Raw genomic sequence first — 54,680 nt, 5'->3', positions numbered from 1 at the left:
GTCACGATGCCGACGTGGTCGATCTTGTCGATGTCGTTCGACCCGCTCCAGTCGTAGAAGACGATGGCACCGGGCTTGGGCTTGTGGCCCCACGCTCCCTGCTTCTTGAACCACTTCGCGTGCGAGACCGTCCACGCGAACTGCCCGATCCAGTCCTGGTAGCCGAGCTTGTGCGCCGCCCACGACAGGTACATGTCGCACCACGGGGCGGAGCTGTAGTCGGCGTCGAACTCCACGTTCTTGCCGTACCAGTCGCCGAACTTGGTGTAGTCATCGGCCTTCTCGGAGTAGCCGATCTGGCTTTCGAGCAGCTCGATGAACTTATGGATCTCTGGCGTCATGGAAGTATCGGGGAACCTTCCGGGCAAGACCGGGTTTGTCAACATGAATCCGGGTAAAGGGGGTACCCAGGGGCCATTGTGACAAAACCGGAGGCTTGTCGTCTTCCGTGATGAGCGAGGCTACCTTGCGGTCAAGGCAGGTCAAGCACGAGCCAAGAGAGGTTCAAGCCTTCCTAGGCTAGGAAACCGCTGGTCAAAGATGTTGCCAGAAATGTCCAAGCTTCGGAGGTTTAATCCAAAAAGATCTATGGCATGCCCAGGTGAGGGCCCCTACGCCCTCCACGCCGCTGTCGGCGCTGATCGTCCCCTCGTGCGTCAGTAGCCGGCGCCGGTCAGGAGGCCGCCGTCCACCGTGAACTCGCTTCCCGTGCAGTAGCTGGCCCGGTCCGAGGCCAGGAACGCCACCACGTGCGACACCTCCACCGGCTTGGCGAAGCGCTTGATGACCATGGACTTCAGGAACGCGTCGGCGTCGACCTCGTTCATCAGGTCCGGATCCATCGCCATGGAGGTGTTGATCGCGCCCGGATGCACCGAGTTGACCCGGATCTTGAAGCGGGCGAGCTCGCGGGCGGCGGACTTGGTGAGGCCGCGTACGCCGAACTTGGAGGCCGAGTACGCCGACAGCCCCTCCGCCCCGACGTAGCCCTCGATCGAGGAGATGTTCACGATGGCGCCGCGCCCGGCCGCCTTCATGGGGCTGATCACCGACTTGATCCCCAGCCAGGTGCCCTTGAGGTTCACGGATATCACGCGATCGAAGTCGTCGGGCGACATGTCGGCGATGCGGCGAAATTTCAGGATCCCGGCGTTGTTGACCAGCACGTCCAGCTGGCCGTGCAACTCCGTGGCCGTCGCCACCGCCCGCGCCCAGTCCTCGGCGAGAGTCACATCGTGATGGACGTACGTGGCCCCCGTCTCATCGGCCAGCGCCTTGCCCTCCTCGTCCAGCACGTCACCGAAGACGACCCGCGCCCCTTCCTCCAGGAAGAGCCGCACGTGCGCCGCCCCCATGCCGCGAGCCCCGCCGGTGATCAACGCCACTTTTCCGTCAAGCAGCCCCATAAAGTCCTCCTGCCGCGACGGCCACCGCGGCCGCCTCCATGGAGCGGTAGACGGGGATCCCCGCCGCCGCCGCGATCCGCCTCACTTCGTCCTCGACGCCTGCGGGCGCGCACTCGCCGTTCCTGGTGACGAGGGCGATCCGGGTGCCGGGCAGCGCCTCCTGCGCCCCCGCCACGGCCCGCGCGTACGCGTACAAGGGCTCGGCCGCGTCCCCGTACGTGAAGAACGCCTGGACGTTGACGTGCAGGACCACGTCGCGGTACGCTCGGTGCCGCAGCAGAGCTGCGATCACGTCGGGCACGAGAGCGGCCCGCCCCAACGGCCCCACCGGCACCTCGAGCGGATTGCCCGAGGCCACCACGCCGAGCCCGCGCAGCGCGTCCGGCGCCTCGCCGGGCAGCGGATCCAGCCGGACCCCGGCCAGGTCGAACGCGTCCGCCGCCAGCACGCTCGCGCCCCCGCTCGGCCCCACCACCAGCACCCCGTCGGCGCCGGAGGCGCGAGAGCCGTGCGCCTGGAAGTACGCCAGCACCCCGATGAGGTCGTCCTGACTGGACACCAGCACCGCCCCGGCCTGCTCGGCCACGGCCTCCCAGACCCGCCGGTCGCTCACCATGCCGCCGGTGTGCGAGGCGGCCGCCTCCTGCCCCTGCCCGGTGCGCCCGCCGACCAGCAGCACCACCGGCATCTCCGCGGAGCGCAGCGCCTCGGACAGCTCGCGCCCGTCACGCGGATCCTCCAGGTACAGCCCGACCGCGCGCGTCTGCGGGTCCCGGGCCAGCCAGCGCAGCAGCTCGGCGGGGGTCACGTCGGCCGAGTTCCCGACGGTGGCGACCCGGCTGAACGCCAGCCCGCGCCGCTCCCCGACCTTGATCACCTCGCCCGCGAGCCCGCCGCTCTGCGAGATCAGCGCCACGGAGCCGGCGGGCCCCAGACCGCCTCCCACGAACGTCTGCCGCCCCCGCGGGCAGTACACGCCCATGCAGTTGGGCCCGAGCAGCCGCGTCCCCGCCGCCCGCGCCGCCTCCACCAGCTCGGCCTCCAGCTCCGGCCGCCCCGCCTCGCCGAACCCGCCGCTCATCACCTGCACGAACGGCACCCCGTACGCCTGCCGCACCACCTCGGCGCACCGCTCGGCGGGCACGGCCACGAGGGCGTAGTCCACGTCCGCCTCGGCGAGGGACGGCACGGCCGGCACCCCCGCGACCTCGGACGCCGACGGGTGCACGGCCACCAGCGGGATGCCCGCGGCCCGGTAGAAGCCGAGGAACATGTTCCCGAAGTTCGGCCGGGTCGTGGAGGCGCCGACGACGGCCACCGCCCGGGGCTCGAAGAGCGGCAGGAAGTCCGTCGCGGCGCCGGATGTCCCGGACCCGGCAGGTTCCGGGGAGGGGAGATACCGGGCATCGACCGCGATCACCCCCGAAGGGCCGGCGATGACCGGGTTCAGCTCGAACTCGCCCAGTTCCAGCCGCTCCCACAGCCCGCCGGGGCCGCCGACCGTCATCAGCAGCTTGACCACGGCGTCCACGTCCACGGGCGGGCCGCCGCGGCGTCCGTACAGGAGGGAAGAGCCGCGCAGCGACGCCAGCATGCGCCGCGCGTCCTCCTCCGAGATCGGGCAGAGCCGCAGCGCCGTGTCGCGCAGGGCCTCCGTCCAGACGCCGCCCAGCCCGGCCAGCAGCACCGGGCCGAAGCCCGGGTCCCGGACCAGGCCCACGATCAGCTCCACCCCCGCCTCGGCCTGCTCCTCGACGAGGAAGCCCGCGACGTCGAGCCGGGCCCGCATGCCGGCCGCGGCCGCCTCGAGCTCGTCCCTGGAGAGCCCGAGCGCGACGGCCCCGACGTCCGACTTGTGCACCAGCCCCGGCCCGAACGCCTTCAGCACCAGCGGCTCGGCGAGCTCCGCGGCCCGGGAGAAGTCGAGGTCGCGCCCCACCACCCCGCGCGGCACCGGCACCCCGGCCTCGCTGAGCAGCGCCTTGACCTCGTGCTCGTAGACGCTCACCCTCACCTGGGCAGCCTCGTGCGCGCTCACCTGAGCTGCCCCATGCGCGCTCACCTGGACACCCTCGTGCCCGCTCACCCGAGCAGCTCGCGGATCTTCCCGCGCAGCAGCTTGCCGGGCCCGCCGGAGGCGTCCTGCGAGTGCGGCAGCTGGTCGGCCACCACGATGTGGTCGGGCCGCTGATGTTCGGGGAGCGCGTCGGCCAGGGCCAGCGCCAGCTTGGACGCCTCCAGCGGGTGCCCGGCGCGCGGCACGACCGCCAGCAGGATCCGCTGTTCGGAGGCCCCTTCCGGCACGCCGACCGCGCCCGCCTCGGCCACCCCGTCCAGCGCCGAGGCCGCCTCCTCGATCATGGCCGGCTGGGTCCAGACGCCGCCCTTGAGTATCGCGTCCTCCCGCCTGCCCAGCACGCGCAGCACGCCGTCGGCGGAGAGCGTGCCGAGGTCGCCGCCGACGTACCACTCGCCGCGCAGCACCTCCGCCGTCCGCTCCGGCAGCCCGTCGTAGCCGGTCATCCGGTGCGGCCCGGCCAGGTTGATCTCGCCGACCTCGTCGATCACGCGGTCGCCGTTCGGGTCGGTGATCCGGACCGCGTTCCCGGTGCGGGCGCGGCCCGAGGAGCCGAGCGGGGTCGAGCCGTCGTCCACGCGGCCCATGCACGTGTACGGGGCCTCGGTCTGTCCGTAGTACGAGTACACGCCCGCCTGCGGGAGCCTGGCCTTGATCCGGTCCAGCATGGTCCTGGTCAGCGGCTCGCCGCCGAGCATGATCACTTGGATGGACGACAGGTCCACGTCCTCGTGGTCGGGCGAGGCCAGCAGCGCGGAGTAGAACGAAGGTATCTGCGACAGGTGCGTGACCCGCTCGCGGGGGACGACGCGCAGGAAGTTCGCCGGACCCCAGTCCTGCTCCAGCACCAGGCGCATCCCGGCGTACAGGGCGGGCCCGACGATGGCCGGGAAGCCGATCCCCCAGATGATCGCGCCCGTCCCGAACACCGAGTCGGGCCCGCGCGGCACGTCCAGCCAGATCTGCGCCGTGGCCATGGACGACGCGTGCGTGTGCACGACCGCCTTGGGCAGCCCCGTCGTGCCGGAGGTGTAGTAGAGCGCCAGCGGGTCGTCGTACCGGCCGCTGATCGGCGGCTCCTCCTCGGAGCCGCCTTCGAGGTCGCGCACGTCGATCCACGTGGTCACGGCCGGGAGGGAGTCCTTGATCTGCTCGACCACGCCCTCGACCGTCGCGTCGTACATGAACGCCGTGCACCCCGAGGCCGCCACCACGTCACGCAGCGTCTCCACCGGCCAGTACGGGTTCAGCGCCGCCGTCACCGCCCCGATCTTGGCCTGTGCCAGGTAGACCTCGGCCACCCGTAACGTCTCGTTGAGCAGCGCCGCCACCCTCCGGCCCGGCGTGATCCCCTTGGCGAGGAGGGCGTGGGCGCGGCGGTTGACGTTCCTGTTGAGCTCGTCGTAGGTGAAGCTCTGCTCGCCGCAGTACGTGAGCGCGACCCGGTCGGGCGTGCGCAGCGCTCCGGCGGTCAGTATCGCGTGGCCGTAGTTCCCGTATGGTGATCGCGCCATGGGGGCTGCCTCCAGTCAGAGGGGCTGATAGAGCACGAAGACGTTTCCTGAGGGATCGCGCAGCACGGCCCGCGTCTCATGCGGCCCCTTCTCGGGCTCCCGCACCACCTCGCCGCCGCGCGCCGCCATCTCCCGCACGGCCTGGTCCAGATCGTCCACCTTGTACGACGGCGCGACCGAGGCGGTGACGTGCTCGGCGGGCCCGGCCAGCGCCACGGTGACCCCGCCGCCGTCCAGCGCCGCGAACCTGTCGCCGTCCCTGAACTTCACCGGCAGGCCGTAGAAGGCGATCGCCTCGTCCAGGTCGGCGACGGGGATCAGCACGTTGCCGAGCTTCACTCGGGCCTCCAATGGGGGAGCTCGTCGATGAACGTCACGCGTACCGGCATGCCGATGCGTACGTCGTCCGGGGTGCACCCCACCACGTGCCCGAACGCCCGCACGCCCTCCGGCAGGTCCACCCAGGCCATCACGTACGGCTCCCGGCCCCGGTAGCCAGGGGCGAACGAGCGGTGCACGACGGTGAACGTGTGCACGACACCCTGCCCCACGACCGGCTCGAACACGAGCTCGCCCGCGCCGCACCAGGGGCAGTCGGCCTCGGGGAGGTGGACGCGGCGGTCGCACGACGTACAGCGCTGGACGACCAGCTCGCCGCGCGCGCAGGCGGCCCGGTACGCAGAGGTGTCACCGCTCATCGCTTGCCAAGCTAGCGCACGCTTGGTTGCCTCACAAGGCCCGCGGGCGGCCTATGGTGACGGCTCGTCCAGAGGAGTCGAGACAAGCCGCGGCAACCCGTCACCGGAGGCGGTGGGCTCGTCCGACGGGCGGGCGAACGACTGCTCGGTCCCCGACGGCGTGGGGGCCGGGGTGCTGTGTTCCTGGGTGGGCGCCGGCGTGGCGGACCGGGTGGGAGCGGGGCAGGCGGGGCCGTCCACCGCGACCTCGCTCACCTGCGGCCCGTTCGCCGCGGCGGGCTCCGTCATGACGACGATCCCGACGTACGCCCGCTCGCCGCAGGAAACGCTCCCGGGATCGTGCGCCACGCCGCTGGTGTACGACGTGCTGCCCCGTAAGGTGCGGCTCTCCTGCCGCACCGTCCTCGCGACCCCGCCCTCCCCGTCCCGCCGCGTGTACGAGATCCGCAGCCGCACGGGCCCCGTGCCGTCCGCTGAGATCTTGATCGCCCCCGCCGTGCCGCTCCACCCGACGATGCCGGCGTAGCGGACGGCGGCGGGACGCGGCACGGAGCTCCCGTCCTGGTGGGTCGTGGGTGGAGGAGGAGGCGCGGACCCGGTCGGCAGGCGAGTGGGGGAGGGGGCGGTGCGGCGGGGCGCGGCCGACGTCCGGGTCCGGGTGGGCGTGGCCGCGTCGACGGGCGTCGGCTCCGGCTCGCCCGGCGTCGTCCTGGGCGGCGGCATCAGGATCGTGCCAGGACCGGGAGGCAGCCGCCCGCCCGACACCATGAGCGAGACCGCCACCGCGACCACCGTCGCCCCCGCCACCCATAAGTGCGGCGGCAGCCGGGGCATCCGCAGCACCCGGTCCCTCAGCGGGATGCCCGCGGCCCCGTCGGTCCTGGCCAGCGGGAACCGGAGCGCCATCAGCGTGGCCAGCTCGCCCAGGTGCCGCCGCCCCCGCTTCTCCCAGTCGGGCCCGTAGCCGGCGACCGCGTCCTCCTCGACCTCGGCCGCGAACTGCCTGGCTGAGGCGTACCTGGCCGCCGGATCCTTGGCCATCCCGCGTTTGAGCAGGTCGCGCAGCGTGTCGGGGGTCAACTCGAGCGGGATTGGCTCCGCCACGTGCTTGTCCCGCACGGCGGGAACGTCCAGCGCCCCCTCGTCGCCGCCGGACGGGCCCTCCTTGACCGCCCGGTAGGGAGGCCGCCCCCTGACCGCCTCGAAGAGCAGGCACGCCGCCGCGTACAGGTCGGCGGGCGGCCCCGCCCGGCCCTGCGTCCACAGCTCGGGCGACATGTACTCCGGGCTGCCCGCGGGCACGTCCGGCTCCTCCGCGTGCACGACGACGCCGAAGTCGGCCAGCTTGCTGCTGCCGTCCGCCTGGACCAGGATGTTCTCCGGCTTGACGTCGCGGTGCGGCACGCCCCGCTCGTGCGCGGCGGCCAGGGCCAGCAGCGTGCTCTTCAGCACGGCGAGGGCCGCCTCCGGGCTGATCCCGCGGTGCTCGGTCAGCAGCGTACGCAGTGACACGCCGTCCACCAGCTCCATGACGACGGCGGCCCTGGTGGGGGTCTCGACGTACTCGTAGATCCGGACCACGTTCGGATCGTCGATCTCGACCAGTTCATGGGTGTCCGACCGGAAGCGCTCCATGAACTCGGCGTCCCTGCGCAAGGTGGCGTTCAGATACTTGATCGCCACGTACGCGCCCGTCTGCTGGTAGGTGGCGAGGAACACGCGGCCGGTGCGGCCCGCGCCGAGCTGGCGTACTTCGCGGTAACCAGGGACCAAGTCGAACCCCCATAAGCAGCCGTCCTCAATTCGACGGTCTCACCTGGGGTTGGGGTTGTCACGACCGAAGATTTTCCGTGGTGCTATGCTGAGTCGTCCCCAAGCAAGCGCTCGGCTAAATCGACGGAGGTCGCCCGTGGAGCGCGTGGCCGTGCTGGTGATGGAGATGCAGCGGGGCGTCGTCGGCGATCGCACGAAATTTCCGGACCTGGTGGCTGCCTGTGACCGGCACGACGTCGTGGCCAACACCGCCCGCCTCCTCCACGCGGCCAGATCGGCCGGGATCCCGGTGATCCACTGCACGGCCGCCTTCCGCCCTGACCGCTCCGGCTCCCACACCGGCAACTGCCCGTTCATCGTCTCCCTGCTCAAGGACCCGGAGCACATGCTGGAGGGCACGGCCGCCGCGGAGGTCATGCCCGAGCTGTGGGACGGCGGCGACCTGGAGAGCCGTCGCTACCACGGCTTCTCCCCGTTCACCGGGACCTCGCTCGACGTGACGCTGCGCTCCCTGGGCGTGACCGCCGTGGTCGCGACGGGCGTGTCGCTCAACCTGGGCATCCCGGGCCTGGCGCTGGAGGCGGTCAACCTCGGCTACCGGGTGAGCGTGGCCAGGGACGCGGTGGCGGGCATCCCCGAGGAGTACGCGCGGGCCGTGCTGAAACACACGATCAGCCTCCTCGCCACCCGCGTCACCACCGCCGACCTCGTGGAGAGCTGGAAGTGATGGACGGGCTGCGCCTGGACGGGCGCGTGGCGGTGGTGACCGGGGGAGCGGGCGCGATCGGCGCGGCCATCGCCACGGACCTGTCCGCGCTGGGGGCGCAGGTCGTGGTGGCCGACGTGCGGGACGCGGAGCCGGTGGCCGCGGGCCTGCCCGGCGGGCGGGCGGTGGTGGTGGACCTGGCCTCGCCCGCCTCCGTCGAGGAGTTCGCCGGAGCGGTGGGCCGGGTGGACATCCTGGTGCACAACGCCGGGGTGTCCATCGTGGAGCCGTTCACCGAGAGCGACCCCGCGGGCTGGGACCTCATGTGGCAGGTCAACCTGCGCGGGCCGATGCTGCTCACCAAGCTGCTCCTGCCCGGCATGACGGCCAGGGGCTGGGGGCGGCTGGTGTTCGTCTCTTCCGACGGCGCGCGGGCGGGCTCGGGCGGCGAGGGGGCGTACGCGGCGACCAAGGCGGGCCTGTTCGGCCTGGCCAAGACGCTCGCCAGGGAGGCGGCCCGGGCGGGCGTCACCTCGAACGTCGTCTGCCCCGGCCCCACGGACACGCCGATGCTCCAGCGGGTGTCCGCGGCCGAGCCGGGGCTGGTGGAGAAGATCGCGCGCGGCATCCCGCTGCGCCGCCTCGGAACCCCGGCCGACGTGGCGGGCCTGGTCGGCTACCTGTGCACGGATCGCGCCGCCTACATCACCGGGCAGACGCTCTCGGTGAGCGGCGGCGTGACCATGCACTGAGCCGTCATGCGGTCAGAGCGAGTCGTAGACGGCCTGCACCAGGCGGAGGCCGCGCAGATTGCCGGAGACGGCGTCGGCCATCTTGTTCATGACGTAGCCGATGGCCAGGCCGCTCCCCGGGTCGCCCATGCCGAGCGAGCCGCCCAGCCCCGAGTGGCCGAACGCGCTCTGGGACGGCATCAGGAACGTCATGGACGGCAGCATGTAACCGAGTCCGAACGAGGTCTCCAGGAGCAGCACCCGGTCGGGGCCGTGCACGCGGGGGCGAGCGGCGTCGCGCAGCGTCTCGGGGCGCAGCAGGTCGCCCGCGATCAGCGATCGGTAGAACCCGGCCAGCCCCCTCGCCGTGGTCACGACCCCGGCCGCGGGCCAGCCCGCCCGCAGGATGTCGGGGTGGTTCGCACCGCCCTTGAGGAGGTGCATGCCGGGGTTGGCCAGCGAGCGGTTCATGAGGCTCTGCGGATCGAGCGCCGCCTTCGCCATCTCGGCCAGCACATCCGGCACCCCGCCGGTGGCCTCGGTGACCGCCGCGCGGGGGCGTTCGCCTGCTCTGAGCCGCGCCGTACGCGCGATCACCGTGTCCGGCGCCCCCACCCAGAGCTCCAGCCCCAGCGGCTCGGCGATCTCCGCGGCGACCAGCTCGCCGACCGACTTGCCGGTGACCCGCCTGATCACCTCTCCGACCAGGAACCCGTACGACAGCGCGTGATAGCCGTGCGCCGATCCCGGCTCCCACAGCGGCGCCTGACCGGCGAGGCGCGCCGCGATGGCCGCCAGGTCCCCGAACTCCTCCACCGGCACCGGCTCCTCCACCACCGGCAGCCCGGCCTGGTGAGTGAGCAGGTGCTCGACGGTGACCGCCCCCTTGCCCCTGGCCGCGAACTCCGGCCACACGTCGGCGACCGCCCCGGAGACGTCCACCAGCCCCCGCTCGGCGAGCTGCAGCAGCACGGTGGCGGTGATCGCCTTGGTGCAGGAGTACGCGAAGGCGGGCGTGTCGGCCTCCCACGGCCGCCCCGTGTGCCGGTCGGCCACGCCGCCCCACAGATCCACGACCAGCTCGCCGTCCAGGTAGACCGCGAAGGCGGCACCCAGCTCCGCGCCGTCGGCGAGCTGCCGTTCGAACACCTCGCGCACGCGGGAGAACCGCGGATCGCAGTGCATCAGACCTCCGCATGAGAAAGGAAGCGCTTACTTGGTTCACGAGCCTAACAACTGGGGACGTTTCGGCCCAGACGATCAGCGCGGCACCCTCAATCTGCTCACCCCGGCCGTGGTGCTCGACGCCCTGCGCAGCGCCACCACGGGCGAGGTGCTCAGCCTGGCCATGCCGATCAGGGGCGCCACCTCCTCGCCCGCGCCCACGACCGTCCCGCACCTGCCCGGCCGCCCGCTGCCGCAGCACTTCATGTCCGTGGACGGCGGCGACTACGCGGCCGGCGCGCGCCCGATCGGCGAGGGCCTGTACGTGGCCGACGACGCCCTGGTCGTCAGCCACCACGGCACCACGACCCACATGGACGCGCTGTGCCACATGTGGTCGGGCGACGAGCTCTACAACGGCCACCCGGCGGCCAGGGTCCGTTCCTACGGCGCGACCAGGTGCGGCATCGAGCAGGTGGGCGGCGTGGTCGCGCGGGGCGTGCTGTTCGACGTGGCCCGGCACCTCGGGCTCGACCACCTGCCCGCGGACTTCAGGATCCCGGCGGAGCTGCTGGCGGAGATCGCCACGCCGCGACCCGGGGACGCCGCGGTGATCCGTACCGGATGGCCCGTGGTGTGGCGGCGCTCGCGCGAGGAGTACTGGGCGGGCCAGCCGGGGCTCTCCGCCGACGCGGGCCGCTGGCTGGCGGCGCACGACGTGTCGGTGGTGGCCTCGGACAACGCCGCCATCGGCGGGCTCGACGCCCGAGGGCTCGCCGACGAGGATCTCATCGACGACCTGCACCTCATCCTGCTCCACCGGCACGGCGTGCACCTCGTCGAGATGCTCTGGCTGGAGGAGCTGGGGGCGGCGGGCCGTACGGAGTTCGTGTTCGTGGTGGCGCCGCTCAGGATCGAGGGCGGCACCGGGAGCCCGGTCACCCCGCTGGCGATCCTCTGACCTGGACGCTTCCGATCGCTCGTCAGGCCGTAGCGGCCGGGGCGGTGCTCTCGCGGACGATCAGCCGGGTGGCCAGCTCGACGCGCGGCGTCTCCGGCTGCTCGCCGTTGATGAGCTGGACGAGAAGCCTGACGGCCATGCCGGCCATGTCGGCCAGCGGCTGGCGCACGGTGGTCAGCGGCGGGGCGACCCACTGGGCGAACGGCAGGTCGTCGAAGCCCACCACGCTGACGTCCTCCGGCACCCGCAGCCCGCACTCCGCGGCCGCGCGGTACGTGCCCAGGGCCTGCAGGTCGTTGCCCGCGAACACGGCCGTGGGCCGGTCCGGCAGCCGCAGCAGCTCCAGGGACAGGTGGTAGGCGGGCTCGTGGGAGTAGTCGCCGTGCCGGATCAGCGCGGGGTCGGGCTCGATCCCGGCCTGGTCGAGCGCCGCGCGGTAGCCGTCCAGTCGCACCCGTGAGGTCAGCCGCCCCGCCGGACCCGTGATCATCGCGATCCTGCGGTGGCCGAGCTCGATCAGGTGCCGAGTGGCCGAGAACCCGCCCTGCCAGCTCGTCGAGCCGACCGCCGGGGTGTCGGGGTTGTCGTTCTCAGACGGCTGCACCACGACGAACGGGATGCCCATCCGTCCCAGCTCGCGCTCCTGCTCGGCGGAGAGCTCGGAGACGACCAGGATCGCGCCGAGAGATCCCCGGTTGCCGAGCGCCTCGAGCCAGTGCCGGGCCAGCTTGCTCCGCCGGTGCACGGCCGACACGACGAGGCCCATGCCCTCGGCCTGCGCGGCCTCCTCGGCCCCGCGGATCAGCTCCACGGCCCAGGGATTGTCCAGCTCGTTGATGACGAACTCGATCAGGCCGCCGGGATGCTCGCCGTGGCCCGGCAGCGTGTAGCCGTGCTGGCCGAGCAGCCGCTGGATGCGGCCGCGGGTCTGCGGAGAGACATCCGATCTGCCGTGAAGCACCTTCGACACCGTCGAAGGCGAGACCCCCGCCTTGGCGGCGATGTCCGCCATGGTGCTGCGGCGGGGGACAGTCACGTCGTCCACTTCAAGTCCTCCACTAGAACGTCTTCCCGGTCAGAAGTCTGCCTGCTCGCCGGAGCCCTTGACGACCTCGGGCGGGTAACCCCGTGAGCGCCACGGTCGCCGGCATGAAAAGAGGCGGCCATGGCACGCGTTCACGTGCCATGGCCGCCCCGATGCGCCCGATTGCTAGGTGCCGGGGTAGTTACCTCCGCCGTGGGCGGCGTCCAGGGCGTCGTAGTCGGGGGTGAAGCCGCGCTTGGGTATCGCGTCCACGAAGGCCACCTCCCTGGGCTTCTTGTACGACGCCAGCTGCGTCTTGACGTGCTCGACCAGCTCGTCCCGCGTGGCGGTGGCGTCCGGCTTGAGCGCCACCACGGCCTTGACCGCCTGGTGCCAGGTCGGGTCCGGGACGCCGATCACCGCGGCGTCGGCCACAGCGGGATGGGACTTGAGCGCGCGTTCGACCTCGGCGGGGTAGATGTTCTCGGCGCCCGACTTGATCATGCGAAGCTTGGGGCCGATGAAGGTGATGGTGCCGTCGGGTTCGCGGCGGCCGAGGTCGCCGGTGTGGTGCCAGCCGTACGCCGACTTAGCTGCATTTAAGTCGGGTCGGGCGAAATATCCGGAAAAGAGGGTCTTGCCGCGGGCGCAGATCTCGCCCACCTCCCCGGGCGGGAGCTCGGTGCCGTCCGGACCCAGGATCCGTACCTGGACCAGCGGAGAGGGCCGCCCCGCGAACCCGGCGCCGCCCTCGGCCAGCCCGAGGAACGTGAGCATGCCCCCCACCTCGGTCTGCCCGTACCCGCCCATCTTGGAGCGGCACCAGGGAGAGTCGTCCACCGTGATCATCGCGTCCCACTCGGCCGAGTGGGAGACGAACCTCAGCGACGACAGGTCGTACTTGCCGCCCGCATTCGCGGCCGCCACCGCGTCGATCATCTGCCCGAACAGGAACGCCTGCGTCACCCGCTCGGCGTCGATCAGGCGGCAGACCTCCTCGGCGTCGAAGGCGGGCGTGAACACGTTCGTGCCGCCGATCTGGAACGTGGCCAGGCAGAACATCATGGTGCCCACGTGGAAGAGCGGCCCGTTGTTGAGGAACGTGAAGCCGGGCTCCATCTGGCGCACGACCAGGAGCGAGGCGCTGTGGGCGACCAGCGCGGCGCTGCTGAGCAGGGCGGCGCTGGGCCTGCCCTCGAACGCGGCCGTGTAGAGGGCCAGCACCGGCTCGGTGTCGGGTGTCGGCGGGAAGTCCTGGACCGAACCGCTCGCCACCAGCTCCTCGTACTCGTCCCCGGCCCGCACCCACGTGCTCTCGGACACGGCCGCGGTGGCGTCCGAATGCTCCCAGACGACGACCTTGGGGGTCAGATCGGACAGCACGAACCGCAGCTCGTCCTCCGCCTGCCGCCAGTTGGCCGGGCAGAGGATCGCGCCCAGCCGCGAGCAGGCCAGCAACAGCTCCAGCACCGCGTGCGAGTTCTGCCCGAGCCACAGCACCCGGTCGCCCGCGGAGACCCCTCGGCCGGCCAGCGCGGAGGCCAGCCGGGTCACCCGGTCGTCCAGCTCCGGGTACGTGCGCCGCACGTCGCCGTCCACGACCGCCGTGACCTGGGGGCGACTGCGGGCGTGCTCGGCGAGGACGTCGGACAGGGACAGGCTGTGGATCATCTTCAGTCTCCAAAGGCCGGCATGACTTCGGTCGCGAAGAAGCGCATGACCCGCTTCATGTCCTCCAGCGGCATCGGCCGGGTGCTGCCGAAGTCGCACAGGAGGTTCGTGAAGCCGGCGTCCTTGAGCAGGGTGATCTGCTCGACGACGCGGTCCGGGTCCCCGATGACCTCCAGCTGCTCCCACCGGAAGTCGGCCGACACCGAGCCGCCCTTGAGATAGCGGTCCTGGTAGTACTCGAAGCCCTGCGCCGCCTTGCCGGTCTTGGGGTCGATGGGGGCGCTCTTCTCGTTGAAGATGCGCGACCGGTCGAACGACGCCTCGAACCTGGCCAGGTCCTCGCGGGCCTGCTCCAGCGTCGGGGCCACGTACACGGTGCGCGCCACCACGAGGTCGGCCCCCGTCGCGTGCCCGGCCTGCGCGGCCGTCTCCCGCCAGGCCTCGGCCGCCTTGACGACCTTGCGGAACGGGGCGGCGGGGTCGGCCAGGATGGGCAGGCCGCGCTCGGCGTACATGGTGACGGTCTCAGGGGAGACGGCGGCCACGTGCAACGGCGGATGCGGGCTCTGCAGCGGCCTGGGCACGAGCGAGACGTCCGTGCCGGTCCTGTAGAACTTCCCCTCGTGCTGGTACGACTCCTGCGTCCAGAGCCCGAGGATGACCTCGAGCGCCTCGTTGAACCGGTCGCGGGCCTCCGCCAGGTCGATCCCGAACCCCTCGAACTCGAAGCTCTGGTATCCCCGGCCGATGCCGAGGTCCAGCCGCCCGCCCGAGAGCACGTCCACCAGCGCGGCCTCCTCGGCCACGTGGACCGGATTGTGCAGGGGCAGCACCACGATCCCGGTGCCCAGCCTGATGCGGGAGGTGCGGGCGGCGGCGTGGGCGAGCATGGTGAACAGGTTCGGGACGACGCCGTAGTCGCGGAAGTGGTGCTCGGCCAGCCGTACCCCGTCGAATCCCAGCTCCTCGGCCAGCTCGATGAGCTCCAGATGGTAGTCGTAGACGTCCTTGAAGCTCTGCCCGTCGAAGCGGTGGAAGAGGTGGAAGGTCGAGAACTTCATGCGGCGGCCCCTCGGATGTAAACCAAGCGCTCGCTTGGGAGCGTACCACGCCACCCGCCCAAGCCCCAGGGGCTTCGGGTCGCCCCGGGGAAACGCAAGGTCCTCCACTGGTGGACGCGCTCCGCGCGACGGGAGCTCCGGGCAGCGCCTCCCAGGAGGGGCTCCGCCCCCCTTCGACCCCCCAAACCCCCGCTCGCTCCGCTCGCCCTCGCCCACCCCTTACCTGGTTACCGGCTTGACCTGCTGGAGCCCGCCCCGAGCGGTCCTCGCTCACGCTCGGGCGTGCCGATGGGGTCTCGAGGCTCCGCCCCGAGACCCGGCGAGGTGGCCTGCCGGCCCCCTCGCGCTCCCCTGGCTGCCGGCAGGGAAGGGACCGTGCACTGCTGAAGGAGTAGCGGCAGCATCTCGGTGTCGTGTCGCTTCGGGAGTGACGTGGCAGTCCGTGAGGCCGATGGCCTGGCTGAACGGCGTGCGTTGCTGGGGGCACGGGCCGCCACCGGCAGGCGCCTACCGGATGCTCGTCACGCCGACGACAGGCCAGAAGGCATGACTGCCCTGGCTCAGGATCATGCTTGGCCAGGTCGCGTTATGCGTTCGAGCCATCGCAGGAGAAGAGCGATCTCAGCCGGTTCAAGGGCATCGGTGCCCACGAGATCGAGTTGCGCGTGGAGGCGCAGCGCGGCGGTGTGGAGCGGGTCGGCGTCCTCTTGCGCGGTCGTTTCGGCGAGCACGTGCGAGAAGACGGCTTCGCGCATGCGGTGGGACAGCGCGGGGTCGTCGAACAGGGCTGGTCTGGCGATGTGGTTGAAGGCGACCCCGACGTTCGCCGAAAGGATCAGCTGGGCGGCGGTCTGTGGCTCGACCTTCAACGCACCCGTCGCCGCGCACCGTACGAGCGTCGCCACCAGTAGGTCGAACACGCGGTCCCGAGCCGTGGAGTGGGACCACGGGCGAGGGGTGAACATCAGCTGGTAGAGGGCCGGGTTCTCCTTCGCGAACGCCATGTGGCCGTCCCAGCCGGCGCGTAGATCGGCCACCGGGTCGGCCGTCTGCTCCTGAGCGGCCTTGAGCGCGGCGTACCGCTCGTACCCGTGGTCGGCGACGGCGTCGAGGAGCCCTCGCTTGTCGCCGAAGAGCCGGTAGAGCACGGGCTGGCTCACGCCGACCGCCTCGCAGACCGCCCTCGTCGCGATCTCGTTGTCCGAGGACGTCGCCAGTTGACGCTCCGCGGCCTCGATCATCGCGGCGCGAAGGGTGTCCGTTCCTGCCATGCGAGCAATGATACGGCCTGGCGCTAGCGACGATACGAATCCGTGCTACCGTTATTTCGTAACGCCGATACGGCAGATGCGTATCGCCGATATGCGAGGGGGTTCCCATGAGTGATCAGCGCGTAGCCGTCGTCAGCGGCGGCTCCCGCGGCATAGGCCGGGCGATCGCCGGCAAGCTCGCAGCGCAAGGCTCTGCGGTTGTGGTGGGCTATCAAGGGTCGGCCACGGCCGCGGCCGAGGTGGTCCAGGCGGTCACGGAGGCCGGCGGCCGGGCGATCCCGGTGCAGGCCGATGTGGCGGACGAGGCCGCAGTGGCGGCGATGTTCGACGCGGCGGAGAAGGCCTTCGGCCAGGTCGACGTCGTCGTCAACTCGGCGGGGCGGCTGTCGCTGTCCCCGATCGCGGAGCTCGATCTCGCCGATCTGGACGCCCTGCACCGCACCAACATTCGCGGCACGTTCGTCATGTTGAGAGAGGCCGCCCGTCGTGTGCGCGCCGGCGGCGCGATCGTCACCCTGTCCACCTCCGTGGTGGGTCTGCAGTTCCCGAACTACGGGGCGTACGCCGCCAGCAAGGCTGCCGTCGAGGCGACGACGCTCGTGCTCGCCCGCGAGCTGCGGGGGCGGGACATCACGGTCAACGCGGTCGCGCCCGGGCCGATCGCCACCGAACTGTTCCTCGAGGGCAAGGACGAGGCCACGATCGAGCGGCTCGCCAACCAGCCCCCGCTCGAGCGGCTCGGCACCCCGGAGGACATCGCCGAGGTCGTCGCCTTCCTGGCGAGCAGTGCGGGGCACTGGGTCAACGGGCAAGTCATACGCGCGAACGGCGGCATCATCTGATGTCCGCCGCCCCGCAGTCCACCGCCGCTGGCGGCCCGGACCCGCGCGGAGGCGTCGAGGACCTCCTGTCCTCGGCCGCCTCACTCTGAGTTCACATCACACGAAAGGAAATCTCCATGCCGTTCGCCAACCTCAAGGTGCCCGCCGACACCCTGACCCCCGAATCCAAGAAGAGGCTCATCGACGCCGTCACCGACGCCTACGCAGAGGTGTACGGCGAGCGAGCCCGGGCCACCACCCTGGTCCTCATCGACGAAGTCCCGGACGGCGGCTGGGGCCTCGGCGGCAACATCCTCACCGCCGAAATGCTCGGCCGCAGCTGATCCCCTTGGACCCGAGCCGAACAGTCCGCCGCCCGACCCGGCCTCATAACCCGCCTGCTGGACCCTGCGGAGAGGCGAGGTCCGGGTGGCGGGCGACTACACCTCTGTGAGGGGTGTGGAGCCGGGCGTTCATGCTGGTCCCGCTGACGATGTCGCGCTCGTCGATCAGGCGTCGGATGTCCGTGATCGGCACCCACTCGACGCGTTCGGTCTCCCAAGCCTCGGTGGGCGGCCCGATGTACTGGGCGCTGTCGGCGCGGAAGATGTGGTGCTCGGAGTCGCCTTCGTCGATCTTGCCGATCGGGATCTCCCAGTCCCAGGTGTCGGTGATGAAGCGGTGCCGCCAGATGAGCAGCACGCGATTCTGCTCATCCGTGACGACCGCAGCGGCTCCAGGCGCGGTGCGGATGAGCCGGTGATCGAGATGCCTTGACGAACTGCGTGTCCCTGGCCTCAGCTGCCGTCGCTCCTACACCTGGCGCTCATGCATAAGCTCATTCCGTGCTGACCTTCGCCTTCGATATCGGGGAAACCATCGTTCGCGACGACCGATACTGGGCCTCCTGGGCTGACTGGCTCGACATCCCCCGCCACACTCTTTCCGCGCTCGTCGGGGCCGTCGTCGCCGAACACCGGGACAACGCCGATGCCCTCCGCCTGCTCCGCCCCGGCATCGACCTCGACGCCGAGTACGCCGCGCGTGAGGCTGCCGGCCGTGGTGAACGCATCGACGAGACAGACCTCTATCCCGATGTCCGCCCGGCGCTGGTCGCGCTGCGAGCCGCCGGCCACCGCCTCCTGATAGCCGGAAATCAGACGAGGCGGGCCGCCGAGCTGCTGCGCGCGCTCGACCTGCCGGTAGATGCGATCGCCACCTCAGGTGAATGGAGCGCCGCCAAGCCCGACCAGGCATTCTTTGCCCACCTGATTGAGTTTGCCGAGACAGCGCCCGACCAGGTCGTGTACGTGGGCGATCACCCGGCCAACGACATCGCACCCGCCAAGGCGGCAGGCCTGCGGACCGCACACATCCGTCGCGGCCCGTGGGGCCACCTCTGGGGAGACTCACCGGCCGCCGCGGCGGCCGACTGGAGGATCAACTCGCTCACCGAGCTGGCGACCATCGTCGCGTAACCCTGGGCAGACCTGTTACCAGGCGGCTACAGTCCGAGATGGCGCCTCGTACTGGAGCTTCCCATGCCTTCAGCCCCCTACGGCGGGATAGGCCGACGGATCGCCTATCACAGGAGCATCGCCCGCTTGACTCAGCAGCAGTTGGCCGACGCGGCGACGATCCACGTGGGGACCCTACGGAAGATCGAGCGCGGGGCACGCGGTGCCGGCGACGGGATTGTGGAGGCGATCGCCGCCGCCCTGGGCATCGACCCGTCACTTCTGCTGGCTGACCGAGCGCAGGCCAGTTCCCGCATCAGGGCGGCGATCCCGGCGCTATCGGCCGCCATCGCGCTGATCGTGACAGGGGACGTCGGCTGAACGGCCCTGCACGTTGCGAAACCAAAGCCCACGACAGCCGCCCAGGTCATCCCGGTGCCTTGCGGCTGAGGTGCTCCCAGGCGCGGTATTCGGCGGTGCGCGCCTGATCCATCTGCTGCACCAGGTCGTACGAGTGGCCGCCGACGATCAGTCGCAGGGGCGGGTCCGGCAGGTCGACCAGTTCCATGATGACCGGGGCGGCGGTGCTCGGGTCGGGGCCCGCGTCGTCGCCCCACATCTCGGCCAGCTTGGCGCGCACCGGCTCGTACAGGGGGTTCGGCCGCGTGGCCGTGGTGCCGGTGGTGAACAGTCCGGTGTCGTAGCCGCCCATCTGCAGGATGGTGACCTTGATGCCGAACGGCTCCACCTCCATGGCCAGGGCCTGGCTGGCCGAGTCGAGCGCCGACTTGCCGGCCGCGTACAGGCCCACCGAGGCCACGCCGCCGCCCGAGCCCATCGAGGTGACCTGCAGGATGTGCCCCGCGCCCTGCTCGCGCAGGTGTGGGACGACAGCCTGGCTCACCCAGAGCGCGCCGAAGAAGTTGACGTCGAAATGGGCCCTGATCTGCTCTTCCGTCGCCTCTTCCAGCATGCCGTAGAGCAGCCCGCCGGCGTTGTTGACCACGATGTCGAGCCGCCCGAACGCCGCCGCCGCGCGGTCCACGCCCTCGAGTACGGCGGACCGGTCGGACACGTCGAGCGGCATCCGTACGAGAGTGTCGGGATATTTCTGGCAGAGCTCGGCCAGCGGCTCGACGTCGCGCGCGGTGGCCACGACCCGCTCTCCGGCGGCCAGCGCCGCCTCGGTGAACGCCCTGCCCAGACCCCGGGACGCACCGGTGATGAACCATACACGGGTCATGAGTACCTCCTCAGAACGAGACGAGACGTGGCGTCTCGCTGTGTCAGCACTCTATACAGCCGCGAGCGGTTGTCAAGACGGACCGTCTCGTCTCGTACGGCTGCTATGCTGAGCCGCATGTCCAAGGAACCCGACCCGGCCCGGCGCAGCGAGCGCTCGCGCCAGGCCATCCTCGACGCGGCTCGCGAGCTGGTCTCCGAGGTGGGATACGCCAAGCTCTCGATCGAGGCCATCGCCGCGCGCGCCGGGGTGGGCAAGCAGACGATCTACCGCTGGTGGCGGTCGAAGGGCGCGGTGGTCTTCGACGCCTTCCTCGCGCTCAGCCAGGACGGCGACAGCATCGCGCTGCCCGACACGGGCGACATCGAGGCCGATCTCAAGACGGTGATGCGGGCGACGGTGGCCGAGTTCGCCGATCCGGCGTTCGAGGCGCCGATCAGGGCGCTCAACACGGAGATCGCCAACGATCCCGAGCTGGCCGCCCACTACCGCGAGAAGCTGGCGGGGCCGGTCGACGAGGCGAAGAAGGCCCGGTTGCGCAGCGCGCAGCAGGCGGGGCAGATCGCCGCCGACGCCGACCTCGACCTGGCCCTGGAGATCCTGTACGCCCCGCTGTTCCAGCGGTGGCTGCACCGCTCCGGCCCGCTGACCCCCGAGTACGCCGACGCCCTCGTCGACCTCGCCCTCAAGGCCCTGCGCCCCGGCTGACGTCGTCCTCAGGGCCCTGCCCCCTGACTGACCTCGCCCTCAGGGCCCTGCGCCCGACCTACCTCGTCCTTCCGGGTCGCCCACCGGAAGGGCGTACGGCGCACGCGGCCGCGACGCTATCTCCTGGGCCCCGCGTTCAGCCGGTTGCGACCCTGTCTCCCGAGCCCCCGCGCTCAGCCGGACCGGGGTGGTGGCGGTGGCCCATGGGCGTGATGCCGGCAGCCGCTCCATCAACAACTCAAGCCCGCGCCCGGCCGCCGGTCACCGCCGCGACCTCGGAGGAGGCTCAGGCGGAGCGGAAGTCGGCGATGATCTCGTCGAGGTGTCGCAGGGCGTTCTCAACCCGTACAGGGTCGGCGTAGTAAGGGTCGTCGGGCACCGGGAGCGAGGCCGCGAGGCCCCAGCCGCGTCCCCGCGCCCAGGTCGCGTCGTCCACCGCGAGGGTCTCGCGGAAGACGCCCCGGCCCTCCGGAGGCAGGAACTTCCACGCGGCCAGCAGATCCACGGCGGGGTCGCCGACGGCGAGCGTGCCGAAGTCGATGACGGCGCTCAGCCTGCCCTCGACGGTCAGGAGGTTCCCGGTCGCGAGGTCGCCGTGGATCCACACCGGCGGGCGGTCCCAGGCCGGGGCCGCTAGGGCGGCCTCCCACACGGCCGTCACCGCGCCGGTGTCCACGATCCCGCGCAGCGCCTCGATCTTGGGGCGCACGCGGGACTCGACGGCCACGGAGTCCCGCGCGTCGCCCATCGGCACGCCGCGGAACGCGTTGCTCCACGAGGGGCCGGGACCTCCGGTCGCGTCGATCCCCTGCAGCGCGCGGAGGAACCCGCCCAGCTCCTTGCCCGCCTGGACGGGATCCACCAGCTCCTCCGTCGTCTCGCCCGGCAGCCACCGGTAGACCGACCAGGGGAAGGGGTAGCCCTCGCCGGGCTCGCCCTTCGCGAGCGGCTCCGAGATCGGTAGCGGCAGGTGCGGGGCGATCCGCGGCAGCCAGCGGTGCTCACGCTCCACCTGCCCGACCCATCGGCGGTAGCGGGGCAGACGTACGGACATGTCCTCACCGAGCCGGAACGTCGCGTTGTCCATCCCGGAGCGCGGCACGGGGGAGAGGGGCAGGTGGGCCCACTGGGGGAACTGCGCCGCGAGCAGGCGGCGTACGAGGGCCTCGTCGATCAGCAGGTCGTCGGGGCTAGGCGTGGACACGGAGTGCTCCTTCTGACGGATTGGTGGAGGAGGGGCGCAGGACCGGGGCGAGCAGCGTCAGCAGCACGACCACGCCGGTGATCAGCGCGAATGCGGCGGGGTAGCTGAGCGCGCCCGCGACCCCGCCCGTCACGGCGGGGGCGACCAGCCCCGACAGGTACGTGATCGTCGCCACGCCGGCCACGCCCTCGCCCGGGGTCGTGCCCGCGTTGCCCGCCGCCGCGAACACGAGCGGCACGATCACCGCCACCCCGAGCCCGACCAAGGCGAACCCGGCGATGGCGAGCGCCGGCGTGCGGGCCGCGACCACGAGGGCGCCGCCGACCGCCGCCACCGCCCCGCCCGCCCTGACGGCCGCCACCGGCCCGAGCCGCCGAATGACCCGGTCGCCCAGCAGTCGCGCGCCCGCCATGCAGAACATGAAGACGGTGTATCCGGCGGCTGCGAGCCCCGGACCGGCGTCGGTGACGGCCGTGAGGTAGACGGCGGCCCAGTTGGAGCTGGCGCCCTCGGCGAACGTCGCACAGAACCCGACGAGCCCGATGATCAGGATTCCGCCCGTGGGGAGCGCGAAGCGCCGCGGCGCGGGCGCGTCGCGTACGGAACCGGCCATCCCGCTGTCGGGCAGCAGCCCGCGGCCGGCTGCCGCGCCCAGGAGAACCAGCACGAGCGACATGGCCCCGAGGTGGAGCCGGGCGTCGATGCCCGCGTGGGCGGCCAGCGCGCCGAGGCCGCCCGCGGCCAGGCTGCCGACGGACCACGTGCCGTGCAGCCCCGACATGATGGAGCGGCCCAGCTGCCGTTCGAGGAGGACGGCGTGCGCGTTCATCGCGACGTCGCACATGCCCGCCGCCGCCCCGAACAGCAGGAACGCCCCGAACAGCCACACGGGCGACGGCGAGAGCGCGGGCAGAGCAAGGCCCGCGCACCACAGCGCGAGCAGGACCCGGGTGGCGGCGCGGTTGCCGAAGCGGTAGGCGAGGCGGCCGGCCATCGGCATGCCCACGAAGGCGCCGATCGACGGGCATAACAGCGCGAGGCCGAGGGCGCCGGGGCTGAGATGCAGGTGCTCCTGGATCCAGGGGATGCGCGTGGACAGGCTGCCGGCGACTGCGCCGTGCGCGGCGAAGACGAGCGCGATGGCACGATGAGGGCTCATGTCCCTGAAATTATCAGGCAGGGTTCCTGATGGAAAGAGGTTTTAGGCAGGCTCCCTGATTATTATGAGTCCGTGAAGACCGCGACCCCGGCCATGGCCCGTGTGATCAACGACCGGCTGGCCCTCGACCTGCTGCTGGAGCACGGGCCGCTGACCGCGCCGCAGCTCCGCACGCTGACCGGGCTGTCCAGGCCCACCGTGTCGGACCTGATCGAGCGGCTCACGGCAGGTGGCCTCATCGAGGTCACGGGCGAGGCCGGCGAGGACCGGCGGGGCCCGAACGCGCGCCTGTACGGGCTCGTGGCGGACCGGGCGCACGTGGCGGGGGTGGACGTACGGCGCGACGCGATCAACGTCACGGTGGCGGACATCGCCGGACGCATGGTCAGCGAGGCCAGGACGACGATCGGCGCGAGAGCCGACCTGGCGGCCCTCGTCGCGAAGGTGGTCAACGAGGCGGTGGGGCAGCGCGCGCTGGACACGGTGGTGGTCGGCGCGCCGGGGCTGGTCGATCCGCGCGACGGCGAGCTGGTGTCGCCCAACGACGTGCCCGGCTGGCGGCGCGGCACGATGGCGTCCGTACGCGCACGCCTGGACGCGCCGGTGATCCTGGAGAACGAGGTCAACCTCGCCGCCGTCGCCGAGCTCCGCACCGGGGCCGCCTGCGGCAGCGAGGACTTCGTGCTGCTCTGGCTGGACGACGGCGTGGGGGCCGCCGTGGTGCTCGGCGGGCGGCTGCGCCGGGGGGTGTCGGGCGGCGCGGGGGAGATCGGCTTCCTGGACGTGGGCGGCGTGCCCTTCTGCGACCTGGTGAACAGTGAGGTCATAGCGGGCCTCGACCGGGACGAGCTGGCCCGGCGGATCGCCCGGGGCGCCTTCGCCTACGCCACCCTCCTCGACCCCGGGCTCGTCGTGCTCGGCGGCACGACCGGCCACGAGGGCGGGGACGAGCTGGCCGGGCTGGTCGCCGGGCACCTGCGGGAGCTCGCCCCGGCACCCACCGAGATCCGCGCCAGCACGGTCAAGGGCAACGCGGTCCTCCAGGGCGCGGTGCTGACCGCCCTGGACCTGGCCCGCGACCACGTCTTCGGCTGAGGCGGCCGGGCGGCAGGCGGCCAACCAGGCGTCGGGCGACCGGCTGTCAGGCGACCAACCGGGCGTCAGGTGACCCGACCGGGCGTCAGGCGACCGGCTGCTAGGCACGCGGCTGCCAAGGCGAGCCGCTGTCAGGCGAGTGCCGTGATCAGCCCCATCGCCAGCGCCGTACGCTCCGGAATGTGCTCCACCAGCACGTGCTCGTGCCGCGCGTGCGCGCCGTCCCCCACGGCGCCCATCCCGTCCAGCACCGGCCGCCCCAGCGCCGAGACGAAGTTCCCGTCGCTGGCGCCACCCACCGACGCCTCCTCCAGCAGCCACCCGAACCCGGCCGCCACCTCCCGCGCCTCCTTGAACAGCCGCTGCGAGGGCGCGTTGGGCGTCATGGGCGGCCGGTTCCAGCCCCCGTCAACGGAGACCGCCACCCGCGGATCCGACGCCTTCAGCGCGGCGAACACGCCGTCGATCCGTTCCATCTCCGCCGGTTCCGTCACCCGCACGTCGATGCCGCAGCTCGCCTGCCCGGCCGCCACGTTGCGCCCGGTGCCGCCGCTGATCAGCCCGACGTTCACGGTGGTCCCGCGCTCGCGGGAGCCGGCCCGGGCCAGCGTGGTGACGATCTCGGCCAGGGCGTGGATCGCGCTGGCGCCGTCGTCCGGATTGAGCCCGGCGTGCGCCTCCACCCCGGTGACGTTCACGTTGAAGAGCCCCACGCCCTTGCGGGCGGTCTTGAGCGCGCCGTCGAGTGACGCCTCGAAGACCAGGCTCGCCAGCGCGTCCTCGCTCCCGGCCTCGATGTACGGGCGCGAGGTCGGGCTGCCGATCTCCTCGTCCCCGTTGAACAGGAACCGCACGCCGGGATGCGGCAGCCCCAGCTCACGCAGCCCGCGCAGCGCCCAGATCGCCTGCACGAGACCCGTCTTCATGTCGAACACGCCCGGCCCCGTGGCCTTGCCGTCCACCAGCGCGAACGGCCACCCGGCCAGCGTCCCCGTCGGCCAGACGGTGTCGTAGTGGCAGAGCACGAGCACGGTCCCCGGCGCGGTGCCCTCGTAGGCGAGCTCCAGGATGTCCCCGTGCGGACCGCCGTCGTGCAGCACCTCCTCGTCCGGCATGCCGAGGCGTTCGACAGCTCGGGCGCGGATCGTCCGCAGCCCCTTGACCAGCATGGCCTTGTCGTAGCTATGGGTCTCCAGTTCCACGGCGGCCCTGAGGTCGTCGAGCATGGCCGGAAGGGCCTGCCGGGTCCAGTCGGTGATCAACACAGGAATCCCTCCGAGAAATCAGCCGGGGCCGAGCGGGATGCCCAGCCACCAGAACACGAAGAACAGCACTGTCCAGACGACGAGCAGGGTGAGTGAGAGCGGGATGGTCATCGAGGCCAGCGTGCCGATCCCCGCCGTGCGCCGGTAGCGCTGGAGGAAGCCGAGCGCCATCACGAAGTACGGGCTCATCGGCGTGATCGCGTTGGTGCACGAGTCGGCGATGCGGTAGAGAGCCTGGGTGGTCTCCGGCGGGATGTCCAGCAGCATCAGCATCGGCACGAAGACCGGCCCGACCAGCGCCCACTGGGCCGAGCCGCTGGTGACCACCAGGTTGATCAGCGTGACCACGAGCAGGATGCCCAGGAAGACCACGGGCCCGCTCACCCCGGCCGACTTCAGCAGGTCCGCGCCGCCGATGGCGATGATCTCGCCGATGCCGGTCCACTTGAAGTACGCCAGGAACTGCGAGATCGCGAAGAACAGCACGAGGATCGGCGCCATCTCGCGCAGCCCGTGGGCCATGAAACCGGGGATGTCCCGGCTGCCGGCGACGGTGCCCGCCGCCTTCCCGTACGCCCACCCGACGGCCAGGAACGCCAGCGCCAGGAAGACCGCGATCGAGGTCAGCAGCGGCGACTGCACGATGCCGCCGTCCTTGCCGCGCAGCGGCGATCCGGCGGGCAGCACGGCCGCCACGATCACGGCCACGAACACCAGCAGCGTGATCAACGCGGCCCGCAGCCCGCGGCGCTCCTCCGCGCTGAGCGCCAGCGAGCCCAGGTCGTCGTCGGGGGCGTCGGGATCGACCGGGATCGACTCGACCCGGCGGGCCAGCACGCGTTCGGTCACGAGGGTGATCGTGGCCGCCAGCACCAGGGACGAGGCCAGCGAGAAGAAGTAGTTGGCCAGCGGCGTGACCGTGTAGGCCGGATCGACGGTGTGCGCGGCGGCCGTGGTCAGCCCCGACAGGATGGCGTCCACGGGGGTGATCAAGGGGCTGGCGTCGTAACCCGCCGAGATCGACACGAACGCCACCACGATGCCCAGGATCGGGCTGCGACCCACCGCGCGGAAGGCCAGCGCGCCGAGCGGGATGAGCACCACGTACGCGGCGTCGGAGGCCACGTGCGCCACCATACCGGTGAGCGCCAGCGCGAACGTCACCCACTTCGGCGACACCTTCGACACCCCGGAGCGCAGCACGGCCGCCAGCAGCCCGGAGCGCTCGGCGACGGCGACGCCCAGCATGACGACCAGGATCGTGCCCAGCGGGGGGAACGTGGTGTAGTTCTCGACCACGCCCTCGACCATCATCCGCACGCCGTCGGCGGAGAGCAGGTTCTTGGCCACGACGGTCTTGCCGGAGGCCGGGTTGACCGCCGACACGCCGGCCGCCGACAGCCCCCAGCTCACCAGCGCCAGTAACGCGCTCAGAACGATGAACAGCCAGAACGGGTGAGGCAGCCGGTTGCCCAGGCGCTCGATCCCGCTCAGCACGCGGAGCAGCGCGTTGAGGGAACGCGAACCCGTCATTGTCTCGGAGGCGCTCATAGCCCGTCTCCTTACCCCAAGTTTCGGTCAACCATTACATGGGGTAAGGGTGCTTCCTGACAAGGGCGGGTCATGCTCAGGCGACCGGCACGGGCTCCCGGAGCGGCAGGCGTACCTCGAACCACGTCTCGCCCGGCACCGAGCGGACCTTGATCTCCCCGCCGTGCCGTCCGGCCACGATCCGGTAGGAGATGTCGAGGCCGAGACCGGTGCCCTGGCCCACGCTCTTCGTCGTGAAGAACGGCTCGAAGATGCGCTCCTTGATCGCTTCGGGCACGCCGGGGCCGGTGTCGCCGACCTCGATGATCGCCTCGTCCTCGTCGTGCGCGGTGCGGATCGTCAGCGTGCCCTCCTCGCCCATCGCGTCGAGCGCGTTGTGGATGAGGTTCGTCCACACCTGGTTGAGCTCGCCCGCGTAGCAGGGGATGAGCGGCAGCGTGCGGTCGTAGTCGGTGACCACGCTGATGCCCGGCGCGATCTTCCCGCGGAAGATCGCGATCGTGCTGTCGAGCAGGTCGTGCACGTCCACCTGCTGGAACGGCGCCCGGTCCATCTGCGAGTACTGCTTGGCCGAGTTGATCAGCGACGTGATGCGCTCGGTGGCCTCGGTCACCTCGCTGAGCATCTGGGAGATCTCGATCGCCCCGGCCAGCCAGTGCAGCGCGGCGGGAGTCTGCTCCTCGCCCACCTTGGCGCGGACCTTCTCCAGCTCCTTGTTCGAGAACCCGGCGTTGACCAGCGCGGGAGCCAGCTCCCAGGCGTCATCGACGCCGAGGTCGTCCAGGGCCTCGCCCAGCTCGTCCTCGGCGTCGGAGATCTCCAGCGGGGTGCGCTGCGGCAGCTTGCCCAGGTTGCTCGTGCAGGCCTCCTGCCACTCGATCAGCGCGCGCAGCTTCTCCGGCGGGATGCCGGCCTCGGCGAGCTGGGCGAGCTGCAGCCGCGAGGTCCTGACCAGCGTGCGCAACTCGCTCGCCGCGCGCACGGCCGCCGCGGCCGGGTTGTTCAGCTCGTGCGTGAGCCCGGCCGTGATGGTGCCGAGCGCGGTCAGCCGCTGCCGCCGGTCGATGGCCTCGCGCTGGAACCGTCCGCCCGACAGCATGCCGTCGAGCAGGTGCATCGCCATCGGGAACCACTCGGCCACGATGTAGGCGAACTTCTTGGCCGGCAGCATGAACATCCGCGTCGGCGCGGTGGCCCGCAGCGTGTGCTGGTACGTCTGCGGCGCCCGGTCGCCCAGATAGGCGCTGGTGGCCCCGCCGTAGACGCCGGGCTGCGCCGTGCGGGGCATCGCCACGGTCCCGGCGCTGACCGTCTCGCTGATCATCTGGATCTCGCCGTCGAGCAGCACCGCGAAGCACTCGGCCGGGTCGCCCTGCCGGAGGATCACCTCCTCCTGGGCGAACGTCCGCACCTGACCGCTGTTGGCCAGCTTGGTGAGCTGCTCGTCGGTCAGCCGCTCGAAGAGGAAGAGCTTGCGCAGTTCATCGATGTCGACAGTTGTGCTCATTGCTTCTCCAGGTAGCGATGCACGAGCGCGACGGCCATCGCGCCCTCGCCGACGGCGGAGGCCACTCTCTTGATCGACTCAGCGCGTACGTCGCCCGCGGCCAGCACCCCGGGCACGTTCGTCTCCAGGAAGTACGGCTCGCGCCGCAGCGGCCAGTTACGCGGCCGCCTCCCACCCTGCACCAGATCGGGACCGGTCAGCACGAACCCCTTCTCGTCGCGCTCGATCGTCTCGCCCAGCCAGGTCGTGTACGGCTCGGCCCCGATGAACACGAACAGCCACTGCGCGTCCACCGTGCGGCTCTCGCCCTTGGTCGAGAGCGTCAGCCGCTCGAGGTGGTCGTCGCCCTCGCCGCCGACGACCTCCGTCTGGAGGTGGACCTCGATGTTGGGGAGCGCGGCTATCTGCTCGATGAGGTAGTGAGACATGGACTTCTCCAAACCATCACCCCTCACCAACAAATGGACCTTGCTCGCGAATCCCGCCAGGTAGACCGCCGCCTGTCCGGCCGAGTTGGCCGCCCCCACGATGTAGACCTCGCCGTCCTGGCAGGAGGGCGCCTCGGTCAGGGCCGCGCCGTAGAAGACGCCCCGGCCGACGAACTCTTCCAGCCCCGGAGCCTCCAGACGGCGGTAGGAGACGCCGGTCGCGAGGATCACCGCGTGCGCCGCGATCTCCCCGCCGTCCTTGAACCCGATCACCCGCGCCTGGCCGCGTGCCTCCAGCGAGACCACCTTGCGCGCGGTCAGCAGTTCCGCCCCGAACTTGAGCGCCTGCCTGCGCGCCCGGTCGGCGAGCTGCTGCCCCGAGACGCCGTCGGGGAAGCCCAGGTAGTTCTCGATCCTGGAGCTCTGCCCCGCCTGGCCGCCCGATGAGTACGCCTCGACCATCACGGTCTTCAGCCCCTCCGAGGCGCCGTAGACGGCGGCGCCGAGCCCGGCGGGGCCGCCGCCCACCACGATCAGGTCGTAGAAGTCCGTGGCCGGGGTGGTCGACAGGCCCACCGCCGTGGCCAGCGTGCCCTGGTCGGGCGACTCCAGCGTGACGCCCTCGGCGGTCACCACCAGCGGCAGGTGGCAGCCCTCGCCGGCGGCCTTCACCAGCTGCGCGCCCTCCGGGTCCTCCGCCAGCATCCACCGGTACGGCACGTGGTTGCGGGCCAGGAAGTCACGGATCTTGTACGAGTGCGCCGACCACCGGTCGCCCACCACCCGCAGCTCGGACCGCTCGACCCGGTCCGTGCGCATCCAGGCGTCGAGCTGGCCGTCGATCACCGGGTAGAACTTCTCCTCCGGCGGGTCCCACGGCTTGAGCAGGTAGTGGTCGAGGTCCACCACGTTGATCGCCTGGATCGCGGCGTCGGTGTCGGCGTAGGCCGTCAGCAGCACCCTGCGCGCGTACGGATACATGTCCATGGCGGCCTCGAGGAACTGCACGCCGTTCATCTGCGGCATGCGGTAGTCGGCCAGGATGGCCGCCACGTCGTCGCCCCTCAGGCGCATCTGCTTGACGGCCTCGATGCCTTCCGCGGCCGCTTCGGCGCGGACAATCCGGTATTCCTGGCCATAGCGGCGTCTCAGGTCGCGAGCCACCGCCCGCGAGACGCCCGGGTCGTCGTCCACCGTAACGATGACCGGCTTGTCCATGTCTTCTCCCCACTGGTCCCTAATAGGAAGCATGTCATGTGCGGCGGGCTCAGCGAGCACTCGCTCATATCATGGGCGGATGCGCACACGCGATCGCATCATCGACGCCGCCGAACAGGCAATACGGGAGTTCGGCATCGCGGGTGCCACCACCAAGCGCATCGCCCATCAGGCCGGCTGCTCGGAGGCGCTGCTCTACAAGCATTTCGCCGGCAAGGAGGCGCTCTTCCTCGCCGTCCTGCTGGAGCGGCTGCCCGCACTCGGCCCCGCACTGGCGCGGCTGCGCCTCGCCACCGGCCAGGGCGACCTGGCCGCCAACCTCACCGAGTTCGCGCTGACGGCCCTGGTGTTCTACCGCAAGGCCGCGGGCATCGCGTCCGGCGTGCTGGCCGACCCGTCGCTCCTGTCGGGGTTCAGGGCCATGCTGGCCGAGAGAGAGGCGGGGCCGCATCTGCCGATCCAGGCGCTGGCCGAGATCCTGCGCGCCGAGCAGCGTGGCGGCCGGCTCGACGCGGCGGCGGACGCCGACGCCGCCGCGGCGATGCTGATGGGCGCCTGCTTCCACCGGGCGAACCTGTCCTACTTCGTCGATCTTCCCGACGAGGACGAGTCCTGGGCCGCCGCGATCGCGCGCACGCTGGTCAGGAAGTGACGCTCAGGCGATGACGCGGCTCTCGCCGCCGTCCACCAGCATCGAGATCCCGTTCACGAACGAGGCCCGCTCGCTGGCCAGGAACGCCACCACGTCACCCACCTCGTCCGGGCTGCCGATCCGGCCGACCGGCACCCTCTCGGCCCGCGCGGCGAGGCCCTCCTCGCCGCCGGATGTGCTCCGCAGCCGGTCGGTGTCGATGGGGCCGGGCATCACGTTGTTGACCAGCACGCCGTCGCGGCCGACCTCGCGGGCCAGGGTGCGTACGACGCCGGCCACGGCGGAACGGGTGGCGTTGGACAGCGCCAGGCCGTCGAGCGCCTCCCTGGCCGACCTGCTGGTGACCGTGACGATGCGCCCCCAGCCGCGCGAGCGCATCTCGGGCAGGACCGCGTGGATCAGGCGCACGGTGCCGAGCAGGTTGCGCTCGACGGCGACCTCCCAGTCGGCCAGGCTGGCCTCGTCGAAGCGGCCGGCCGGCGGGCCGCCCGCGTTGGCCACCAGGATGTCGATCGGCCCGAGCACGTTACGCGTCTCCTCGACCACCCGCCGGGCGGCGGCCGGGTCCTCCACGTCGGCCAGCACGGCGTGCACGACCTTGCCGTACTCCTGAAGCTGCACCACCGCGTCCGCGAGCCGCTCGGGGTTGCGGGCGCTGACGCAGACGTCGCAGCCCTCACGCGCGAGACTCTTGGCCGCGGCGAGTCCGATGCCCGCGCTGCCTCCGGTGACGAGGGCGACCTTGCCCGAGATGCCGAGATCCATAGGGGCGACTATAGATTGTGCGGGCAGCGGCCGAGCAGGTCGCCCGGCCGGCACTCCGGCGCTCAGTCCGGCGCTCAGTCCGGCGGGAGGCGGGTGAGCTTGTCCGGGTTCAGGACGCCGTAGATCGCCGCGATCCGCCCGTCCTGGATGTCGAACGCCACCAGCTGCCGGTGCCCGGCCACCCGCGTCCAGATGGCCGGCCGGCCGTTCACGTCGAGCACCTGCGCCTCCGAAAGGCCGTACTTGTTCCGCAGGCCCAGCAGGAAGTCCGCCACCTTGCGACGCCCCAGGATCGGCCGGAGCGCGGCGCGGACCTTGCCGCCACCGTCGTTGTAGGCCACGACGTCCTCGTGGAGCAGCTCGGTGAGCGCGGCCAGGTCGCCGCCCGAGGCCGCGTCCATGAACTTCGTCACCAGCTCGACGTGGTCGGCCGCGGACGGCTGGAACCTGTCACGTCCCTCGGCCAGCCGCACGGATGCGCGGCGGTGGAGCTGCCTGGCGTTGGCCGCGGAGGTGCCGACGATCTCCGCGACCTGGTCGTACGGGAGCTCGAACGCCTCCCGCAGCACGAACACCGCCCGCTCCGGCGGCGAGAGCCGCTCCATCAGGTGCAGGGTCGCGTACGAGAGGGTGTCACGCAGCTCCGCCGTGTCCAGCGGCCCCGCCTCCGACGTCATCACCGGCTCGGGCAGCCACGGCCCCGTGTACGCCTCGCGCCTGACCCGCGCGGAGCGCAACTGGTCGAGCGCCAGCCGCGAGACCACGGTCAGCAGGAAGGCCCGCGGCTCCTTGATCTCGCTCCGGTCGACGCCCTGCCAGCGCAGCCACGCCTCCTGGACGACGTCCTCCGCGTCCCACATGCTGCCGAGCAGGCGGTAGGCCAGCCCCAGCAGCATGGGGCGATGCTCCTCGAACTCCACGGCGGCATCATCCCCCGTCGCCAAGGAGGTCGGCGTGCCGGGGCCGCCAGTCGCGGCTTTCGGGGTGGAAATGCCGCGGTAACCATGATGGGCTTGGGACGTGGCGAGAAATCTGATCCTGTCAGGAGGACTGTTCCACGACTTCGCAGCCACGTCGGCCGCGCTCGCGGAGGCGCTCGCCGAGGTGGGGGTCGAGTCGGAGATCACCGAGGACATCGCGGGAGCGCTCAGCGAGCCGTCGGAGGTCCAGCTCATCACGGTCAACGCGCTGCGCTGGCAGATGGCCCAGGACCGCTTCGCCGACCTGCGTCCCGAGTGGCGCTTCGCGTTACCCGCGCAGGCCCGCACCACGCTCCTCGACCACCTCGAGCGGGGCGGCGGCCTGCTGTGCATGCACTCGGCGTCGATCTGCTTCGACGACTGGCAGGGCTGGCCACGCGTCCTGGGCGGCTGCTGGAGCTGGCCCAAGTCCCACCACCCGCCGCTGGGGTGGACGGGCGTGCGGGTGCACGGCGGGCACCCGGTGGTGGACGGCCTGCGCGACTTCGACGTGGTGGACGAGGTCTACAGCGACCTCGACATCCTGCCCGACGTCCGGCCGCTGGCCTCGTCCAACGGCCAGCCGCTGATCTGGGCGCGGCCGGTGCGCCGGGGCCGGGTGTTCTACGACGCCCTGGGCCACGACACCAGGTCGTACGAGAACGAGGTGCACAGGACGCTGCTCCAGCGGGCCGCGCTGTGGCTGCTGAAGGGGCCCGTCACCATCACGGAGTGAAGGACCAGCCCGTCCAGCGGGTGACATCCACGAGGATGACCGGGCCGCCGGGCCGGCGCTCGCGATACTGGCCGTACTTGGCCGCCAGCGCGTCGAGCGCCGGCTCGCGCTCCGGTCCTTCCTCCACGACCCTGGCCAGGCCGTCGGCGCGCGCCCACCACAGCCGTGCCCAGTCGTCCTCGTAGTGGTCGGCCAGCAGGCTGACGCGCGGGTTCTCCCGGATGTTCCGCAGGCGTCTCAGGGCGGTGGTGGTCTTCGGCTTGTGGTCGATCGCGGTCACCACCCGGTCCGCGACGACGGCGAAGGTGACGGGCACCAGGTGAGGGATCCCGTCGCGGCTCGCCGTGGCCAGCCGTGCCACCCGCTCCTCCCGGAACCTCGCGCGGGCCTGCTCGCCATCCATGCCCCCATTGTGGTGACCGGGGAAGGCGTCCGGAACTTACAAGACCGCATGTCGCCCCGCGTGGGCAGGATGACCGTATGAACGTGAATCTTGCCGCGATCCCAGGGTTCCTGGCCGGGCATGCACGTGTGCTGGACCGCCGCCGCTACGACCTGCTCATGGGCGACGGCGACGCGGCCTCCGTGCTGGCCGCCCTGGACGCCTACCGCAACCCGGACGGCGGCTACGGCTGGGGGCTGGAGCCGGACCTGCGCTCGCCCGAGAGCCAGCCGGCCTCCGCGCTGCACGCCTTCGAGGTGTTCGAGAACGTCGCCCCCACGACCGCACCGGAGGCCGTGGGGCTGTGCGACTGGCTGGGGTCCGTCACGCTGCCGGACGGCGGGCTGCCGGTCGCGCTGCCGCTCACCGTCGCCGAGGCCACCGCTCGCTGGTGGGCGGGCGGCGACCCGGCCATCTCGTCCCTGCAGATCACTGCGATCTCCGCGGCCGCCGCCCACCGCGTCGCGGTCCATGACCCGGCCGTGGCCGCGCACCCCTGGCTGGAGCGGGCCACGCGCTACTCCCTCGACGCGATCCAGGAGATCGGGGAGGCGCCGCACGCGTACGTGCTGCTGTTCGGCGTGCGGTTCCTCGACGCCGTGTACGACAGTCAGCCCAGAGCTGCCGACCTGCTCAAACGACTCGTCGCCTACATTCCCGCGGACGGGCGGGTGCCCGTCGAGGGCGGCACCGAGAACGAGGCGCTGCGCCCGCTGGACTTCGCCCCCTACCCGGGCCGGCCGGTCCGCGACCTGTTCGAGCCCGAGGTGATCGCCGCGGACCTCGTCCGGCTGGCCGGGGAGCAGCACGACGACGGCGGCTGGAGCGTGGACTACGCGCGCTTCTCGCCGGTCGGAGCGCTCGACTGGCGCGGAGCGGCCACCGTGCACGCCGTCGAGGTGCTGCGCGCGAACGGCCTGATCTAGGCCCCCTAGGGGGACAGGCGGCGGGCCGACTCCGACTCCTGGGCCATGCGGCGCAGCGCGTCGAACGCCTTGCCGTACAGGACGGTGCCGAGCACCAGGGCCTCCACGGCGGCGTCTCGCGGGCCGTGGAACGGGATCTTGTCCATCTCGACCTCGGACACCAGCGTCCGAGCGGTCTCGGCGTACGGCGTGAGGTCGATGGCCATGCCGAGCTGGCGCATCCTGACGAGCGTCTGGGCCAGTTCGTCGCGGGTGGGGGCGTGCGGGGCGATGTTCCAGCCCAGGTCGGCGATCAGGCGGTCCACCTGGTCGCGGGCGAGCTGCCAGTCCTCGCCGGGCTCGGGCTCGACGGCGGGGCTCAGGGCGTAGTGGGCCGTGCCCAGCATCTCGTGCACGGGGAGGGATTCGTCCTCGACCGCCTCGATGACCTTCTTGATGGCGGCGACGGGAAGTCTGCCGACCTCGAGCATGGCTCGGATCAGGCGGAGCCTGCGCAGGTGGGACTCGTCGTATTCGGCTCTGGTGGCGGCCGTCTGCTGTCCCTGGTGCAGCAGCCCCTCGCGCAGGTAGTACTTGATCGTCGGGATGGCGACACCGGACTTGGCGCTGAGTTCGGAGATGCGCATCGATGGATAATAACGCTATCCAGATCGGGCCAGGTGGCGGGCGGCGCTGAGGAGCTCGTGCACGTCCGTCTGGCGGTTCCAGAGGAAGACCACCTCCAGTGGCGGCACCTCCTCTTTTATCGGCAAGAACGCCAGCTTGTCGGGGATCGTGGTGCCCTCGTGGACGCACAACGCGTAACCGGCGCCCTCCTCCACCATGTTGATGACCAGGTCGTGCGTGGCCGCGGACGGGCCCAGGCGGGGGTGGAGGCGGTGCCGTACGAATCCCTCCAGGAAGCGGCGGGCCCCGGCCACCGCGTCGGACTCCGGCATGAGCAGCGGCTCGGCCGCCAGGTCCGACAGCGACACCGTCTCGTGCGCCGCCAGGGGGTGGTCGCGGTGGAGCAGCGCGCGCACCGGGAAGCGGTGGACCAGCATGCGGGCCACGCCCCTGGGCAGCGAGCCCGGCGCGTAGCCGAGCCCGGCCTGCAGGGTGCCGTCCACGATGGAGACGATCTGCTCGGCCGTCCCCATGGGCGCCACCCGCAGGTGCGGGGTCGGAAGCTGGGCGAGCAGGCGGGCGACCACGTCCGCCAGTCCGTCGGCCACGCCCAGGCGGGCGGTCTGCGCCGTGCACCTCGCGGCCGCCACGGCCCGGTCGAAGGCGTCCACCGCGACGGTGGCCTGGGCCAGGAACGCCTCGCCGGCCTCGGTCAGCTGGACGCCGCTCGACGAGCGGCTGAACAGCTCGACCCCGATCTCTTTCTCCAGTGCCCTGAGCTGCTCCGACAGCGTCGGCTGGGCGATGTGCAGCGCGGCGGCGGCCCGGCGCAGACTGCCTGCCCGTGCGATCGCCATCGCGTACCGGACGTAGCGTAAATCCATCCCTCACCTCGGCGTGATGATGGGCTATCGGTCGATCACACCTCCGTATTACAAGAAGGTCTGCTTCCCGTGAAGATACGCAGTTATCCATCATGAGTCGGCTCTATCTAGCAAGCGCTTGTCTGGCGCGGTCCGGGCGGGCTAGCGTGACGGCACCGGGTGGGTAGGAGCGGAGCGGAGGCGGGGCATGCAGCCGTTCGCGGGGCGGGCGGCCGTGGCGGGGATCGGGATGACGGCCCTGACCAGGGAGTCCGGGCGCACCGAGCTGGAGCTGGCGGTCGAGGCGTGCCGGGCGGCCTGCGCGGACGCGGGCATCGGGCCGCGTGACGTGGACGCGGTGCTCAGCTACCACATGAACGACTCCGCGCCCGCCGTGCAGGTGGCGCGGGCGCTGGGGATCGAGCGGCTCGGCTGGCACAACGACATCGCGGGAGGGGGGACGCAGGCGGCGTCGATCCTGGGCGACGCGGCGATGCTCATACACGCCGGATTAGCGCGAAATATAGTTATATATAGGGCGCTCAACGGCCGGTCCGGCAAACGCATGAACACCGTCTCCACCGGCCCCCAGGAGCGCTTCACGTACGGGCTGGCGGGCCCGATCCCGCTCTTCGCCCTGGCCGCGACCCGCTACCTGCACGACACGGGCCTCACTGCCGAGCACCTGCACGCCGTCGTCGCCCAGTCCAGGCAGAACGCCGCAACCAATCCCCGAGCACTGCGCCGCGAGCCGCTCGAGCTCGCCGCCTACCTCGCCAAGCCGTACGTCTGCACCCCGCTCCGCACGGCGGACTGCTGCCAGGAGACCGACGGCGCCTGCGCTCTGCTGGTCAGCGGCGTCCTCGACGGGCCGCGCGTCCAGGCGGTCGTGCGCGGGGGAGGGCCCGGCTGCTCCTCGATGGACCGCGCGCCGGACGTCAGCGCGATCTTCTCCGCGTACGTGGCCCCCATGCTCTGGGAGGCGTCCGGGATGCGTCCGTCGGACGTGGACGTGGCGCTGCCGTACGACGCCTACTCGTGGCTCGTGCCCCGGCAGCTGGAGGACTTCGGGCTGGTCGAGCGCGGGGAGCTGGGGGCGTACCTGCTGGAAGGCCGCCACGCCTGGGTGAACCCGCACGGCGGCCTGCTCTCGGAAGGCTACGTGCACGGCCTGAACAACGTGGCCCAGGCCGTCAGGGAGCTCCGGCAGGGATGTGAGGTGGCACTCGTGACGGGGTTCGGGGGTAGCTATGGGAGCGCCGCCCTGCTCGTACGGTGAAAAATCGGCGGAAATGATGATGGCGCCTCCGACATGTACGGGGTGATCCGATCCCGACACCCGAGGAGGCCGACCATGGGGACCGCCCGTGGATGACGACCGGACGTCCCGGTTCGAGGCCGTTTACCAGCAGACGTACGAGCACATACTCGGCTACGCCCTGCGCCGCTGCGACTCTCCGGAGGACGCGGCGGACGTGGTCGCCGAGACCTTCGCCATCGCCTGGCGCCGGGTGGACGCGGTCCCGCCGGGCGGCGAAGCCCGGCTGTGGCTGTACGGCGTCGCGAGGAACGTGCTGGCCAACCACCGACGCGGCCAGGCCAGGCACCGGCACCGGAGCGTGGAGCTCGACACCGACCTCGCCGACCTGTACGCCCACTCGCCCGAGACCAGCGTCGAGCTGGGCGCGATCGCGCGGGCGTTCGAGCAGTTGCCCGAGGACGACAAGGAGCTGATCTCGCTGGTGGCCTGGGAGGGCCTGGACCGGGCCGAGATCGCCACCGTGCTCGGCTGCTCGCGCAACGCCGTGCGCATCCGCCTGCACCGGGCGCGCAAGCGCTTCTCCAAGGCGCTGGCCACGGCCGGCGTCACCGTCAACCGCCTGGTCATGGAGTCCACATGAACGAGCTGAAGCACCTCGCCAGGGTGCACGACGAGGACCTGGCGGGCCGGGCGTCCGGCGCGGGGGCGCGGGCGCTGCTGGCAGCCATCACCGCCGAGGAGCCCACGCCAGAGAGGGCACCCGTGCCGCGCCGCCGTACCCGGCGCCTGCTGCTGAGCGCCGCGGCCACCGCCGTGCTGGCCGCCGCCGCCCTGATCGGCCCCGGCCTGGTCACCACGCCGGCCGTCGCCACCTCGTACGCCAGCACCGAACTGGACATCGTCCAGGAGGGCGGGGAGTGGGTGGCCCGGATCAAGGACCCGTACGCCGACCACGAGAAGTACACCGAAGGCTTCGAGGCCGTCGGGCTGACCGTGCAACTCCAGATTGTCCCGGTCTCCCCGAGCCAGGTTGGCGAGCTGATCCAGATGGGAATGGGCGGCTCGGCGATCGGGCAGCGTATGTACACGGGCACGGAACCGGAAGGATGTGAGACGGGCCGGCCGGGGTGCGTGCTGGTGATCAAGCTGCCTGTCGGTTTCAACGGACAGGCCTGGGTGAAGTTCGGCCGCCAGGCCCGGCCGGGGGAGGCCTATCAGAACGCCGGCCGCGCCAACGCGAAGGGGGAGATGCTGGAGGGCGTCAAGATCAGCGGGCGCACCGTGGGCGAGGTGGTCGCCGAGGCCCGGAGGCGCGGGGTTGAGGCGATCTTCCAGGTGATCATGCCGAACGAGAATTACGACGGCTTCTCCGTCAACCCGCGAGAGACCTCGCCGCAGGTGGGGAACGACTGGTTCGTATGGGACGCCGAGTCGGCGCGGCCCGGCGTGGTGCGGCTGCTGGTCACGAAGGAGCACCTGCCGAAGAACCCGGTCTACGGCGACGGCGAACCTCCCGTCGGGTGAACGGGCCTACGGCCAAACGACAGTGATCTTGAAGAAGTCAGCTCTTCAGGACTCCAGCAGTACGACCTCGCCCATCAGGCAATCACGGAGGGGCTCGCGGCGGCCGAACAGGCCAACGATCCGCTGCTGGGCGCATGGCACGTCTTCAACGAGTGCTGGCTCTTTCTCCGGGAAGGACGGCTCGACGACGCACAGCGCGCAGCACTGGTGACCGCCCAGGCCATCGAACCGCGCTTCTCGACGAGCGACCCCGCGAAGTTCGCTACCTGGGACGGGCTGCTGCTGTGGGCGGCGCGGGGCCTCGACCTTCGCCGGGTTCTCCCCGGAGCTGATTCAGATCAAGGTCGTCGAGTACGCGGTGGTGCGGGGGAACAGCACGCGCGCTGAGGCACTGGTAAGGAGCGCGGTACCTGAAGTATGGTCTCTAGTATGGCGACTAAGAAGGTAACGGTGACGATTCCCGAGGAACTCCTTGACGAGATCCGGGCGGACGCGGCAGAGCGGGGGCTCTCGGCGTACGTCGCCGATGCTTTGCGCTTCAAGCGTGACCGGGACCGGTTGCTGGAACTGGTGAACTGGCTGGAGGAAGAGTACGGTCCAGTCACCGACGACGAGCGCGCGGCAGCAATGGAGGAGATGGACGAACTCGATGCCGAGCACGAGCGCCGTCGCGCCGACAGGAAGCGCAACAACGCAGGAGAGGCTGCGTGAGCAAGCGAAGCGGTGAGCGCAGGCAACCGCCGCTGCGGATCTTCGTGCTCGATTGCCAGGCATTGTCCCTGGCCGTGCGGGGCGACCGGAAGATGATCGCCTGGCTCGACCTCGCGGCCCGAGGCCAGGCGGAGGTAGTGACGTCTCCCATGACGGTGGTCGAGGCGCACGACGGCAGAATTACCGACCAACGCTGGGACTGGGTCCTCTCCCGCCTCAACATCCCCAATATCGGGAAGGATGAGGCCCGCCAGGCTCGCCGACTCCTGGCTGACGCCAAGCTACACGGCCACAAGTACGCAATCGACGCGGTCCTCGCCGTCATCGCAGGGCGACAGAAGGGGCAGGTCACCGTCTTCACCTCCGACGTAGACGATCTGGAGAGGCTCGTCCCGGACACGATCGTCGTCAAGAAGGTGTGACGTCCTATACTCGTGCGCGCTCGTCTGTAGGAGAGTGAGGGTGGAGACGCCTATCTGCGTGGTACGACCTGGTACGGGCCGCTGGCTCAGGGCGCGGCGGTGAACGCGGCGTGCCGGGCCTTCGCGTCGGTCTCCTGGAGGATGTCGCGGGCCGCCAGCCACGCCGCCGCCCCCGCCGTCGTGACGTGCTCGCCCGCCAGCAACTCCATCACCGCCTGGCGGACCGGACCCTCGCTGGTGAGCACGCTCCCCGCCAGCACCACCGGACCGGACTCGTGCACCCGCCTTAGGGTGGCGACCAGGCGTTCAGCGGCCTCTGACGCGATCTCCAGCGCGGCCGGGTCGCCTGCCTCGGCGGCCCGGCTGACCAGGGAGGACAGGGCGAGGGTGTCAAGGTCAGCGGGCGCACCGTGGGCGAGGTGGTCGCCGAGGCCCGGAGGCGCGGGGTTGAGGCGATCTTCCAGATCATCACACCGCACGAGGACTACGACGGCTACTCCGTAAGGCAGAAGGAGCAGAAGGCACACCTCGGGAACGACTGGTACGTCTGGGAGCGGAGTCCGTGCGGCCCGGCGAGGTACGGCTGCTGATCACCAAGGAGAACCTGCCGAAGAACCCCGTCTACAGCGGCGTGCCTCCGGTCGGCTGAGCGGGCCCATGGCCAACGACAGTGGTCTTGTATAAGTCAGCTGCTCAAGAGGGATCGGCCGATCTTCGGAGACGGCCGCGAGCAGCGGGTTACCCTGGGATCAGGTCGTCCCCCTTGAGGTGTTGGATTATGGCGAGAGAACCGGCCCTCGGCGAGAACCTGGCCCGCATCCGGGTGAGCAAGGGACTCACACAGGAGGAACTGGAAGAACGCTCAGGCGTGAGCGTGTCCACGATCCGCAAGCTCGAACAGGGCGACCGCAGCAGCGCGCGTGTCTCGACGCTCCGCAAGCTCGCCGAAGCGCTCGACGTGCGGACCTCGGATCTGTTCCGGCCATCCCCAGAGCCGGTCTCACCTCAGGAGGAGACCGTGCACGCGGACCTCCTCGCGCTGCGCCGTACCCTCAAACCGGTGCGCGGGCTGGCGGGTGTCCAAATGCCCGACCTCGACGGGCGGGTCTCGTACCGGTCGGTGCGCGACTCGTTCCTCGCGGCGAACACCCTGTACCGGGCGGACGATTACCGGGCCGTGGTGCAGACGATCCCCGCGCTGCTCGTGGAGGCGCGAACGCTGGTGGCGGATGCCCGGGGCGCGGACGATCAGCGCGCCGCGCTGACGCTGCTCTCGCAGACCTTCCAGTTCTCGGCACAGGCGTTGATCCAGCTCCAGCAGTACGACCTCGCCTATCAGGCAATAACGGAGGGGCTCGCGGCGGCAGAACAAGCCGACGATCCGCTGCTGGGCGCATGGCACGTCTTCAACGAGTGCTGGCTCTTCCTCCGGGAAGGACGGCTCGACGACGCGCAGCGCGCAGCACTGGTGACCGCCCAGGCCATCGAACCGCGCTTCTCGATGAGCGACCCCGCGAAGTTCGCTACCTGGGGCTGGCTGCTGCTGTGGGCCTCGGCGGCAGCCGTGCGCAACAATCAGGGTGATGAGGCCGAGGACATGCTGACGCTCGCCCGCGCGGGGGCGCATCGCATCGAGGGGCAGCCGCTCGAGGCTCCTCCGCTGTGGGCGGCGGGGGGAGCCTCGACTTTCGCCGGGTTCTCCCCGGAGCTGATCCAGATCAAGGCCGTCGAGTACGCGGTGGTGCGGGAGAACAGCACGCGGGCTCTCCAAATCCATGGCGGAATCCGGTCAATAGCGAATCTGTCGAGCAGCACGCGCTACAGATATCTCCTCGATGTGGCCGGCGCGCATGCTTTTGAGCGGAATGCGGCGGAATCGTGGGAAATTCTTCTCGATCTTAAAACCCGTGTGCCGCACTGGCTCAAGTATCAGCCATTCGCCCGGCGAGTGGCCGGCCAGCTCATCGAGGACCGAGCGCGGGCGCTCAGAGCCGAGTACGCCGAGGTCGCGGTCTTCCTAGGGGTCGAGTCCTGATCTAACTGCCACATGCCGTGACAGTTGGATCGGTACCTGTGCGCAAGTGCCACATGGTGTATCTGGTTTGGGCTCTCCCTCTCCGCGATGCTCTTCCCCATGGACGCTCTTCCCCCACGCGTCGCGAAATTCGACAGTGACTGGAATTCTTATTCGGTGGCTGAACGGCTCCGCGCCGAGCTCGAAAGTCGCGGCATTTCAGCCGAGGTTCACGAGGGTTATCGGCTGGCGTTGGTGTGGGTCTGGGTGGGCCTGGTGGTGTGGTGCGACGGTGAACGGTTCTGGTGGCGTACCGGGTGGGACGAGGGGCCCAAGCGTGCCGTCTACGCCTGGCATCCAGTGACGGACCTCGGCCGGGCCGTTCGCCGGATCGCGTTCCGCTATGCGGAGCTGCGGAAGGGTCATCCGCTGTCGACGCTGGTTCGCGCGGCGCTGGAGGAGGAACTGGAGCGTGGGGCGGCGTTGCCGCTATGAGTGTAAGCCTGAGCAGCCTGAAGAACGAGTACGGCAGGGAGTGGGCCATCTCCGACGCGGTCGGTGGCGGCTGGTACGCCGTGCGCCGCGTCCTCCTGCCGGACCGGTGCAACGAAGGCGGCCTGTCCAACGTCCGATGCGGCCGGACCCTGGAGGAGCTGGCTCGCAATCTGGCCGAAGAACGCAGGTTCGAAGCGCCGTGCGTGGCAGACGCGCCACTACGGTCCTCCCCGCAGCGGGTGTCCTGAGTTTCCACCACTGCGCAAGGCGGCGCGGTTAACCAGCCCCACCCCTACAGTTTGCGGGAGCGCCTACATTAGGAGAGCGGATGTACTGCCGCCTACTCTAGCCTGTTGACCTGCGTAAATACCCCGTCTCGCAGCTTGATCGGCCGAGATCATTCCTGGTATGTCCCCGAGTTTGATGAGCGTAGAGCCGCGCACTGCACAACCTCATCCCACCGCTGGCGGCTACGTTGTCCTGCACTCCACGGTAATTACCTGGAGCCGTTCTATGGATTGCGCCATACCGAGGCGATTCACGTCTCTTGCGGTCGGCTCGGCCTGAGAGAGTAGCGACTGTGCACGGCGTTCAGCCATTTCGCGTCGATCTCGCGTCCGGTGATCCGGCCTGCCAGCCGTAGGGCGGATGTGACGCTGACTTCGATGGTCACGGGGTCCTCGATGCTGTAATCATCAGGGTTGTCCAGTTGGAAGGCCAATCCCTCCATGAGTGGGTCGAGGGCGTGCGGGTCGAAGCCTCCTCGCTCGGTCGGCCAGTCTATGGGGAAGCAGGTGACGAGGACCCCGTCGACTGCCCAGTCGAGGCGATAGTTGTCGTAGCCGCATCGGATGCTGAGCGCTCGCGTGCCGCGCGACACTTGCTGGAGGAAGGACATCGGCGAGGCGAAAAGATCGAAGAGTAAGGCCTGCGCCCAGCCGTTGGCCGTGCCGGCCCACATATTGGGACCTTGCTCCGCGTCTGGTCGCGCCATGTTGTTGATGTCGCACCGGAACGCGCTGGCCGGGTCGCCGCCCAGACGGCGGCACAGCTCGTTGGCACCCATTCCCTCCGCCCACACCAGGTGGAAGCCGGAGTATTCCTCGCTGTCAAGATCGAAGGAGACCATCAGATCGTACAGATCGGTCGGGCGAGGCATGAGATCCTTCCCATGAGATGGAGGAACAGGTGCCCGACCATGCGGTCCGGCACCTGTTCCGGGGGCGGCTACTTGACGCTGACCCAGAATTTGCTGTTGTTGACTACTCGATAGCGAGCGTAGAAGAGCCAGAGGTCCCGTCCGGCCACCTGGTTGTGCGCCGTCTTCACGGCACGTGCCGAGGCGTTCTCCCAGCGGAACCACTTGCCATCGGTTGTCAGGAATCCGTCGCCGGCTCCCTCTTTCGTCGAGGCGAACGGGAACTCATCGCACTGCTGGTCTTTCTCGGTCCAGTCTGGATAGTGGTCCAGGCAGGCTTTCCTGGTCCAATACCGGTTCTTGCCTCGCATCTTCTTCCCGTCGGCGGCCAGGGCGCCATCGTTGATTTTGGTGAGCGCCTTTCCAGATGGATTCTCTACGCCGCCGGGGAGGAAGCGGGGCGCGTCATAGTTTCCTGGAATATCCTTTCGGACTATCTCGCCGAAGTCGTTCCGCTTGGGCGGCTTGGTGTTCGCGGAGTCGTAGAAGGCGTCCCAGATATGCTGCGCGACCTCTTGAGTATATTGGTCCGACCGGGACATCCGGAAGACTCTGTCGGCCCCTAGGAACCTGCAGGCGCCCTTGTAGATGACGATGTATTCATCCTTGTTCGGCCCCATAGCGAGGCTGTCGCAGCGGACGGTGGGTACGAGAGGATCGCGCCTGCTCGGAACCCGCTCGATTTCTGGTTTGGCCCACAGGGGCACCTTGGGATTGCTCTCGAATATCCAAGCAGGATGGTAGAGCCAGATCGTTGGCTTGATGGTGCAGGTCACGAAGTTGTCGCCGTTCGACCTGAAGAGGAACTCGTCGTAGCCGTCCGCGATCCACTTGCTGAGCGGTTCGGTGCGCCTTGCTCCGATGATCCAGTCACAGGAGGAGCCGTCCGATCCGATGGTGTCTACGTCCAGCTCCAGTTTGAAATCGTCGGGGGGCGGGATCTCCTGCCCATCCTTTATCACCTTGATGTTCTTGACTGAGGTGAACACGGAGATGTCGCGCGGCCTGAGAGCCGAGCCTCCGACTCCGGCGCCCTGCACGCCGTTTCCGTCCTGAGTGCCGAGATAGGTGTTCATGACGAGCGACGTCTCCATCATGACGCCGTTCTCGATCGGCTCCGCAGGCAGGCCGGTTATGGCGTTCACCTTGTAGACGCCCCATCCCTTCCACCTGCTATAGCAGGCGGTGTAGGGCGTGACCTTGGCCCAGCCGAATGCGTGGTACGGCCGTCCGCTGTCCTTGCGAACCTGGGTGCACTGCTCGAGCGTCATTCGCTCGTAGTTAAACGGCTTGTCCGTGGGGGACGGGTCCTGAGCCACTGCGCGTGACAAACCGGACGCGCTGACGGTGAGGCTATGCCAGTTGGTCCAGGCGCCGTTGACGCCGGCGGCGGTGGCGCGGGCGCGCCAGCGGACCTTCCACCCGTTGGTGAGTTTGCCAGAGGCGGTGGTGATCAAGGCGGTGCTGCCGCTTGAGGTGGTGCTGCCACTGGTGCCCGACCAGATCGAGCCGGTGCCTTGGCTGGGAACGGATGGGTCGTGTTCGATCTCGACGGTCATGGTGGAGGAGCGGCCGTCGGGGTCGGTGACCTTGCCGTATGCCGGAAGGGTCGGGTTGTGGCCGGTTGAGCCGATGTACGGGCCGCTCGCTCAGAGTGCGGTGAATGCGGCGTGCCGCGCCTTCGCGTCGGCCTCCCGGAGGACGTCGCGGGCCGCCAGCCAGGCCGCCGCGCCCGCCGCGTCCCCCGCCGTCGTGACGTGCTCGCCCGCCAGCCGCTCCGTCACCGCCTGGCGGACCGGGCCCTCGCTGGTGAGCACGCTCCCCGCCAGCACCACCGGACCGGACTCGTGCACCCTCCTGAGCGTGGCGACGAGGTGCTCCGCGGCCTCTGACGCGATCTCGAGCGCGGCCGGGTCGCCTGCCTCGGCGGCCCGGCTGACCAGGGAGGACAGGGCGGCCAGGCGCATGTGGTCGGCCTGCGCCAGCCGTACGATGCGGTCGGCGGCGGCGCGTGACGCGGCCGGCCGATCATCGCCGAGGAAGTGCTCCACCACCAGCTCGGCCAGACCGCCGCCACGCGGGGGCGCGCCCCGGTCCAGGGCGTGGACCACGGCCTTGACGGCCCGGCGGCCGATCCAGAAGCCCGACCCCGCGTCGCCCAGCAGCCACCCGAGACCGTCGGCGACCTGGTCGACCTTGAAGCCCACAATCCTGGCCGCCACCGCGCCCGTGCCCGACAGCAGCAGCGAGCCGTCGGGCTCCGCGGAGCCCGCGGCGTAGGCGATCGGCACGTCTCCCATGTAACGAGGCCCCTCGGCGATGCCGTGGTCGGCCCAGACCTTCGCCAGCTCGGGCACCATCTCCTGCACATGCCCGGCGATCCCGGCCAGCGAGCCGACGACCCGCCCGCCGTCGTGCGTCCCGAGGGCCTCTCCGAGCGCGGTGGCGATCGCCGCCACCGCCTTGGCCAGCCCGTGAGCAGTGGGATTGCCGGCGCCGGCCCGCGCGTAACCGACCCGGGCGCCGCCGAGGGAGTGGACGGCGACCCGCGTGGACGTGGCTCCGGCGTCGACACCGACCACTAGCGATTCAGTCACGGTCAGAGTCTGGGGGTTGACGTGGACCGGAAGCAAGAATAATTTTCGCCAGAAGACCGGGTATTCGGAAGGAATATTCGTGACTTCAGGAGCGCTCGGGCGCGTCGAAACAGAACTACCCGGTTTGCCGGAGGCGTTGCGCAGGGTCGGCGAGGTGATTCTCGGCGATCCGGCCGAGGCCGCGCGCTCGACCATCATCGCGCTGGCCGAGCGGGCGGGCAGTTCGCCCGCGACCGTGACGAGGTTCTGCCGGGCGTTCGGCTTCTCCGGATACGCCGAGCTGCGCGTCGCCCTCGCCACCGAGACCGGCAGGGCCGCCCAGGCGGGATGGGGCGCGGGCGTCGGCCACGAGATCGGCCCGGACGACCCGCTCGACTCGGCCATCGAGGTCATGGCCGCCGCCGACGCCAGGCTCATCCAGGACACCGCCGCGCAGCTCGACCTCGACGTCGTCGCCAAGGTGGCCGACGCGATCGTGGCCGCCCCGCGTGTTCTCCTCGTCGGCGTCTCCACCAGCGGTAACGTCGCCACCATGCTGGAAGGCCGGCTGCGCCGCATCGGCATCCCCGGCTGGAGCGCCGGCGACGCGCACGTGGCCCTGTCGGAGGCCGCGCTGCTCAAGGAGGGCGACGTGGCCATCGGCATCAGCCACAGGGGGCGCACGCGCGAGGTCATGGAGGCGCTGGCCGAGGCGGGCAGTCACGGCGCGCTGACGGTCGCGGTCACCTCCTTCGCCCGATCCCCGCTGGCCGAGCTGGCCGATCTGGTGCTGACCACCGCCAGCAGGGAGACCACGTTCAGGCTCGGCGGGCTGGCCGCCGTCCATTCGCAGCTGTTCGTGCTGGACGCCGTGTACGTGGCGGTGGCCCAGCGCACCTACGAACGCACCAACGAGGCGTTCGAGCGGACGATCAGCGCGGTGGAGAGCCATCGGGTGGAGAGAGGCTGAATGACGTACGCATCCAAGGTCCTCGAGCTGGCGCATCAGGTCGCGGAGAGCCAGGCCGAACCGGTGAGGAAGGCCGCCGCGCTGCTGGTGGCCTCGATCCGGGCGGGCGGCGTGGTCAACGCGTTCGGGTCGGGACACTCCGAGGCCATCGCCATGGAGATCGCCGGACGGGCCGGCGGTCTCGTCCCCAGCAACCGCCTCACGCCCAGGGACCTCGTCCTGTACGGGGGCCACCCGCCCGGCGTGCTGACCTCCGAGCTGGAGCGCGACCCGGCCATCGCGCACGAGATCTACGACCTGGCGCCGGTGGAGCCGCAGGACGTGTTCGTGCTGATCTCCAGCTCCGGCGTGAACGGCACGGTCGTCGAGCTCGCCACCCTCGTGAAGGAGCGCGGCCACCCGCTGATCGCGCTGACCTCGGTCAAGCACAGCACCCGGATGACCTCGCGCCACCCCTCCGGGCGCAAGCTGCTCGACCTGGCCGACGTCGTGCTGGACAACGGCGCGCCGTACGGCGACGCCATCCTCGAACTGCCCGGCGGCGGCTCCTACGGCGCGGTGTCCACGATCACCTCGGCGCTGCTCGCGCAGATGGTGGTCACCGAGGCGATCGACGAGCTCGTGGCCTCGGGCGAGACGCCGCCCGTCTACCTGTCGGCCAACGTGACCGGCGGCGACGAGCACAACCGGGCCCTGGAGAGCCGCTACGCAGGGCGCATCCGACGCGGATCATAGACAAGTCAGGAGCAGTCATATGCCTAACACCCCCCATATCAGCCGTCGTGAGCTCCTTCGCGGCGCCGCCCTCGTCCCCGTGGCCGGGGCGCTGGCCGCGTGTGCCACGCCCGCCGCCAAGCCGTCCGCCTCGTCCTCGGCCGCGCCGGTCGCGACCAGCGCGGCCAACCCGTTCGGCATGGCGGACAACAAGCCGCTGGAGGTGTGGATCTTCGACGGCGGCTTCGGCCAGGACTACGCCAAGAACATCCACCAGCCGCTCTTCAAGAGCAAGCACCCCAACGTCGAGATCAAGCACAACGCGACCAAGGAGATCACCAAGGTCCTCCAGCCGCGCTTCGCCGGCGGCAACCCGCCGGACGTCATCGACAACTCCGGCGCCAACGCCATGGACTTCGGCGCGCTCGCCCAGGACGGCCAGCTCCAGGACCTCACCCCGCTGCTCGACGCGCCCAGCTGGGACGACCCGAACACCAAGGTCAGGGAGACCATCGACCAGGCCGTCATCGACCTCGGCACGTACGACGGCACCTTCAGCGTGCTCGGGTACGTGAACTACATCTTCGGCATCTGGTATTCGCAGAAGGCCTTCCGCGACAACGGCTGGGAGGCCCCGAAGACCTGGGACGAGTTCCTCAAGCTCTGCGAGACCATCAAGAAGTCCGGCAAGATGGCGCCTTTCACCTACGCCGGGAAGTTCCCGCAGTACCTCTACGAGCCGCTGCTCACCATGGCCGCCAAGATCGGCGGCGCCGAGGTCCTCGTCAACATCGACAACCTCGAGGACGGCGCCTGGAAGACCGACGCCATGAAGACCTCGGCCACGGCCTGGGCCGAGATCGGCGCCAAGTACCTCATGGAGGGCACCGCCGGCCTCGACCACGTGCAGACCCAGACGGCCCAGAACAAGTACAAGGTCGCCATGCTGCCCTCCGGCTCCTGGCTGGAGAACGAGCAGAAGACGACCACCCCGGCCGACTTCGAGTACGGCATGTTCCCGATCCCCGACTTCGGCGGCTCCGACAAGCTGCCGTACGGCATGCTGCACAGCCAGCCGAGCGAGAACTTCATCGTCCCCTCCAAGTCCGCCAACCCGCAGGGCGGCATGGAGTACCTGCGTGCCATGCTGTCGAAGAAGGCGGCCGGCGACTTCAGCGAGATGGTCAAGACGGTCTCGGTGGTCAAGGGCGCGGGTGAGGGCCGGAAGCTGTCGCCCGGCGCCGAGAGCGCGACCAAGGCGTTCGCCGCCGCGGGCACGAACGTCGTCTACTACCGCTGGCAGACCTGGTACGCCCAGCTGAAGGACGAGGCCATCGCCGCCACCGGCGAGCTGATGACCGGTGGCATCAAGCCGGACGCCTACCTCGAGCGGCTGCAGAAGAAGGCAGACGAGCTCAAGAAGGACTCCTCGATCAAGAAGTACAAGCGCTGATGATCTTCAACAGGTATCGCCGCGGGCTGTTCATCACCTCGTTTCTGGCAGCCCCGGTGATTCTCTACCTGGTCTACGTGATCTCGCCGTACATCCAGGCGTTCTACATCGCGATGACCGACTGGCGCGGCGTGACGGCGACGCCCACGTTCATCGGTCTCGACAACTTCAAGCGGCTCCTCAGCGACGGGACGTTCTGGAAGGCCGTCACGCACAACGGCGCGCTGCTCGTGCTGCTGCCGCTGATCACGATCGTCATCGCCCTGTTCTTCGCCTTTCTCCTGAACGTGGGCGGCGCGCAGGGCACGACGGGGATCCGCGGGTCGAAGTTCTACCGCGTGGTCTTCTTCTTCCCGCAGGTCCTGGCCGTGGCCGTGGTGGCGGTGCTGTTCCAGCAGGTGTTCCGGCCGGACGGCAGCGGGATGCTGAACGGGCCGCTGATGGCGCTCGGGGTCAAGCCGATCGGGTTCCTGTCCGATCCCGGGGTGGCGTTCTGGTCGGTGCTGGGCGTCATGGTCTGGCAGGCGGTCGGCTTCTACGTCGTGCTCTTCTCCGCCGGCCTGGCCTCCATCCCGAGGGACATGTTCGAGGCCGCGCAGATCGACGGAGCCGGGCGGGTGAGCCTGTTCTTCCGCATCACGCTGCCGCTGCTCTGGGACACCGTCCAGGTCGCCTGGGTCTATCTGGGGATCCTGGCGCTGGACGTCTTCGCGATCGTCTGGGTGATGACCGACCAGCACGGCGGCCCCGACTGGTCGACCACGGTCATGGCCGCCGAGATCTACCGCAACGCGTTCCAGTACTTCCGCTTCGGGTACGCCTCGGCGCTGGGCGTGGTGATGTTCTTCTTCACCGTCGGCTTCGCGATCCTGTCGCTGCGCTTCTCGCGGCGCGAACGAATCGAGTACTGATGACAACGACCCTCTCGTGGACGGCGGCGAACTCCCGCAAGATCGCCCGCCAGGAGCGCAGGCGGCGGCTCGGCCCGCTCGGGGTGCTGACGCACGTCGCGCTGCTGATCTGGACGCTGCTGGTGACCGTGCCGATCCTGTGGACGTTCCTGGCCTCGGTCAAGAGCGAGGACGAGATCTTCGGCGACGCCTGGTCCCTGCCCGCCTCGCTGCACTGGGACAACTTCGCCAGGGCCTGGGAGCAGGCGCACATCGGCCAGTACATGCTCAACAGCGTCATCGTCGTGTCGTTCAGTACGTTCGGGACGATGCTCATCGGGTCGATGGCCGCGTACGTGCTGGCGCGCTACCCCTTCCGCGGCAACCGGGCGATCTACCTGCTCTTCGTCTCGGGCCTGGCCTTCCCCGTCTACCTGGCCCTGACCCCGCTCTTCTTCGTCGTCCAGAACATGGGCAACGTGCCGGTGATCGGCCCGTTCATCGGCCTGAACACGCATGCGGGCCTGGTCCTGGTCTACATCGCGTACTCGATGCCGTTCACGGTCTTCTTCCTGTCGGCGTTCTTCCGCACGCTCCCCACCGCCGTCGGGGAGGCCGCGATGGTGGACGGCGCGTCGCACACCAGGGTCTTCTTCCAGATCATGCTCCCGATGGCGCGGCCGGGCATCATCAGCATCACGATCTTCAACGTCCTGGGCCAGTGGAACCAGTACCAGCTGCCTCTGGTGCTCCTGCAGGAGCGGGAGAAATGGGTGCTCACCCAGGGCATCGCCGACATCTCCACCGCCGCCGGATACGACCAGGACTGGTCCGCCCTCTTCGCCGCCCTGACCCTGGCCATCCTCCCGATGCTGGTGGTCTACACGGTCTTCCAGCGCCAGATCCAGAGCGGCCTGACCTCGGGAGCGCTCAAATAGCTCGCGCGCCCGGCCCGGGAGGCTTACCCTGCGGAGTGTGAACGGCGACATCCGCACGTTGCTGTCGCGCCATCTCCCCGACTACCGGGTGCGCTCCGTCCGCCCGCTCGGCCAGGGCCTCGACAACATGGTGTACGAGGTCAACGACGAGCTGCTGGTACGGCGCAACAAGGCGACGACCCCGGACGAGAACCGGCAGGAGGTCGCCCGCCTGGCGGCCCTCAGGGAGCTCTCCCCACTGCCGGTCCCCGAGGTGGTCTTCGCCGACGACGAGTCCGGCGTGATCGCGTACCACAAGCTCCCGGGCGAGCCCCTCAACCGGCACCCGGCACAGGACCGGCAACACCCGGCCCCCGATCTGCGGCGCCTCGCAGAACCCCTGGGCGAGTTCCTCACCGCCCTCCACGCCGCCCCACCCGCCGGGCTGCGGGACGTGGCCCCACTGGACGTCTACCCGGCGCCGACGCTCCTCCAGGACGCCGAGCTCGACTACCGGGACGTGGAGAGCCACGTCCCGGAGAAGCAGCGCCCCCTGGTGGAGCGCTTCTTCGAGGAGTCACCGCCGGACGAGCCCCTGTCGTTACGCTTCTGCCACAACGACCTGGGCGCCGAGCACGTGCTGGTGGACGCGGAGGCCGCCACGATCACCGGCATCATCGACTGGACCGACGCAGCCATCACCGACCCGGCCCACGACTTCGCCCTGATCCACCGCGACCTGGGCCCGGAGTTCCTCGAGGCGACGCTGTCGCACTACGGCTTCCACCTGGACGACGCCGACCGGGCCAGGGTGCTGTTCTACGCCAGGTGCGCGCTCATCGAGGACCTGGCGTACGGCCTGAGCACGGGCCCCCACCACTACGCCGACGCCGCCCTGGCCCACCTGGCCTGGACCTTCGCGTAGGTGGGCTTGGGCAACCCACCCATTGCCCTATTACCAAGTGGGCCTGCTGGAGCCCGCCCCGAGCGGTCCTCGCTGCGCTCGGGCTGCTCTGTCTTCCTTGCGCGCCTGACGGCGCGCAAGGCCTTCGCTGCGCTCAGACGCTCTTACCCGGGCGCAGGCTACGTCTGCGCGTCGCCTGGCTTGAATTCCTACTCTTTTGATAATCGCGGAACCATGTCGGAGACTTCGTACGGCATCGGCGAGGGACCCTCGACCCGGGTGAGCCTCTCCTTGGCTGAAGGGACAGCTGAGGCAATCCGCCGCCGCGTGGGCAAGCGGGAGTTCTCCGCGTTTATTGCCGCGGCCGTGGAACGCGAGCTGCGTGGCCAGATACTGGACGAGTATCTGGCCGACTACGCGCGCCGCAACGGCCCCGTGCCTGCGGAGGAGCAGGAGCGTGCCCGCCAAGTGTTTGACGAGGTGTTCTCCGAGGAGGAGGAGTGGCGGGTCGCAGGTTGACGCACGAGGGGACTCTCGTCCTCGACTGCGAAGGACTGTCGAAGTTGGTCGCAGATCAGTCGTCTGTTGTCGCCTTGGTCGCGGAAGCGCGAAGGCGCGGGATGGAAGTGGTGATCAGCGCTCTCGCCATTATCGAGGCCGCCTACCACCGAACGGACCGATCGCGGCTCGCATGGCTGCTGTCCGGCACACGGATCGTCCACGTTGGGGAAGAGGAGGCGAAATCAGCTTCGGCGATGCTGGTCGGGGCCGGGTTGCACGGCCACAAGTACGCCACCGACGCCGTTGTGGCGGAGATGGCTGTACGACAACGGCGGCCCGTTGTCATGCTCACGTCCGACATCGACGACATGACAAAGCTCTGCGGTAATCGAGTGCGCCTGATAGCGGTATAGATCACGACAATCTCGCGCCCCGCCAAGTCCGCCGTTTTCACGGGGCTTCCACCGCGGCCGGCGCTGCGCTGATCCAGTGGTCGGCCGGTAGCACGCCCGATCGGCAGTTTGAATTCGTCGACACCGGCGACGGCCAGGTCCGCGTCAAGGCCCGTCACAGCGGCCTTTCCTCCAGGTCGCCGGCAACAGCAGCGGCGCCGACATCACCCAGCAACCCGCCGCCACCAGCCAGCGATGGCGCATCGTGGACCACGGCGGTGGCGCGATCAGCCTCGTCAACCGGCAATCCGGCTGCGCCATATCGCAGGCCTGCCTCACCTTCCTGACTCGTCCGGTGTGACATACGTTCTTGGAGGCAGATCACCGTCGCCGGCCGTGCTGGGTGGCGCGGTAGCGATGGTCCGGCTCAAGCCGGAAGTCGTCAAGCCCCACGAGATAGGGCAATACAATGACAAATCACCCCCGCTTCCTCCGCCGAATCCTGCTCAGCGTTCTGAGCACACTTGCCCTGGTACCGGTAGTCGCGCTCGCGGGCGCCCCACCGGCCAGCGCGGACACCAGCCAGTTCAGAGGCGTGAACTGGGCCGTACCCGGCGACAACTTCGTCAAAGGCCTGCTCGTCCTCCACGGACTCGCCACATCGGACAGCTACGCGACCGTCCGAGCCAAGGCGGACGCCGTCTACAACGGCTTCGAGAGCCAGCTCGGCGTCAACACCGTACGGTTACCCGTCAACACCCACACCGTCAGTTCGTCGTGGTGGAACGCCTACCGCGCCACGATCGATGCCGCCACCGCCAGAGGGTTCAAGGTGATCCTCGCCTACTGGGAGGACGCCGCAGCCTCAGGCGGCCGGATAACCGACACGGCTGCCTTCAACGCCATGTGGAACACCGTGGTCGCCCAGTACGGCTCCAACGACCTGGTCTACTTCGAGCCGATGAATGAACCTCACGGCTACAGCACCTCCGAGTGGACGAACTTCGCCGCCTCGTGGATCAACGCCCGCTCGTCGATTCCGAAAGGCCGGATTCTGGTGGGCGGCACCGGTTTCAGCCAGGACATCAGGCCGGTCTGCGCCGACGGCCGCCTCGCGGGAACGCTGCTCTCCTATCACCACTATGCCTTCTTCTACGGCCAGAAGGACTACGCCGGCTGGGTCCAGAGCTTCCGCGAACGGCTGGGCACCTGCGCCTCGCGAGCGGTCACGACCGAGTTCGGTGCTGAGATGGACAACGGCCTGAACTACAACGACGCGGGCAGCACCAACAACTTCGTTCGCTACTTCCGCGCGGACACCGACTCCATGCGGGACCTGCACATGGGTTCTGTCTACTGGCCGGCGCTCGGGGGAAAGGACAGCGGGAACGGCTACGACCATTACTCCATGTTCGCGCTCCAAGGCAGCGGCACCAGCCTGAGCTTGAGCATTCGCAACGCCACCGGCGCCGAGCGCCTCAGGCACGGCTGGGGCGACGGTGACAGTACTCCCGCAATGGTTACGCTCACGGCAGCGCACTCGGGCAAGTGCGTCGACGTGGTCAGCGCGTCTGTGGCGGACGGGGCCGAGATCGCCCAGTACGGCTGCAACGGTGGCGCCAATCAGCGCTGGCAGTTCCGGGACCTCGGCACCGGCTACTACCAGATCGTCGCCGGGCACTCCGGCAAATGCCTCGATGTGGACGGGTCCTCGACCGCCAACAACGCCAGGATCGTCCAGTGGACGTGCGGCGGCGGACAGAACCAGCAATGGCAGGCACAGGACGCGGGGAGCGGGCGGGTACGGCTCATCGCACGCCACTCCGGCAAATGCCTGGACGTCCCCGGCAACTCCACCGCAGACGGCACCCGCCTGATCCAGTACACCTGCGGCAGCGGACAGAACCAGCAGTTCACGCGGAATGCGGCATAGACCTCCGTCCACCTCGCATCATCAGCGTGACCGCTGCCACAGCAGCAACCCACGGACGTGGGGGGGGGGGGGGGCGGGGGGGGGGGGGGGGCGCCCCCCCCCCCCCCCCCCCGGCCGCCGCCCCCCCCCCCAGGCCGCGGGCG

The 54,680-nt window shown here is 70.2% G+C and carries 59 protein-coding genes and 1 pseudogene (1 of these 60 running past the window's edge); 31 read left to right on the top strand and 29 right to left on the bottom strand.

Annotated features, from left to right (window positions below):
• From AB0H84_RS29590 to AB0H84_RS29560, 7 genes are all read right to left on the bottom strand, one after another.
• On the bottom strand, positions 1 to 341 hold the beginning of the coding sequence (locus AB0H84_RS29590; protein ID WP_357611094.1) for a CHAP domain-containing protein. The gene continues 1,786 nt to the left of window position 1, outside the view; 341 of the gene's 2,127 nt are visible here — the first part of the coding sequence; the start codon lies at positions 339 to 341; its stop codon lies beyond the left edge, outside the window.
• Between the two features lie 315 nt (positions 342 to 656).
• Complete coding sequence (locus AB0H84_RS29585) at positions 657 to 1,406, bottom strand: glucose 1-dehydrogenase (protein ID WP_357611092.1); 750 nt, start codon at positions 1,404 to 1,406, stop codon at positions 657 to 659.
• Positions 1,393 to 3,444 (bottom strand): acetate--CoA ligase family protein, encoded by a 2,052-nt coding sequence (locus AB0H84_RS29580; RefSeq protein ID WP_357611089.1) that lies wholly within the window; start codon positions 3,442 to 3,444, stop codon positions 1,393 to 1,395. The genes AB0H84_RS29585 and AB0H84_RS29580 overlap by 14 nt, the downstream gene beginning before the upstream one ends.
• Positions 3,445 to 3,488: 44 nt before the next feature.
• Positions 3,489 to 4,997, bottom strand: coding sequence for a class I adenylate-forming enzyme family protein (locus AB0H84_RS29575; protein ID WP_357611086.1), 1,509 nt, complete (start codon positions 4,995 to 4,997; stop codon positions 3,489 to 3,491).
• A gap of 15 nt (positions 4,998 to 5,012) precedes the next feature.
• Entirely contained in the window at positions 5,013 to 5,336 is a 324-nt protein-coding gene (locus AB0H84_RS29570) for a VOC family protein (RefSeq protein WP_357611083.1), read from the bottom strand.
• Complete coding sequence (locus AB0H84_RS29565) at positions 5,333 to 5,695, bottom strand: Zn-ribbon domain-containing OB-fold protein (RefSeq protein ID WP_357611080.1); 363 nt, start codon at positions 5,693 to 5,695, stop codon at positions 5,333 to 5,335. The genes AB0H84_RS29570 and AB0H84_RS29565 overlap by 4 nt, the downstream gene beginning before the upstream one ends.
• A gap of 51 nt (positions 5,696 to 5,746) precedes the next feature.
• Positions 5,747 to 7,468, bottom strand: a complete 1,722-nt coding sequence (locus AB0H84_RS29560; RefSeq protein WP_357611078.1) for a protein kinase — start codon at positions 7,466 to 7,468, stop codon at positions 5,747 to 5,749.
• 136 nt (positions 7,469 to 7,604) lie between these two features.
• On the opposite strand from AB0H84_RS29560, the gene AB0H84_RS29555 reads away from it, so the two are divergent.
• Together AB0H84_RS29555 and AB0H84_RS29550 are read left to right on the top strand one after the other, a co-directional pair.
• Positions 7,605 to 8,195, top strand: a complete 591-nt coding sequence (locus tag AB0H84_RS29555; protein WP_357611075.1) for an isochorismatase family cysteine hydrolase — start codon at positions 7,605 to 7,607, stop codon at positions 8,193 to 8,195.
• A complete protein-coding gene (locus tag AB0H84_RS29550) occupies positions 8,195 to 8,926 on the top strand; it encodes an SDR family oxidoreductase (protein WP_357611072.1) in 732 nt (243 codons plus the stop codon). Before AB0H84_RS29555 ends, AB0H84_RS29550 begins: the two co-directional genes overlap by 1 nt.
• 12 nt (positions 8,927 to 8,938) lie before the next feature.
• Here the strand turns inward: AB0H84_RS29550 and AB0H84_RS29545 are convergent, their stop codons facing one another.
• Positions 8,939 to 10,090, bottom strand: coding sequence for a serine hydrolase domain-containing protein (locus tag AB0H84_RS29545; protein ID WP_357611069.1), 1,152 nt, complete (start codon positions 10,088 to 10,090; stop codon positions 8,939 to 8,941).
• Between the two features lie 31 nt (positions 10,091 to 10,121).
• On the opposite strand from AB0H84_RS29545, the gene AB0H84_RS29540 reads away from it, so the two are divergent.
• The gene (locus tag AB0H84_RS29540; protein WP_357611066.1) at positions 10,122 to 11,030 is read left to right on the top strand and encodes a cyclase family protein; all 909 of its coding nucleotides are present in this window, start codon (positions 10,122 to 10,124) and stop codon (positions 11,028 to 11,030) included.
• Positions 11,031 to 11,052: 22 nt separating this feature from the next.
• Here AB0H84_RS29540 and AB0H84_RS29535 read toward each other — a convergent pair whose 3' ends face one another.
• The 4 genes from AB0H84_RS29535 to AB0H84_RS29520 form a co-directional block, all read right to left on the bottom strand.
• Positions 11,053 to 12,042, bottom strand: coding sequence for a LacI family DNA-binding transcriptional regulator (locus AB0H84_RS29535; protein WP_357611265.1), 990 nt, complete (start codon positions 12,040 to 12,042; stop codon positions 11,053 to 11,055).
• 198 nt (positions 12,043 to 12,240) lie between these two features.
• Positions 12,241 to 13,725 (bottom strand): AMP-binding protein, encoded by a 1,485-nt coding sequence (locus AB0H84_RS29530; RefSeq protein ID WP_357611063.1) that lies wholly within the window; start codon positions 13,723 to 13,725, stop codon positions 12,241 to 12,243.
• A gap of 2 nt (positions 13,726 to 13,727) precedes the next feature.
• On the bottom strand, positions 13,728 to 14,786 hold the full coding sequence (locus tag AB0H84_RS29525) for an LLM class flavin-dependent oxidoreductase (RefSeq protein ID WP_357611060.1): 1,059 nt from the start codon (positions 14,784 to 14,786) through the stop codon (positions 13,728 to 13,730).
• 566 nt (positions 14,787 to 15,352) lie between these two features.
• Positions 15,353 to 16,057, bottom strand: a complete 705-nt coding sequence (locus tag AB0H84_RS29520; protein WP_357611057.1) for a TetR/AcrR family transcriptional regulator — start codon at positions 16,055 to 16,057, stop codon at positions 15,353 to 15,355.
• Positions 16,058 to 16,164: 107 nt separating this feature from the next.
• Here AB0H84_RS29520 and AB0H84_RS29515 point away from each other — a divergent pair, with 107 nt between their 5' ends.
• Complete coding sequence (locus AB0H84_RS29515) at positions 16,165 to 16,899, top strand: SDR family oxidoreductase (RefSeq protein ID WP_357611054.1); 735 nt, start codon at positions 16,165 to 16,167, stop codon at positions 16,897 to 16,899.
• 116 nt (positions 16,900 to 17,015) lie between these two features.
• Positions 17,016 to 17,222 (top strand): 4-oxalocrotonate tautomerase family protein, encoded by a 207-nt coding sequence (locus AB0H84_RS29510; RefSeq protein WP_357611051.1) that lies wholly within the window; start codon positions 17,016 to 17,018, stop codon positions 17,220 to 17,222.
• Between the two features lie 43 nt (positions 17,223 to 17,265).
• On the opposite strand, the gene AB0H84_RS29505 is transcribed toward AB0H84_RS29510, so the two are convergent.
• Entirely contained in the window at positions 17,266 to 17,631 is a 366-nt protein-coding gene (locus tag AB0H84_RS29505; RefSeq protein WP_357611263.1) for an NUDIX domain-containing protein, read from the bottom strand.
• Between the two features lie 92 nt (positions 17,632 to 17,723).
• Between AB0H84_RS29505 and AB0H84_RS29500 the strand changes: the two genes are divergently transcribed.
• Positions 17,724 to 18,356 carry an HAD family hydrolase gene (locus tag AB0H84_RS29500; RefSeq protein WP_357611048.1) on the top strand — a complete coding sequence of 211 codons (633 nt, stop codon included), beginning with the start codon at positions 17,724 to 17,726 and terminating at the stop codon, positions 18,354 to 18,356.
• Between the two features lie 63 nt (positions 18,357 to 18,419).
• Positions 18,420 to 18,716, top strand: coding sequence for a helix-turn-helix transcriptional regulator (locus tag AB0H84_RS29495; protein ID WP_357611045.1), 297 nt, complete (start codon positions 18,420 to 18,422; stop codon positions 18,714 to 18,716).
• 46 nt (positions 18,717 to 18,762) lie between these two features.
• Here AB0H84_RS29495 and AB0H84_RS29490 read toward each other — a convergent pair whose 3' ends face one another.
• The gene (locus AB0H84_RS29490; protein WP_357611042.1) at positions 18,763 to 19,578 is read right to left on the bottom strand and encodes an SDR family NAD(P)-dependent oxidoreductase; all 816 of its coding nucleotides are present in this window, start codon (positions 19,576 to 19,578) and stop codon (positions 18,763 to 18,765) included.
• A gap of 117 nt (positions 19,579 to 19,695) precedes the next feature.
• Between AB0H84_RS29490 and AB0H84_RS29485 the strand changes: the two genes are divergently transcribed.
• Positions 19,696 to 20,286, top strand: coding sequence for a TetR/AcrR family transcriptional regulator (locus AB0H84_RS29485; RefSeq protein WP_357611039.1), 591 nt, complete (start codon positions 19,696 to 19,698; stop codon positions 20,284 to 20,286).
• 286 nt (positions 20,287 to 20,572) lie between these two features.
• Here AB0H84_RS29485 and AB0H84_RS29480 read toward each other — a convergent pair whose 3' ends face one another.
• Both AB0H84_RS29480 and AB0H84_RS29475 read right to left on the bottom strand, forming a co-directional pair.
• Positions 20,573 to 21,490: an aminoglycoside phosphotransferase family protein gene (locus tag AB0H84_RS29480; protein WP_357611036.1), complete on the bottom strand. Its 918-nt coding sequence runs from the start codon at positions 21,488 to 21,490 to the stop codon at positions 20,573 to 20,575.
• A complete protein-coding gene (locus tag AB0H84_RS29475; RefSeq protein WP_357611033.1) occupies positions 21,477 to 22,649 on the bottom strand; it encodes an MFS transporter in 1,173 nt (390 codons plus the stop codon). Before AB0H84_RS29475 ends, AB0H84_RS29480 begins: the two co-directional genes overlap by 14 nt.
• A 72-nt stretch (positions 22,650 to 22,721) precedes the next feature.
• Between AB0H84_RS29475 and AB0H84_RS29470 the strand changes: the two genes are divergently transcribed.
• Complete coding sequence (locus AB0H84_RS29470; RefSeq protein ID WP_357611030.1) at positions 22,722 to 23,744, top strand: ROK family transcriptional regulator; 1,023 nt, start codon at positions 22,722 to 22,724, stop codon at positions 23,742 to 23,744.
• Between the two features lie 131 nt (positions 23,745 to 23,875).
• On the opposite strand, the gene AB0H84_RS29465 is transcribed toward AB0H84_RS29470, so the two are convergent.
• The 4 genes from AB0H84_RS29465 to AB0H84_RS29450 all read right to left on the bottom strand — a co-directional run bounded on the left by AB0H84_RS29465 (position 23,876) and on the right by AB0H84_RS29450 (position 29,713).
• Positions 23,876 to 25,009, bottom strand: a complete 1,134-nt coding sequence (locus AB0H84_RS29465; protein WP_357611027.1) for a M20 family metallopeptidase — start codon at positions 25,007 to 25,009, stop codon at positions 23,876 to 23,878.
• An 18-nt stretch (positions 25,010 to 25,027) separates the two neighbouring features.
• Positions 25,028 to 26,560 carry an AbgT family transporter gene (locus AB0H84_RS29460; RefSeq protein ID WP_357611024.1) on the bottom strand — a complete coding sequence of 511 codons (1,533 nt, stop codon included), beginning with the start codon at positions 26,558 to 26,560 and terminating at the stop codon, positions 25,028 to 25,030.
• 76 nt (positions 26,561 to 26,636) lie between these two features.
• Positions 26,637 to 28,067, bottom strand: coding sequence for an ATP-binding protein (locus AB0H84_RS29455; RefSeq protein ID WP_357611022.1), 1,431 nt, complete (start codon positions 28,065 to 28,067; stop codon positions 26,637 to 26,639).
• A complete protein-coding gene (locus tag AB0H84_RS29450; RefSeq protein ID WP_357611019.1) occupies positions 28,064 to 29,713 on the bottom strand; it encodes an FAD-dependent oxidoreductase in 1,650 nt (549 codons plus the stop codon). Before AB0H84_RS29450 ends, AB0H84_RS29455 begins: the two co-directional genes overlap by 4 nt.
• 79 nt (positions 29,714 to 29,792) lie before the next feature.
• On the opposite strand from AB0H84_RS29450, the gene AB0H84_RS29445 reads away from it, so the two are divergent.
• Positions 29,793 to 30,365, top strand: a complete 573-nt coding sequence (locus AB0H84_RS29445) for a helix-turn-helix domain-containing protein (protein WP_357611016.1) — start codon at positions 29,793 to 29,795, stop codon at positions 30,363 to 30,365.
• 3 nt (positions 30,366 to 30,368) lie between these two features.
• Here AB0H84_RS29445 and AB0H84_RS29440 read toward each other — a convergent pair whose 3' ends face one another.
• Together AB0H84_RS29440 and AB0H84_RS29435 are read right to left on the bottom strand one after the other, a co-directional pair.
• Positions 30,369 to 31,130, bottom strand: coding sequence for an SDR family oxidoreductase (locus tag AB0H84_RS29440; RefSeq protein ID WP_357611013.1), 762 nt, complete (start codon positions 31,128 to 31,130; stop codon positions 30,369 to 30,371).
• 74 nt (positions 31,131 to 31,204) lie between these two features.
• Positions 31,205 to 32,050 (bottom strand): RNA polymerase sigma-70 factor, encoded by an 846-nt coding sequence (locus AB0H84_RS29435; RefSeq protein ID WP_357611010.1) that lies wholly within the window; start codon positions 32,048 to 32,050, stop codon positions 31,205 to 31,207.
• Between the two features lie 100 nt (positions 32,051 to 32,150).
• Between AB0H84_RS29435 and AB0H84_RS29430 the strand changes: the two genes are divergently transcribed.
• Positions 32,151 to 32,825, top strand: a complete 675-nt coding sequence (locus AB0H84_RS29430; RefSeq protein WP_357611007.1) for a ThuA domain-containing protein — start codon at positions 32,151 to 32,153, stop codon at positions 32,823 to 32,825.
• Here AB0H84_RS29430 and AB0H84_RS29425 read toward each other — a convergent pair.
• Positions 32,815 to 33,228 carry a TIGR03668 family PPOX class F420-dependent oxidoreductase gene (locus AB0H84_RS29425; RefSeq protein ID WP_357611004.1) on the bottom strand — a complete coding sequence of 138 codons (414 nt, stop codon included), beginning with the start codon at positions 33,226 to 33,228 and terminating at the stop codon, positions 32,815 to 32,817. The genes AB0H84_RS29430 and AB0H84_RS29425 overlap by 11 nt on opposite strands.
• A gap of 77 nt (positions 33,229 to 33,305) precedes the next feature.
• Here AB0H84_RS29425 and AB0H84_RS29420 point away from each other — a divergent pair, with 77 nt between their 5' ends.
• A complete protein-coding gene (locus AB0H84_RS29420) occupies positions 33,306 to 34,193 on the top strand; it encodes a hypothetical protein (RefSeq protein ID WP_357611001.1) in 888 nt (295 codons plus the stop codon).
• Positions 34,194 to 34,198: 5 nt separating this feature from the next.
• Here the strand turns inward: AB0H84_RS29420 and AB0H84_RS29415 are convergent, their stop codons facing one another.
• Positions 34,199 to 34,819 (bottom strand): MerR family transcriptional regulator, encoded by a 621-nt coding sequence (locus tag AB0H84_RS29415; protein WP_357610998.1) that lies wholly within the window; start codon positions 34,817 to 34,819, stop codon positions 34,199 to 34,201.
• A gap of 15 nt (positions 34,820 to 34,834) precedes the next feature.
• A complete protein-coding gene (locus AB0H84_RS29410; protein ID WP_357610995.1) occupies positions 34,835 to 35,683 on the bottom strand; it encodes a LysR family transcriptional regulator in 849 nt (282 codons plus the stop codon).
• Between the two features lie 187 nt (positions 35,684 to 35,870).
• Between AB0H84_RS29410 and AB0H84_RS29405 the strand changes: the two genes are divergently transcribed.
• The 5 genes from AB0H84_RS29405 (at position 35,871) to AB0H84_RS29385 (ending at position 39,580) form a co-directional block, all read left to right on the top strand.
• On the top strand, positions 35,871 to 36,941 hold the full coding sequence (locus AB0H84_RS29405) for an acetyl-CoA acetyltransferase (protein WP_357610992.1): 1,071 nt from the start codon (positions 35,871 to 35,873) through the stop codon (positions 36,939 to 36,941).
• Positions 36,942 to 37,029: 88 nt separating this feature from the next.
• Complete coding sequence (locus AB0H84_RS29400) at positions 37,030 to 37,563, top strand: RNA polymerase sigma factor (protein WP_357610989.1); 534 nt, start codon at positions 37,030 to 37,032, stop codon at positions 37,561 to 37,563.
• Complete coding sequence (locus AB0H84_RS29395) at positions 37,560 to 38,447, top strand: hypothetical protein (protein ID WP_357610986.1); 888 nt, start codon at positions 37,560 to 37,562, stop codon at positions 38,445 to 38,447. The genes AB0H84_RS29400 and AB0H84_RS29395 overlap by 4 nt, the downstream gene beginning before the upstream one ends.
• A gap of 429 nt (positions 38,448 to 38,876) precedes the next feature.
• Positions 38,877 to 39,158, top strand: a complete 282-nt coding sequence (locus AB0H84_RS29390; RefSeq protein ID WP_357610984.1) for a CopG family transcriptional regulator — start codon at positions 38,877 to 38,879, stop codon at positions 39,156 to 39,158.
• Positions 39,155 to 39,580, top strand: coding sequence for a hypothetical protein (locus AB0H84_RS29385; RefSeq protein WP_357610981.1), 426 nt, complete (start codon positions 39,155 to 39,157; stop codon positions 39,578 to 39,580). Before AB0H84_RS29390 ends, AB0H84_RS29385 begins: the two co-directional genes overlap by 4 nt.
• 86 nt (positions 39,581 to 39,666) lie before the next feature.
• Here AB0H84_RS29385 and AB0H84_RS29380 read toward each other — a convergent pair whose 3' ends face one another.
• Entirely contained in the window at positions 39,667 to 40,059 is a 393-nt protein-coding gene (locus tag AB0H84_RS29380) for a hypothetical protein (protein WP_357610978.1), read from the bottom strand.
• Between the two features lie 299 nt (positions 40,060 to 40,358).
• Between AB0H84_RS29380 and AB0H84_RS29375 the strand changes: the two genes are divergently transcribed.
• From AB0H84_RS29375 to AB0H84_RS29365, 3 genes are all read left to right on the top strand, one after another.
• Entirely contained in the window at positions 40,359 to 41,615 is a 1,257-nt protein-coding gene (locus AB0H84_RS29375) for a helix-turn-helix transcriptional regulator (RefSeq protein ID WP_357610975.1), read from the top strand.
• A gap of 99 nt (positions 41,616 to 41,714) precedes the next feature.
• Positions 41,715 to 42,089, top strand: a complete 375-nt coding sequence (locus AB0H84_RS29370; RefSeq protein WP_357610972.1) for a hypothetical protein — start codon at positions 41,715 to 41,717, stop codon at positions 42,087 to 42,089.
• Positions 42,086 to 42,337 (top strand): hypothetical protein, encoded by a 252-nt coding sequence (locus tag AB0H84_RS29365; RefSeq protein ID WP_357610969.1) that lies wholly within the window; start codon positions 42,086 to 42,088, stop codon positions 42,335 to 42,337. Before AB0H84_RS29370 ends, AB0H84_RS29365 begins: the two co-directional genes overlap by 4 nt.
• Before the next feature lie 290 nt (positions 42,338 to 42,627).
• Here the strand turns inward: AB0H84_RS29365 and AB0H84_RS29360 are convergent, their stop codons facing one another.
• The 3 genes from AB0H84_RS29360 to AB0H84_RS29350 form a co-directional block, all read right to left on the bottom strand.
• Complete coding sequence (locus AB0H84_RS29360) at positions 42,628 to 43,248, bottom strand: DUF6461 domain-containing protein (protein WP_357610966.1); 621 nt, start codon at positions 43,246 to 43,248, stop codon at positions 42,628 to 42,630.
• Between the two features lie 68 nt (positions 43,249 to 43,316).
• Complete coding sequence (locus AB0H84_RS29355) at positions 43,317 to 44,846, bottom strand: hypothetical protein (protein WP_357610963.1); 1,530 nt, start codon at positions 44,844 to 44,846, stop codon at positions 43,317 to 43,319.
• Between the two features lie 90 nt (positions 44,847 to 44,936).
• Positions 44,937 to 45,884: a BadF/BadG/BcrA/BcrD ATPase family protein gene (locus AB0H84_RS29350; RefSeq protein WP_357610960.1), complete on the bottom strand. Its 948-nt coding sequence runs from the start codon at positions 45,882 to 45,884 to the stop codon at positions 44,937 to 44,939.
• 79 nt (positions 45,885 to 45,963) lie between these two features.
• Between AB0H84_RS29350 and AB0H84_RS29345 the strand changes: the two genes are divergently transcribed.
• From AB0H84_RS29345 to AB0H84_RS29295, 11 genes and pseudogenes are all read left to right on the top strand, one after another.
• Positions 45,964 to 46,833, top strand: coding sequence for a MurR/RpiR family transcriptional regulator (locus AB0H84_RS29345; RefSeq protein ID WP_357610957.1), 870 nt, complete (start codon positions 45,964 to 45,966; stop codon positions 46,831 to 46,833).
• Positions 46,834 to 47,568: an SIS domain-containing protein gene (locus AB0H84_RS29340; RefSeq protein ID WP_357610954.1), complete on the top strand. Its 735-nt coding sequence runs from the start codon at positions 46,834 to 46,836 to the stop codon at positions 47,566 to 47,568.
• A 19-nt stretch (positions 47,569 to 47,587) separates the two neighbouring features.
• Complete coding sequence (gene ngcE, locus AB0H84_RS29335; RefSeq protein WP_357610951.1) at positions 47,588 to 49,000, top strand: N-acetylglucosamine/diacetylchitobiose ABC transporter substrate-binding protein; 1,413 nt, start codon at positions 47,588 to 47,590, stop codon at positions 48,998 to 49,000.
• Positions 49,000 to 49,911: a sugar ABC transporter permease gene (locus tag AB0H84_RS29330; RefSeq protein ID WP_357610948.1), complete on the top strand. Its 912-nt coding sequence runs from the start codon at positions 49,000 to 49,002 to the stop codon at positions 49,909 to 49,911. The genes ngcE and AB0H84_RS29330 overlap by 1 nt, the downstream gene beginning before the upstream one ends.
• Positions 49,911 to 50,828, top strand: coding sequence for a carbohydrate ABC transporter permease (locus tag AB0H84_RS29325; RefSeq protein WP_357610945.1), 918 nt, complete (start codon positions 49,911 to 49,913; stop codon positions 50,826 to 50,828). The genes AB0H84_RS29330 and AB0H84_RS29325 overlap by 1 nt, the downstream gene beginning before the upstream one ends.
• 37 nt (positions 50,829 to 50,865) lie before the next feature.
• On the top strand, positions 50,866 to 51,732 hold the full coding sequence (locus AB0H84_RS29320) for an aminoglycoside phosphotransferase family protein (RefSeq protein ID WP_357610942.1): 867 nt from the start codon (positions 50,866 to 50,868) through the stop codon (positions 51,730 to 51,732).
• 213 nt (positions 51,733 to 51,945) lie between these two features.
• Entirely contained in the window at positions 51,946 to 52,230 is a 285-nt protein-coding gene (locus AB0H84_RS29315; protein ID WP_357610939.1) for a hypothetical protein, read from the top strand.
• A 101-nt stretch (positions 52,231 to 52,331) separates the two neighbouring features.
• Entirely contained in the window at positions 52,332 to 52,625 is a 294-nt protein-coding gene (locus tag AB0H84_RS29310; RefSeq protein ID WP_357610936.1) for a DNA-binding protein, read from the top strand.
• A pseudogene (locus AB0H84_RS29305) lies at positions 52,622 to 52,780 on the top strand (hypothetical protein); the annotation flags it as partial. The gene AB0H84_RS29310 and the pseudogene AB0H84_RS29305, both read left to right, overlap by 4 nt.
• Positions 52,738 to 52,965 carry an RICIN domain-containing protein gene (locus AB0H84_RS29300; protein ID WP_357611260.1) on the top strand — a complete coding sequence of 76 codons (228 nt, stop codon included), beginning with the start codon at positions 52,738 to 52,740 and terminating at the stop codon, positions 52,963 to 52,965. The pseudogene AB0H84_RS29305 and the gene AB0H84_RS29300, both read left to right, overlap by 43 nt.
• A gap of 108 nt (positions 52,966 to 53,073) precedes the next feature.
• Positions 53,074 to 54,537 (top strand): RICIN domain-containing protein, encoded by a 1,464-nt coding sequence (locus AB0H84_RS29295; protein WP_357610934.1) that lies wholly within the window; start codon positions 53,074 to 53,076, stop codon positions 54,535 to 54,537.
• The last annotated feature ends 143 nt before the right edge of the window (positions 54,538 to 54,680 follow it).

The sequence above is a fragment of the Nonomuraea sp. NPDC050786 genome (assembly GCF_040654115.1).
GTDB lineage: Bacteria > Actinomycetota > Actinomycetes > Streptosporangiales > Streptosporangiaceae > Nonomuraea.
This window is presented reverse-complemented; position numbering and strand designations above follow the sequence as displayed.

What these genes read in the sequence shown, in the direction of transcription:
- AB0H84_RS29585 (WP_357611092.1), bottom strand. Translation starts at nt 1,406, where the DNA reads ATGGGGCTGCTTGACGGAAAAGTGGCGTTGATCACCGGCGGGGCTCGC.
- AB0H84_RS29575 (WP_357611086.1), bottom strand. Translation starts at nt 4,997, where the DNA reads ATGGCGCGATCACCATACGGGAACTACGGCCACGCGATACTGACCGCC.
- AB0H84_RS29565 (WP_357611080.1), bottom strand. Translation starts at nt 5,695, where the DNA reads ATGAGCGGTGACACCTCTGCGTACCGGGCCGCCTGCGCGCGCGGCGAG.
- AB0H84_RS29550 (WP_357611072.1), top strand. Translation starts at nt 8,195, where the DNA reads ATGGACGGGCTGCGCCTGGACGGGCGCGTGGCGGTGGTGACCGGGGGA.
- AB0H84_RS29545 (WP_357611069.1), bottom strand. Translation starts at nt 10,090, where the DNA reads ATGCACTGCGATCCGCGGTTCTCCCGCGTGCGCGAGGTGTTCGAACGG.
- AB0H84_RS29535 (WP_357611265.1), bottom strand. Translation starts at nt 12,042, where the DNA reads ATGGCGGACATCGCCGCCAAGGCGGGGGTCTCGCCTTCGACGGTGTCG.
- AB0H84_RS29530 (WP_357611063.1), bottom strand. Translation starts at nt 13,725, where the DNA reads ATGATCCACAGCCTGTCCCTGTCCGACGTCCTCGCCGAGCACGCCCGC.
- AB0H84_RS29525 (WP_357611060.1), bottom strand. Translation starts at nt 14,786, where the DNA reads ATGAAGTTCTCGACCTTCCACCTCTTCCACCGCTTCGACGGGCAGAGC.
- AB0H84_RS29520 (WP_357611057.1), bottom strand. Translation starts at nt 16,057, where the DNA reads ATGGCAGGAACGGACACCCTTCGCGCCGCGATGATCGAGGCCGCGGAG.
- AB0H84_RS29515 (WP_357611054.1), top strand. Translation starts at nt 16,165, where the DNA reads ATGAGTGATCAGCGCGTAGCCGTCGTCAGCGGCGGCTCCCGCGGCATA.
- AB0H84_RS29510 (WP_357611051.1), top strand. Translation starts at nt 17,016, where the DNA reads ATGCCGTTCGCCAACCTCAAGGTGCCCGCCGACACCCTGACCCCCGAA.
- AB0H84_RS29495 (WP_357611045.1), top strand. Translation starts at nt 18,420, where the DNA reads ATGCCTTCAGCCCCCTACGGCGGGATAGGCCGACGGATCGCCTATCAC.
- AB0H84_RS29490 (WP_357611042.1), bottom strand. Translation starts at nt 19,578, where the DNA reads ATGACCCGTGTATGGTTCATCACCGGTGCGTCCCGGGGTCTGGGCAGG.
- AB0H84_RS29485 (WP_357611039.1), top strand. Translation starts at nt 19,696, where the DNA reads ATGTCCAAGGAACCCGACCCGGCCCGGCGCAGCGAGCGCTCGCGCCAG.
- AB0H84_RS29475 (WP_357611033.1), bottom strand. Translation starts at nt 22,649, where the DNA reads ATGAGCCCTCATCGTGCCATCGCGCTCGTCTTCGCCGCGCACGGCGCA.
- AB0H84_RS29460 (WP_357611024.1), bottom strand. Translation starts at nt 26,560, where the DNA reads ATGAGCGCCTCCGAGACAATGACGGGTTCGCGTTCCCTCAACGCGCTG.
- AB0H84_RS29455 (WP_357611022.1), bottom strand. Translation starts at nt 28,067, where the DNA reads ATGAGCACAACTGTCGACATCGATGAACTGCGCAAGCTCTTCCTCTTC.
- AB0H84_RS29450 (WP_357611019.1), bottom strand. Translation starts at nt 29,713, where the DNA reads ATGGACAAGCCGGTCATCGTTACGGTGGACGACGACCCGGGCGTCTCG.
- AB0H84_RS29445 (WP_357611016.1), top strand. Translation starts at nt 29,793, where the DNA reads ATGCGCACACGCGATCGCATCATCGACGCCGCCGAACAGGCAATACGG.
- AB0H84_RS29440 (WP_357611013.1), bottom strand. Translation starts at nt 31,130, where the DNA reads ATGGATCTCGGCATCTCGGGCAAGGTCGCCCTCGTCACCGGAGGCAGC.
- AB0H84_RS29425 (WP_357611004.1), bottom strand. Translation starts at nt 33,228, where the DNA reads ATGGATGGCGAGCAGGCCCGCGCGAGGTTCCGGGAGGAGCGGGTGGCA.
- AB0H84_RS29420 (WP_357611001.1), top strand. Translation starts at nt 33,306, where the DNA reads ATGAACGTGAATCTTGCCGCGATCCCAGGGTTCCTGGCCGGGCATGCA.
- AB0H84_RS29415 (WP_357610998.1), bottom strand. Translation starts at nt 34,819, where the DNA reads ATGCGCATCTCCGAACTCAGCGCCAAGTCCGGTGTCGCCATCCCGACG.
- AB0H84_RS29410 (WP_357610995.1), bottom strand. Translation starts at nt 35,683, where the DNA reads ATGGATTTACGCTACGTCCGGTACGCGATGGCGATCGCACGGGCAGGC.
- AB0H84_RS29405 (WP_357610992.1), top strand. Translation starts at nt 35,871, where the DNA reads ATGCAGCCGTTCGCGGGGCGGGCGGCCGTGGCGGGGATCGGGATGACG.
- AB0H84_RS29395 (WP_357610986.1), top strand. Translation starts at nt 37,560, where the DNA reads ATGAACGAGCTGAAGCACCTCGCCAGGGTGCACGACGAGGACCTGGCG.
- AB0H84_RS29390 (WP_357610984.1), top strand. Translation starts at nt 38,877, where the DNA reads ATGGCGACTAAGAAGGTAACGGTGACGATTCCCGAGGAACTCCTTGAC.
- AB0H84_RS29375 (WP_357610975.1), top strand. Translation starts at nt 40,359, where the DNA reads ATGGCGAGAGAACCGGCCCTCGGCGAGAACCTGGCCCGCATCCGGGTG.
- AB0H84_RS29370 (WP_357610972.1), top strand. Translation starts at nt 41,715, where the DNA reads ATGGACGCTCTTCCCCCACGCGTCGCGAAATTCGACAGTGACTGGAAT.
- AB0H84_RS29365 (WP_357610969.1), top strand. Translation starts at nt 42,086, where the DNA reads ATGAGTGTAAGCCTGAGCAGCCTGAAGAACGAGTACGGCAGGGAGTGG.
- AB0H84_RS29360 (WP_357610966.1), bottom strand. Translation starts at nt 43,248, where the DNA reads ATGCCTCGCCCGACCGATCTGTACGATCTGATGGTCTCCTTCGATCTT.
- AB0H84_RS29355 (WP_357610963.1), bottom strand. Translation starts at nt 44,846, where the DNA reads ATGACCGTCGAGATCGAACACGACCCATCCGTTCCCAGCCAAGGCACC.
- AB0H84_RS29340 (WP_357610954.1), top strand. Translation starts at nt 46,834, where the DNA reads ATGACGTACGCATCCAAGGTCCTCGAGCTGGCGCATCAGGTCGCGGAG.
- ngcE (WP_357610951.1), top strand. Translation starts at nt 47,588, where the DNA reads ATGCCTAACACCCCCCATATCAGCCGTCGTGAGCTCCTTCGCGGCGCC.
- AB0H84_RS29330 (WP_357610948.1), top strand. Translation starts at nt 49,000, where the DNA reads ATGATCTTCAACAGGTATCGCCGCGGGCTGTTCATCACCTCGTTTCTG.
- AB0H84_RS29325 (WP_357610945.1), top strand. Translation starts at nt 49,911, where the DNA reads ATGACAACGACCCTCTCGTGGACGGCGGCGAACTCCCGCAAGATCGCC.
- AB0H84_RS29315 (WP_357610939.1), top strand. Translation starts at nt 51,946, where the DNA reads ATGTCGGAGACTTCGTACGGCATCGGCGAGGGACCCTCGACCCGGGTG.
- AB0H84_RS29310 (WP_357610936.1), top strand. Translation starts at nt 52,332, where the DNA reads ATGGAAGTGGTGATCAGCGCTCTCGCCATTATCGAGGCCGCCTACCAC.
- AB0H84_RS29295 (WP_357610934.1), top strand. Translation starts at nt 53,074, where the DNA reads ATGACAAATCACCCCCGCTTCCTCCGCCGAATCCTGCTCAGCGTTCTG.